This is a genomic window from Segeticoccus rhizosphaerae (genome assembly GCF_005222685.1).
GTDB lineage: Bacteria > Actinomycetota > Actinomycetes > Actinomycetales > Dermatophilaceae > Segeticoccus > Segeticoccus rhizosphaerae.
Map to the genome: position 1 here is coordinate 1 of NZ_SWMA01000006.1, position 56,415 is coordinate 56,415.

At 70.6% G+C, this 56,415-nt stretch carries 52 protein-coding genes, 1 tRNA gene and 1 pseudogene (1 of these 54 only partly in view); 33 read left to right on the forward strand and 21 right to left on the reverse strand.

Annotated features, from left to right (window positions below):
* Positions 1-137: pseudogene (locus tag FCN22_RS22925) on the forward strand (IS30 family transposase); the annotation flags it as partial.
* A gap of 30 nt (positions 138-167) precedes the next feature.
* Here the strand turns inward: FCN22_RS22925 and FCN22_RS06525 are convergent.
* Positions 168-1,235: a tartrate dehydrogenase gene (locus FCN22_RS06525; protein ID WP_137120749.1), complete on the reverse strand. Its 1,068-nt coding sequence runs from the start codon at positions 1,233-1,235 to the stop codon at positions 168-170.
* 52 nt (positions 1,236-1,287) lie between these two features.
* Positions 1,288-1,758 carry a nuclear transport factor 2 family protein gene (locus FCN22_RS06530; RefSeq protein WP_137120750.1) on the reverse strand — a complete coding sequence of 157 codons (471 nt, stop codon included), beginning with the start codon at positions 1,756-1,758 and terminating at the stop codon, positions 1,288-1,290.
* Positions 1,759-1,959: 201 nt separating this feature from the next.
* Here FCN22_RS06530 and FCN22_RS06535 point away from each other — a divergent pair, with 201 nt between their 5' ends.
* On the forward strand, positions 1,960-3,045 hold the full coding sequence (locus FCN22_RS06535) for a YihY/virulence factor BrkB family protein (protein WP_162308146.1): 1,086 nt from the start codon (positions 1,960-1,962) through the stop codon (positions 3,043-3,045).
* Between the two features lie 46 nt (positions 3,046-3,091).
* A complete protein-coding gene (locus tag FCN22_RS06540; protein ID WP_137120752.1) occupies positions 3,092-4,291 on the forward strand; it encodes a zinc-dependent alcohol dehydrogenase in 1,200 nt (399 codons plus the stop codon).
* A gap of 30 nt (positions 4,292-4,321) precedes the next feature.
* Here the strand turns inward: FCN22_RS06540 and FCN22_RS06545 are convergent, their stop codons facing one another.
* Both FCN22_RS06545 and FCN22_RS06550 read right to left on the reverse strand, forming a co-directional pair.
* Positions 4,322-12,817, reverse strand: a complete 8,496-nt coding sequence (locus FCN22_RS06545) for a SpvB/TcaC N-terminal domain-containing protein (RefSeq protein WP_137120753.1) — start codon at positions 12,815-12,817, stop codon at positions 4,322-4,324.
* A gap of 420 nt (positions 12,818-13,237) precedes the next feature.
* Positions 13,238-13,489: a WhiB family transcriptional regulator gene (locus FCN22_RS06550; RefSeq protein ID WP_202911443.1), complete on the reverse strand. Its 252-nt coding sequence runs from the start codon at positions 13,487-13,489 to the stop codon at positions 13,238-13,240.
* 238 nt (positions 13,490-13,727) lie between these two features.
* Here FCN22_RS06550 and FCN22_RS06555 point away from each other — a divergent pair, with 238 nt between their 5' ends.
* The 5 genes from FCN22_RS06555 to FCN22_RS06575 all read left to right on the forward strand — a co-directional run bounded on the left by FCN22_RS06555 (position 13,728) and on the right by FCN22_RS06575 (position 18,778).
* Positions 13,728-14,138 carry a TOBE domain-containing protein gene (locus tag FCN22_RS06555; protein WP_137120755.1) on the forward strand — a complete coding sequence of 137 codons (411 nt, stop codon included), beginning with the start codon at positions 13,728-13,730 and terminating at the stop codon, positions 14,136-14,138.
* Entirely contained in the window at positions 14,131-15,012 is an 882-nt protein-coding gene (gene modA, locus FCN22_RS06560) for a molybdate ABC transporter substrate-binding protein (protein WP_238384560.1), read from the forward strand. The genes FCN22_RS06555 and modA overlap by 8 nt, the downstream gene beginning before the upstream one ends.
* Positions 15,013-15,049: 37 nt before the next feature.
* Positions 15,050-15,904, forward strand: coding sequence for an ABC transporter permease (locus FCN22_RS06565; RefSeq protein WP_137120757.1), 855 nt, complete (start codon positions 15,050-15,052; stop codon positions 15,902-15,904).
* Between the two features lie 71 nt (positions 15,905-15,975).
* Positions 15,976-17,052 (forward strand): ABC transporter ATP-binding protein, encoded by a 1,077-nt coding sequence (locus tag FCN22_RS06570; RefSeq protein ID WP_137120867.1) that lies wholly within the window; start codon positions 15,976-15,978, stop codon positions 17,050-17,052.
* Positions 17,053-17,161: 109 nt separating this feature from the next.
* The gene (locus tag FCN22_RS06575) at positions 17,162-18,778 is read left to right on the forward strand and encodes a phytoene desaturase family protein (protein WP_137120758.1); all 1,617 of its coding nucleotides are present in this window, start codon (positions 17,162-17,164) and stop codon (positions 18,776-18,778) included.
* A gap of 7 nt (positions 18,779-18,785) precedes the next feature.
* Here FCN22_RS06575 and FCN22_RS06580 read toward each other — a convergent pair whose 3' ends face one another.
* Together FCN22_RS06580 and FCN22_RS06585 are read right to left on the reverse strand one after the other, a co-directional pair.
* Complete coding sequence (locus FCN22_RS06580) at positions 18,786-20,081, reverse strand: NAD(P)/FAD-dependent oxidoreductase (RefSeq protein WP_137120759.1); 1,296 nt, start codon at positions 20,079-20,081, stop codon at positions 18,786-18,788.
* An 80-nt stretch (positions 20,082-20,161) separates the two neighbouring features.
* Positions 20,162-21,154 carry an LLM class flavin-dependent oxidoreductase gene (locus FCN22_RS06585; protein WP_238384562.1) on the reverse strand — a complete coding sequence of 331 codons (993 nt, stop codon included), beginning with the start codon at positions 21,152-21,154 and terminating at the stop codon, positions 20,162-20,164.
* A 103-nt stretch (positions 21,155-21,257) separates the two neighbouring features.
* Here FCN22_RS06585 and FCN22_RS22670 point away from each other — a divergent pair, with 103 nt between their 5' ends.
* The 6 genes from FCN22_RS22670 (at position 21,258) to FCN22_RS06615 (ending at position 24,479) form a co-directional block, all read left to right on the forward strand.
* On the forward strand, positions 21,258-21,398 hold the full coding sequence (locus FCN22_RS22670; RefSeq protein ID WP_338016634.1) for a magnesium transporter: 141 nt from the start codon (positions 21,258-21,260) through the stop codon (positions 21,396-21,398).
* Between the two features lie 9 nt (positions 21,399-21,407).
* Positions 21,408-22,082, forward strand: a complete 675-nt coding sequence (locus tag FCN22_RS06595; protein WP_137120762.1) for a phosphoribosyltransferase — start codon at positions 21,408-21,410, stop codon at positions 22,080-22,082.
* A 55-nt stretch (positions 22,083-22,137) separates the two neighbouring features.
* Positions 22,138-22,917, forward strand: a complete 780-nt coding sequence (locus FCN22_RS06600) for a DsbA family oxidoreductase (RefSeq protein WP_162308147.1) — start codon at positions 22,138-22,140, stop codon at positions 22,915-22,917.
* Between the two features lie 111 nt (positions 22,918-23,028).
* Complete coding sequence (locus FCN22_RS06605) at positions 23,029-23,874, forward strand: aminotransferase class IV (RefSeq protein ID WP_202911444.1); 846 nt, start codon at positions 23,029-23,031, stop codon at positions 23,872-23,874.
* A complete protein-coding gene (locus FCN22_RS06610) occupies positions 23,871-24,344 on the forward strand; it encodes a TIGR02611 family protein (RefSeq protein ID WP_137120764.1) in 474 nt (157 codons plus the stop codon). The genes FCN22_RS06605 and FCN22_RS06610 overlap by 4 nt, the downstream gene beginning before the upstream one ends.
* 58 nt (positions 24,345-24,402) lie before the next feature.
* Positions 24,403-24,479 (forward strand) — tRNA-Val (locus FCN22_RS06615).
* A 97-nt stretch (positions 24,480-24,576) separates the two neighbouring features.
* On the opposite strand, the gene FCN22_RS06620 is transcribed toward FCN22_RS06615, so the two are convergent.
* The 3 genes from FCN22_RS06620 to FCN22_RS21575 form a co-directional block, all read right to left on the reverse strand.
* On the reverse strand, positions 24,577-25,176 hold the full coding sequence (locus tag FCN22_RS06620; protein ID WP_238384563.1) for a DinB family protein: 600 nt from the start codon (positions 25,174-25,176) through the stop codon (positions 24,577-24,579).
* A 151-nt stretch (positions 25,177-25,327) separates the two neighbouring features.
* Positions 25,328-25,687, reverse strand: a complete 360-nt coding sequence (locus FCN22_RS06625; RefSeq protein WP_137120766.1) for a GNAT family N-acetyltransferase — start codon at positions 25,685-25,687, stop codon at positions 25,328-25,330.
* Positions 25,688-25,696: 9 nt separating this feature from the next.
* Positions 25,697-25,834, reverse strand: coding sequence for a hypothetical protein (locus FCN22_RS21575; RefSeq protein WP_162308148.1), 138 nt, complete (start codon positions 25,832-25,834; stop codon positions 25,697-25,699).
* Between the two features lie 63 nt (positions 25,835-25,897).
* Here FCN22_RS21575 and FCN22_RS06630 point away from each other — a divergent pair, with 63 nt between their 5' ends.
* Together FCN22_RS06630 and FCN22_RS06635 are read left to right on the forward strand one after the other, a co-directional pair.
* Positions 25,898-27,556 (forward strand): alpha-amylase family protein, encoded by a 1,659-nt coding sequence (locus tag FCN22_RS06630; protein ID WP_137120767.1) that lies wholly within the window; start codon positions 25,898-25,900, stop codon positions 27,554-27,556.
* 144 nt (positions 27,557-27,700) lie between these two features.
* Positions 27,701-29,980, forward strand: coding sequence for a catalase (locus FCN22_RS06635; protein WP_137120768.1), 2,280 nt, complete (start codon positions 27,701-27,703; stop codon positions 29,978-29,980).
* Positions 29,981-30,022: 42 nt separating this feature from the next.
* On the opposite strand, the gene FCN22_RS06640 is transcribed toward FCN22_RS06635, so the two are convergent.
* A complete protein-coding gene (locus tag FCN22_RS06640; RefSeq protein ID WP_137120769.1) occupies positions 30,023-30,232 on the reverse strand; it encodes a hypothetical protein in 210 nt (69 codons plus the stop codon).
* Positions 30,233-30,435: 203 nt separating this feature from the next.
* On the opposite strand from FCN22_RS06640, the gene FCN22_RS06645 reads away from it, so the two are divergent.
* The 4 genes from FCN22_RS06645 (at position 30,436) to FCN22_RS06660 (ending at position 34,807) form a co-directional block, all read left to right on the forward strand.
* Entirely contained in the window at positions 30,436-30,804 is a 369-nt protein-coding gene (locus FCN22_RS06645; protein WP_137120770.1) for an MOSC domain-containing protein, read from the forward strand.
* Positions 30,805-30,894: 90 nt separating this feature from the next.
* On the forward strand, positions 30,895-32,880 hold the full coding sequence (gene thrS / locus FCN22_RS06650; RefSeq protein ID WP_137120771.1) for a threonine--tRNA ligase: 1,986 nt from the start codon (positions 30,895-30,897) through the stop codon (positions 32,878-32,880).
* A 76-nt stretch (positions 32,881-32,956) separates the two neighbouring features.
* Positions 32,957-34,195: an AI-2E family transporter gene (locus FCN22_RS06655; RefSeq protein WP_137120772.1), complete on the forward strand. Its 1,239-nt coding sequence runs from the start codon at positions 32,957-32,959 to the stop codon at positions 34,193-34,195.
* A gap of 156 nt (positions 34,196-34,351) precedes the next feature.
* Complete coding sequence (locus FCN22_RS06660; protein ID WP_137120773.1) at positions 34,352-34,807, forward strand: GNAT family N-acetyltransferase; 456 nt, start codon at positions 34,352-34,354, stop codon at positions 34,805-34,807.
* A 64-nt stretch (positions 34,808-34,871) separates the two neighbouring features.
* On the opposite strand, the gene FCN22_RS06665 is transcribed toward FCN22_RS06660, so the two are convergent.
* The gene (locus FCN22_RS06665; protein ID WP_137120774.1) at positions 34,872-35,309 is read right to left on the reverse strand and encodes a nitroreductase family deazaflavin-dependent oxidoreductase; all 438 of its coding nucleotides are present in this window, start codon (positions 35,307-35,309) and stop codon (positions 34,872-34,874) included.
* A 38-nt stretch (positions 35,310-35,347) separates the two neighbouring features.
* Here FCN22_RS06665 and FCN22_RS06670 point away from each other — a divergent pair, with 38 nt between their 5' ends.
* A complete protein-coding gene (locus FCN22_RS06670; RefSeq protein ID WP_137120775.1) occupies positions 35,348-35,890 on the forward strand; it encodes an HIT family protein in 543 nt (180 codons plus the stop codon).
* Here FCN22_RS06670 and FCN22_RS06675 read toward each other — a convergent pair.
* Positions 35,808-36,716: an HTTM domain-containing protein gene (locus tag FCN22_RS06675; protein ID WP_137120776.1), complete on the reverse strand. Its 909-nt coding sequence runs from the start codon at positions 36,714-36,716 to the stop codon at positions 35,808-35,810. The two genes, FCN22_RS06670 and FCN22_RS06675, sit on opposite strands and share 83 nt — an antisense overlap.
* Positions 36,713-37,186 carry an MBL fold metallo-hydrolase gene (locus FCN22_RS06680; protein WP_137120777.1) on the reverse strand — a complete coding sequence of 158 codons (474 nt, stop codon included), beginning with the start codon at positions 37,184-37,186 and terminating at the stop codon, positions 36,713-36,715. Before FCN22_RS06680 ends, FCN22_RS06675 begins: the two co-directional genes overlap by 4 nt.
* 37 nt (positions 37,187-37,223) lie before the next feature.
* On the opposite strand from FCN22_RS06680, the gene FCN22_RS06685 reads away from it, so the two are divergent.
* Positions 37,224-37,622, forward strand: coding sequence for a thiol-disulfide oxidoreductase DCC family protein (locus FCN22_RS06685; RefSeq protein WP_137120778.1), 399 nt, complete (start codon positions 37,224-37,226; stop codon positions 37,620-37,622).
* On the opposite strand, the gene FCN22_RS06690 is transcribed toward FCN22_RS06685, so the two are convergent.
* Both FCN22_RS06690 and FCN22_RS06695 read right to left on the reverse strand, forming a co-directional pair.
* Positions 37,614-38,030, reverse strand: coding sequence for an SRPBCC family protein (locus tag FCN22_RS06690; RefSeq protein ID WP_162308149.1), 417 nt, complete (start codon positions 38,028-38,030; stop codon positions 37,614-37,616). The two genes, FCN22_RS06685 and FCN22_RS06690, sit on opposite strands and share 9 nt — an antisense overlap.
* Positions 38,031-38,044: 14 nt before the next feature.
* Positions 38,045-40,156 (reverse strand): elongation factor G-like protein EF-G2, encoded by a 2,112-nt coding sequence (locus tag FCN22_RS06695; protein WP_137120779.1) that lies wholly within the window; start codon positions 40,154-40,156, stop codon positions 38,045-38,047.
* Positions 40,157-40,225: 69 nt separating this feature from the next.
* Here FCN22_RS06695 and pgsA point away from each other — a divergent pair, with 69 nt between their 5' ends.
* The 5 genes from pgsA to pdxS all read left to right on the forward strand — a co-directional run bounded on the left by pgsA (position 40,226) and on the right by pdxS (position 44,627).
* Complete coding sequence (gene pgsA, locus FCN22_RS06700) at positions 40,226-40,837, forward strand: phosphatidylinositol phosphate synthase (protein WP_137120780.1); 612 nt, start codon at positions 40,226-40,228, stop codon at positions 40,835-40,837.
* 85 nt (positions 40,838-40,922) lie between these two features.
* Positions 40,923-41,864, forward strand: a complete 942-nt coding sequence (locus tag FCN22_RS06705) for a phosphatidylinositol mannoside acyltransferase (protein ID WP_137120781.1) — start codon at positions 40,923-40,925, stop codon at positions 41,862-41,864.
* A complete protein-coding gene (locus FCN22_RS06710) occupies positions 41,861-43,057 on the forward strand; it encodes a glycosyltransferase family 4 protein (protein ID WP_137120782.1) in 1,197 nt (398 codons plus the stop codon). The genes FCN22_RS06705 and FCN22_RS06710 overlap by 4 nt, the downstream gene beginning before the upstream one ends.
* Positions 43,057-43,608: a hypothetical protein gene (locus FCN22_RS06715; protein ID WP_137120783.1), complete on the forward strand. Its 552-nt coding sequence runs from the start codon at positions 43,057-43,059 to the stop codon at positions 43,606-43,608. The genes FCN22_RS06710 and FCN22_RS06715 overlap by 1 nt, the downstream gene beginning before the upstream one ends.
* A gap of 92 nt (positions 43,609-43,700) precedes the next feature.
* Complete coding sequence (gene pdxS / locus FCN22_RS06720; RefSeq protein WP_202911445.1) at positions 43,701-44,627, forward strand: pyridoxal 5'-phosphate synthase lyase subunit PdxS; 927 nt, start codon at positions 43,701-43,703, stop codon at positions 44,625-44,627.
* 51 nt (positions 44,628-44,678) lie between these two features.
* On the opposite strand, the gene FCN22_RS06725 is transcribed toward pdxS, so the two are convergent.
* Both FCN22_RS06725 and FCN22_RS06730 read right to left on the reverse strand, forming a co-directional pair.
* Positions 44,679-45,662 carry a DUF3500 domain-containing protein gene (locus FCN22_RS06725; protein ID WP_137120784.1) on the reverse strand — a complete coding sequence of 328 codons (984 nt, stop codon included), beginning with the start codon at positions 45,660-45,662 and terminating at the stop codon, positions 44,679-44,681.
* A gap of 10 nt (positions 45,663-45,672) precedes the next feature.
* Positions 45,673-46,245 carry a GNAT family N-acetyltransferase gene (locus tag FCN22_RS06730; protein ID WP_238384564.1) on the reverse strand — a complete coding sequence of 191 codons (573 nt, stop codon included), beginning with the start codon at positions 46,243-46,245 and terminating at the stop codon, positions 45,673-45,675.
* A 70-nt stretch (positions 46,246-46,315) separates the two neighbouring features.
* On the opposite strand from FCN22_RS06730, the gene murA reads away from it, so the two are divergent.
* The gene (gene murA, locus FCN22_RS06735; protein ID WP_137120785.1) at positions 46,316-47,659 is read left to right on the forward strand and encodes a UDP-N-acetylglucosamine 1-carboxyvinyltransferase; all 1,344 of its coding nucleotides are present in this window, start codon (positions 46,316-46,318) and stop codon (positions 47,657-47,659) included.
* Here murA and FCN22_RS06740 read toward each other — a convergent pair.
* Positions 47,641-49,029 carry an MFS transporter gene (locus FCN22_RS06740; protein ID WP_202911446.1) on the reverse strand — a complete coding sequence of 463 codons (1,389 nt, stop codon included), beginning with the start codon at positions 49,027-49,029 and terminating at the stop codon, positions 47,641-47,643. The genes murA and FCN22_RS06740 overlap by 19 nt on opposite strands.
* 64 nt (positions 49,030-49,093) lie before the next feature.
* Between FCN22_RS06740 and FCN22_RS06745 the strand changes: the two genes are divergently transcribed.
* Both FCN22_RS06745 and FCN22_RS06750 read left to right on the forward strand, forming a co-directional pair.
* The gene (locus FCN22_RS06745; RefSeq protein ID WP_137120786.1) at positions 49,094-49,879 is read left to right on the forward strand and encodes an ArsR/SmtB family transcription factor; all 786 of its coding nucleotides are present in this window, start codon (positions 49,094-49,096) and stop codon (positions 49,877-49,879) included.
* Between the two features lie 172 nt (positions 49,880-50,051).
* Positions 50,052-50,723: a permease prefix domain 1-containing protein gene (locus FCN22_RS06750; RefSeq protein WP_137120787.1), complete on the forward strand. Its 672-nt coding sequence runs from the start codon at positions 50,052-50,054 to the stop codon at positions 50,721-50,723.
* On the opposite strand, the gene FCN22_RS06755 is transcribed toward FCN22_RS06750, so the two are convergent.
* Positions 50,697-51,029, reverse strand: a complete 333-nt coding sequence (locus FCN22_RS06755; RefSeq protein ID WP_137120788.1) for a PadR family transcriptional regulator — start codon at positions 51,027-51,029, stop codon at positions 50,697-50,699. The two genes, FCN22_RS06750 and FCN22_RS06755, sit on opposite strands and share 27 nt — an antisense overlap.
* A gap of 84 nt (positions 51,030-51,113) precedes the next feature.
* On the opposite strand from FCN22_RS06755, the gene FCN22_RS06760 reads away from it, so the two are divergent.
* Positions 51,114-53,246 (forward strand): MMPL family transporter, encoded by a 2,133-nt coding sequence (locus FCN22_RS06760; RefSeq protein WP_202911447.1) that lies wholly within the window; start codon positions 51,114-51,116, stop codon positions 53,244-53,246.
* Positions 53,247-53,283: 37 nt separating this feature from the next.
* Here FCN22_RS06760 and FCN22_RS06765 read toward each other — a convergent pair whose 3' ends face one another.
* Both FCN22_RS06765 and FCN22_RS06770 read right to left on the reverse strand, forming a co-directional pair.
* On the reverse strand, positions 53,284-54,219 hold the full coding sequence (locus FCN22_RS06765) for an ABC transporter permease (protein ID WP_202911448.1): 936 nt from the start codon (positions 54,217-54,219) through the stop codon (positions 53,284-53,286).
* Positions 54,216-55,169: an ABC transporter ATP-binding protein gene (locus FCN22_RS06770; protein ID WP_137120790.1), complete on the reverse strand. Its 954-nt coding sequence runs from the start codon at positions 55,167-55,169 to the stop codon at positions 54,216-54,218. The genes FCN22_RS06765 and FCN22_RS06770 overlap by 4 nt, the downstream gene beginning before the upstream one ends.
* Before the next feature lie 192 nt (positions 55,170-55,361).
* On the opposite strand from FCN22_RS06770, the gene pdxT reads away from it, so the two are divergent.
* On the forward strand, positions 55,362-55,985 hold the full coding sequence (gene pdxT, locus FCN22_RS06775; protein ID WP_137120791.1) for a pyridoxal 5'-phosphate synthase glutaminase subunit PdxT: 624 nt from the start codon (positions 55,362-55,364) through the stop codon (positions 55,983-55,985).
* A 110-nt stretch (positions 55,986-56,095) separates the two neighbouring features.
* Positions 56,096-56,415 carry the start of a YebC/PmpR family DNA-binding transcriptional regulator gene (locus tag FCN22_RS06780; RefSeq protein WP_137120792.1) on the forward strand. It continues 439 nt past the right edge of the window, so the window shows 320 of its 759 coding nt (coding positions 1-320); it begins with the start codon at positions 56,096-56,098; the stop codon falls past the right edge of the window.

Here is a 56,415-nt window from a genome sequence, read left to right on the forward strand (position 1 = left end):
CGGGCTACCTGGACATGGTCGCCGCCGAGCTCAACGACCGGCCCCGCAAACGCCTCGGCTGGCGCACCCCCGCCGAAGCCCTCGACCAACTACTGTCGGAACAGTCAGATCCACACGGTGTTGCACCCACCGCTTGAATCCGCCGGCCGAAACCTCACGATGATTCCTCACGAGGGGTCGTTGCGGAGGCTCGTGAGGACGGCCTCGGTGAAGGACTCGGTGCTCGCTGTGCCACCGAGGTCCGCGGTCTTGGTTCCCCCGGCCAGGACCTCGGTGAAGGCTCGCTCGAGCCGGGCTGCGGCGTCCTGCTGGCCGAGGTGCTGCAACATCATCGCCCCTGCCCAGATGGCCGCGACCGGGTTGGCCAGTCCCTGACCTGCGATGTCCGGAGCGCTGCCGTGCACGGGCTCGAACAGGGAGGGATGGCGGCCCTCGGGGTTGAGGTTGGCGCTGGGGGCGATGCCGATCGATCCGGTCACGGCCGCCGCCAGGTCGGACAGGATGTCACCGAAGAGGTTGGAGGCCACGATGACGTCGACGCCCTCTGGCTTCAACACCAGGCGGGCGGCGAGTGCGTCGACCAGGACCTTCTCGAGGGAGACACCGTCGTACTGGGCGACCGTTTCCTGCACCACCTCGTCCCAGAACGGCATGGTGTGGATGATGCCGTTGGACTTGGTCGCAGAGACCAGCCGGCCCGAGCGCGACGAGGCCAGCTCACTGGCGAACCGGGTGACCCGCTCGATTCCTGCCCGGGTGAAGACCGCGTCCTGGACCGCGAACTCGTCGGGCTTGCCGCGGTGGAAGCGCCCGCCGACCTCGGAGTACTCGCCCTCCACGTTCTCCCGGACGATCACCATGTCGACGTCCTTGTCGCCCACCGGCGACGGCACACCGGGGAGGGTGCGGTTCGGTCGCAGGTTGGCGTACTGCTCGAACTCGCGACGGATCGGGATCAGCAGGCCCCACAGCGTCACGTCGTCGGGGATGGAGGCATCGCCCACGGCGCCGAGAAGGATGCCCTGGCCGGAGGAGAGCTGCTCGATGCCGTCCTCCGGCATCATCCGGCCCGTGGCGTGGTAGTGCTCCGAGCCCCATGCGCGATGCCGCCACTGGATGCTGAAGTCGCCCTGGGAGGCGACCTCATCGAGGCAGGAGATGGCCGCCGGGACCACTTCCTGGCCGATCCCGTCTCCGGGGATCACGTCGATCGTGTAGGTCTCGCTGTTGGGCACGGGCTCATCCTCTCGCGGTGGCCCTGCAGTCTATGGGAGCGCGGGTCGCGGTTCAGAACCCCAGCTCGGTCAGGCCGGGGTGCCCCTCGGGCCGCGGCTGGCCGCTCTCCCAGCGCAGCACGCGCTCGGACTCCTCGATCGGCACGTCGTTGATGCTGGAGTGCCTGGTGTGCATCAAGCCGTTCTCGTCGAAGTCCCAGTCCTCGTTGCCGAAGGAACGCCACCACTGCCCCGACGGGTCATGGGACTCGTAGCAGTAGCGGACCGCGATGCGGCTGCCCTCGGTCGCCCATAGCTCCTTGACGAGGTGGTAGTCCAGCTCCTTGGACCACTTGCTGCGCAGGAACTCGACGATCTGCTCGCGTCCCTGCACGAAGCTGTCCCGGTTGCGCCATCGGCTGTCCTCGGTGTAGGCGAGGGCCACCTGTTCGGGATCCTGTCGGTTCCAGGCGTCCTCGGCTCCCCGGATCTTCTGGATGGCCGACTCCCGGGTGAAGGGAGGGACTGGGGGCTTGACCGTCATAGCGGCTCCGATCTTCTCGTGGTCCACGTGGCCCGCTGCCACGGTGACCTGTTCAGGTCAACCGGCACCGCGGGGGTTGTCATTCCCGCGCGGCCCGCAGCGGCCCCTCGGGCGCGGACAGGGCGCGAGTGTTGGGGGTGCGTGGTCCGGCGTCGCCGGGGTAGAAGGCACACGCCACCACCGACCAATGGAGGGCCAACCGTGAGCGACGACGACGTGGGGACGACTCAGCCCTCGAGCCGGCACCGCCCCGAAGCAGGCGAGGGGAAGGTCTCGTCCCCGACGAAGCTGACCGGGGCGGCGTGGAAGTACGTTGCCCGGAGGACCTTCCGCGAGTTCTCGGCGGACCACTGCACCGATCTGGCGGCCGCACTGACCTACCGGGCACTGCTGGCCCTGTTCCCCGGGCTGATCGCCGTGCTGGGGCTGATCTCGTTGTTCGGCAAGAGCAAGCAGAGCATCGACACCCTGCTCGGCCTCCTGTCGGACGTCGGCGGGGCCAAGTCGGTCGACACCCTGCGGCCGACGGTGGAGTCCCTCGCCCACAGCTCCGGTGGCGGACTGGCCTTCGTGCTCGGACTCGCCGGCGCGGTGTGGTCGGCGTCGGGCTACGTCGGGGCTTTCGGACGGTCGCTGAACCGCGTCTACGACATCGAGGAGGGCCGGCCGATCTGGAAGCTTCGGCCGTGGATGTTGCTCGTGACCTGTGTGCTCGTCGTGCTGGTGGCGGCCGTGCTGCTGGTGCTGGTCGTCTCCGGCCCCCTGGCCGAGGGGATCGGCAACATCATCGGGTTGGGGTCCACCGCGGTCACGGTCTGGCAGATCGCGAAATGGCCCGCCCTGCTGATCGTGCTCGTCCTGATCGTGGCGATCCTCTACTACGCCACGCCCAACGTGAAACAGCCCAGGTTCCGCTGGATCAGCGTCGGTGCCGCAGTCGCCATCATCACGTGGCTGGTGCTGTCGCTCGCCTTTGCCTTCTACATCGCGAACTTCTCCAACTACAACAAGACCTACGGCACGCTCGCCGGTGTCATCGTCTTCCTGTTGTGGCTGTGGATCACCAACGTGGCTCTGCTCTTCGGCGCCGAGCTCGACGCCGAGATGGAGCGCGGAAGGGAGCTCCAGTCCGGCCTACCGGCCGAGGAGCGGCTGCAGCTCGGGCTGCGTGACGACCGTGGCATCGTCAAGCGCCGCGAGCAGGGGGACGAGGCCGAACGGCGGGGCGCCGAGCTCCGGCGCACCGAGGGACGCAGCTCCGACGACCCGCACGACCACCGGGAGTGAGATCCCGCCGGACGGGTAGGAAGCCGCCGAGAGGGAGGGAGCCGCTATGCGTGCACTGACGTGGCAGGGCCCGCGGAAGGTCGAGGTGACCGACGTCCCGGACCCCGGGATACAGCAGCCGACCGACGCCGTGGTCCGGGTGACGTCCACGGCGATCTGTGGGTCCGACCTGCACCTGTATGACGTGTTGGCGCCCTACCTGTCCCCGGGCGACGTGCTGGGGCACGAGTTCATGGGCGTCGTCGAGGCGGTCGGCGACGACGTCGGGGACCTGGAGGTCGGAGACCGGGTGGTCGTGCCGTTCAACATCTCCTGCGGTCGGTGCTGGATGTGCCGCAACGGCCTGCAGTCGCAGTGCGAGACCACACAGGTCACCTCCCAGGGCAAGGGCGCGGCGCTGTTCGGCTACACCTCGCTCTACGGTTCGGTGCCGGGTGGGCAGGCCGAGTACGTGCGGGTGCCCGAGGCGCAGTACGGGCCGATCAAGCTTCCGGGGGAGGGGCCGGACGAGAGATACCTCTACCTCTCCGACGTGCTCCCGACCGCGTGGCAGGCGGTGCGCTACGCCGATGTGGCGCAGGGCAGCACGGTCGTCGTGCTCGGGCTCGGTCCCATCGGGCTGATGGCCGCCCGGATTGCCCGCCACCTGGGCGCGGGGCGGGTGATCGGCGTCGACCTGGTGCCCGAGCGGCTGCGGGCGGCGCAGGAGCATGGGGCTGAGACCTTGGACATCCGCGCCGTGGACGACGTCCCGGCCGCGGTGCTCGAGGCGACCTCGGGCAGGGGAGCCGACAGCGTCATCGATGCCGTCGGTATGGAGGCGCACGGCAACCCCGTGGTGGAGCAGGTCATCAAGGGGGTCGGGTTGCTGCCCGACGCCGCGGCCCGCGCGGCGATGGAGAGGGTGGGGGTGGACCGGCTCCAGGCTCTGCACAGCGCCATGCACTGCGCCCGTCGAGGCGGGACCGTGTCGGTCATCGGTGTCTACGGCGGGATGGCTGACCCGATGCCGATGTTGGTCATGTTCGACAAGCAGCTGACGATCCGGATGGGGCAGGCCAACGTGCGGCGCTGGACCGACGAGATCCTCGACGTGCTGCGGCGGGACGACGACGTGTTGGGCGTCGAGACGCTGGCCACCCACCGCTGGCCCTTGTCGCGAGCCGCGGAGGCCTACCCCATGTTCCGGGCCAAGCAGGACGGTTGCGTCAAGGTGGTGCTGCACCCGGACGGTGCGGGCGGCTGAGCCGGGGAGCTGCTGCGGCGTCCGGTCGGCTCACGGCGACTCCGGAAGCGGTTCAGGTGCCGCACCTCCGCCGTGCGCGGCGGACCCCAGGGCCGCAGGGGCGCTCGCCGCCCTGGGTCGTGACCTGACGGTTCCCGGTTGCTCCACTGCTGGGGCACCGGACGGCACCACCGACCCCGGGTCTGCCGGCGGGCTGCTACCTGCAGCAGTGGCTGCGCCGGCCGCAGGCTCAGGGCCGCCGACCGTGAACTCCTTGGACGCGGCGCTGATGAGGAGCGGCGAGATCGTGACTTTGCGCAGGCCCCATCCCGACTCGCTCTGGGCGAACTCGAGCTTCACGAGAGGCGCGGAGTCGAGCGCCTTGCTCAGGGCGGTCCAGCGCTTTCCCCCGTCCGACGTCGCAAACCGCCACAGTGGGGAGAGACGGCTCGTGTCGCCGACTCGTTGGTCCGAGCCTCCGCTGGCCAGCGCCGCGTTGATCTTGCGCGCCGTGTCGAACTTGTCGAAGTCGGACCGCAGCCGGTCCCGGACGGAGGTGGGTGCCCTCCCGTCGGGGTCGGTCAGCCGGACAGGGTTGGACTCGGCGTAGGTGTAGGCCGGCAGCAGGGACGGGTCGTCCACCACCGCACGGGGGTCCTGCGTCAACGCGGGGTCCGGGCTGTAGAGGAACTCCTCCCGCGGGTCGTACCAGCGCTGCCCGAGGTTGATCAGGCCACGGACCTCGTCCAGGTAGCCACCGGCATACAGGTAGGGAGTGCGGTGGATGTCGCTGTGCTCCAGCACCCAGGTCTCCCCGCCCGGGAAGTACTCCAGGTGCTCGAACACGAGCCCCTCGGGGTCGGTGATGACGTTGGTGCTGCCCTGGAGGTCCTTGTGCAGGAAGTATCGCTTCTGTTCGAGCTCGCCGTCGGGCATGGCCTTCTGGGTGGCGATGCGGTCGGTGCCGGCGAAGACGTCCTTCCAGGCGATCTCGCCGTTGAGCACCGTGTACCACTGGTTGACGAAGGCCTTCTCGCCGCCGGGCCCGCGCTCGATGGCCAACCGGCCGGTGTCGTCGTAGGTGTAGCGCGTGGTGCTGCCGTTGTCCGCCACCGAGCTGGCGTGGCCCGTCGCGTCCCAGGTGACGATGCGGCGTTGCCCGGTCTCGTCGTCGGTCCACCCGGTGAGGTTGCCGCCGGCGTCGTGGGTGTAGCTGCGCGTGCCGTTGTGGGTCACCTGGTGCGGCCCCTCGGCGCCGTAGGTCGGGTCGAGCGTGTAGGTGGTGGGCTGCTGCACGAGCCACTTCCGACCGTTGTCGGAGATCTCGTCGGTCTGGGTCTTCGAGGTGATGTTGCCCAGGTCGTCCAGTGTCAGGGTGGAGGAGTAGCGGCGCTGCTTCTTGCCCTGGAACGCGTAGTGCCCGTTGGCCGAGACGAGCCGGTAGTACGGGTCGTACTGGTAGGACTGGGTGCTCGGCCCGCCGTAGAGGCTGGGCTCCGGCGCGGGAAGGGCGTTGTCGGCCTGGGTCACGTTGCCGACCTTGTCGTAGCTGTAGTTGAGGTCCTGCACCTCCCGGTCGGGGGTCACCGTCTGGATCCGGTCCACCAGCCGGTTCTTCGTCCCGTAGGTGTATTCCGTCCACACCCCGTTGCCGGTCTGCTGGAACCGCCGGTCCTGGAACTGGTCGTACTCCAACCGGTCGAGGTAGGTGTAGGTGTGGCCGGCCTTCTCGCCGACCAGGGAGTCCAGCAGGCCGCCTGAGTCGTAGCCGTGCGTGAGCACCTCCCCGTCCGGGTAGTCCAGGGTGAGCAGTCGGCCGAAGGCGTCGTAGCTGAGATCCGTCGTGTACGTGTGGCTCTCGGCGGTCTCGTCGTTGAGGTTGTGCAGCTTCATCGTCGACCGTTCGCTGGCCACCGCGCCCAACGGGTCGTAGGTGAGTTCCTGGTGGCGGGCTCCGTCGTCCACCACGGTGACTCGTCCTGCGGCGTTGCCTGCGGCTCCGGCGTCGCCGTAGCTGTAGTGCACGTCGGGAGTGCCGTCCGGGTGGTCGATCGCCGTCAGCCGGTCCTGGTCATAGGTGTAGCTGATGGCCTGGCCGGCTGCCCGCAGGTTGGCATCCACCTTGCGCACGAGGTTGCCCGCGCCGTCGTAGGTGTCCTGCACCAGCCCCGCATCCGGAGTGTCGGTGGACGTGACGTGGCCCAGCAGGTCATAGCCGTGCGTCGTGGTGTTGCCGCCGGGGTCGGTGACACTGAGCAGCTGGCTCAGCCCGTCATACGCATAGCGGGTGCGCAGGCGAGGCGCGTCCTGCGGCAGCGCGTCCACGATGAGGGTGTTGTCGCGGACGTCGCTGTAGCGGCGCTGCTGGTTGCCGGCGTTGTCGGTGGTCGTCGTCGTGAACACCGTGGACCCGAGATCGGCGGACCCACCGAACCCGTAGTCGTGCGTGGTCGTCGCGCCGCTGGGCCGAACCTCCTTGGTGACCCGGTCAGCCACGTCATACGTCGTCTGCACCGGAGGCACGGGCGAGAGGTTCGTGTTGTAGGCGCTGATCGTGCCGAGAGGCTCCGTGGTGGGATACCACTGCTTGACCAGCCTTCCGAGTGAGTCGAACTCGATCGCGCCGCCGACGGCCATGACGTCGTTACCGCCGGGGTTGTCGCGGCCGGTGAACACGGTGGCGTCCTGCTTGGTCTCGGTCTGCCGGCCCAGGCCGTCGACGAAGGCGACGGTCTGGATCGGGTCGTCCGGGTGCAGCACGTCGAAGTGTGACGCGACGGCATAGCTGTAGTCGTCGAGTCCGGGGGTGTCCCCGGGGTGGTAGGAGAAGTCGACCGTGTGATGGTCGCTGCCCTGCTGGTAGGGGCCGGTGATGCTGACCATCCGGGACTGCGGATCATAGCCGTATGACGTCACCTGGCTGTTCGCGTCGGTGCGGGAGGTGACCAAGCCGGTCGACCCGTCGTACTCCGCGGTCGCGGTGAGCCCGTGGCTGTCCACGGTCTTCGCGATGTCGGTGTGGCGGTCGCCGTCATAGGTGTAGTCGACGGTGTATCCGTCGGGCTGGCCGTCGGGTCCGGGGTGGACGACCTGGTTGTAGTTGCCCCAGGAGTCGAACGTCATGGTGCTGGTGACCGTGGAACCGGAGGAGACCGACTCGACGATCTTGGTCGGTGCCCCGTTCGCGCACAGGTCGGCCGACCCGTCGCGCTGGCGCAGCACCGGGCCGGTCGCGCTCTGCTCGTGCACCACGAAGGTGGCGGGAATCGACAGCCAGCTACCGGGCAGGCAGTCGGAGTAGGTGGTCAGGGCGACGAGGTTGTCGGCATCGGTCTCCGACTCGCCGCCGTCGATCTGCTGCACGAGGTTGCCGCGCCCGTCGTAGGCGAACACGGTGGTGGTCTTCTCCCCGAGGCTCGAGTCCGGGCGGTACCAGGACTGGGTGGTGCTTGCCAGTTGCGGGGCGACGGCCATTCGCAGCAGGCGGGTGCCCGCGGGGTCGGCTGTCGCCGGGGCCAGGTCGGCCGGCTCTCCGGTGGCGAGGTCGATCAGCGACCAGGAGTTCCGGGTCTGCTTGGCCCGGGTCCCGTCTGCCCGCAGGAGGGTGGTGCTCGTCTCCAGACCCGACTCGAAGACGTTGCCGTTGAGGTATTCGTGCTGCACCGAGCGCAGGACCGGGTCGTCGTACGGATCGGCGTCGCCGGCGAACTCGCGCTGCGTCTCCGTGACGGTGCTGAAGCCGAGCAGCTCACGCTCCAACGCGTTGAACGAGTTGCCCTGGTAGGCGAAGGTGGTGAGCAGGGTGTCGGGGCCGTCTCCTGGCCGGCCGTCCTTCGTCGTGACGCTGCCGAGTAGCCACTGGGAGTAAGGCTGGGCGACGCTGTTGCCACCGCGCCGGTAGTCGAGCTCGAAGGAACCGCCGAGCGGGTTGGCCACCGACTTGAGCAGGTTCGTGCGGCCGTGGTTGTTGAGCCGCACCGACATCCCGGAGTCCTCGGTGCTCTTGACGGAGTCGGGGTAACCGTCACCGTTGACGTCGGTCAGCGCGACCTGTGTGGTGCTGACGCTGTGGTCGTAGTGCGCACCGGGGTTGACGATGATGTAGCACGCGGCGATGCAGAGCGGACCGATGCCGAAGGTGAAGTCGGCGCCACCGCCGATGCCCCTGGTGCGTCCGACCGCCGACTGCTGGCCGAGGGGGATGTCGCCGAAGTCGGGGAGGCCCCCGGACAGCTCGAAGGTGCCCTCGGCCATCGTGCCGTACTGGACCTCCTTGGCGAGGCTGGAACCGTTGCCGAAGGCCACCATGACCTTGCCGCCGGTCTGGTGCAGGCGGTCCGCGATGCCGTCACCGTTGACGTCTGCCCAGGAGTAGCTCGACAGGTCCACCGACTCGGTGTCCGAGACACCGCCCGAGAAGGCCTTGTCGTTGATCTCGAACCCGAGGTTCGGGGTGATGGAGCCGGAGTATGACGCGCCGGTCTCGAATCCGCCCTTGGCCCAGGCGATCGGATCGCTGTAGCCGTAGCCGAGGTTGAGCTCGACCGTGACACCGTCGACGCCGGCCTTCACCCGGTCGGGCAGGCCGTCCCCGTTCATGTCCGCGAGGTCGCGCTCGAAGGGCGCGACCGCGTCGTCAGGCAGGTCGGAGAAGCCCTCGTCGCCGCCGACGTCCTGCGTGTTGGGGTTGCTGAACTGGGCGTTGATGCTGAGCCCGGCACCGATCGAGACGCCGTACTCGTCATGGGAGGCTTCTCCACCCTTGCTGGCGGCACCAGGTCCGGCAGCAGCCTTGCCGTTGCTGACCGTCGAATTCTTGCCCGCCGCGGTCGTGTTGCCGAGGGCGTTGGCCTTGATGCCGATCGGTGCGCCACTGAACCCGCCGCCGACAGCGAACGTGGCGTCCTGACGCACCACGTCGGCAGCATCGTGGTGGTCGAGGTAGCCGCCGCGAGGGCCGGTGTACTGCACCTTGCCGGGCGCGACCACGTCGGGGAAGGAGTCGCCGTTCATGTCGAGGTAGTCGAGGAGGCCGAAGCTCGTGCCGCCGGCGAAGGACGCCGACAGCGGGCCGAGTCCTGCGGTGAGGGAGAAGGTCGGTCCGGTCACGGCGAGGCGTCGAGTGGCCCGCGCGTCGCCGCCGGGGGTGGGCTGCAGCGAGTCGGGACTGTCGACGCCGGTGCGGGAGGAGCTCGCGAAGTCGGCGCCGCCGAGCAGGTTGTCCTTGGCTCCCTGCCAGACCGGCACCTGTTGCTTGACCGTCCCATCGGCGTTGCGGACCTCGAGCCAGGTCGGGATGAAGGCGAAGGACTTTCCCTTGGCGGGGTCCTTGTAGGAACCGTCGGAGTTCCAGCCGGTGGGCTTGGAGTCGGGGAAGTCGTCCTGGTCGAACTCGAAGTCGGACTCCACGATCGGCTGGCTCGCGCGGTCGCCGTCGCCGTCGTAGCCGGCGTAGGCCCAGCCGCGGTAGGCCAGCGGGAACACGCCCTGCCGGCCGGCCCAGTACCTGGTGCTGGGCACCGTCGCCGACGTGGTGGCGTCCCCGTCCTTCCAGGACAGTTTGACCGAGGAGCCGAGCACCTTCTCGGAGATCTGCGGGTCGGGCACCGTGATCGCGAACCAGTAGTCCTCGCCCTGGTCCAGGTCGACCGCAAGGTCGGCGGTGCCGATCGAGGTGGCGTCGGCGGCGATCCCGAGCCGCTTCTTGGCGACCAGGACGCCCCGCTGCTTGACGGTCAGGACCGCGTAACCGGCGGGGTGGTCCCCGGCCAGGCTCAGACCCGCGGTGGCCGTGGCGGCACCCTGCACCGTGGAGGTCCATGGCCGGACCGGGACGGCGGCCGCGCTCTGCGGGTAGACGTCGATGTCGGGCGGGATCTGCACCTGGTAGGTCGGCTCGGTCACCGTGCGCAGGAACGTGCCGTTCTCGTCGCGGATGTCGACCGTCTGGGTGACGTCGAGCGTCTTTCCGCCCGCGGTCGCCGACGTGTAGTAGAGCTGCGGGGTCCAGGACAGGTCGGAGACGTCGATGGGCGAGTCGACGGCAAGTCGCACCTGGATCCGGTCGCCGCTGCCGGGTTGGTCCTGGTCGGGGGCGGCCACGTCGAAGTCCGTCGCCACGTCCACCGGCGTGGTGGAGGCGTGACCGGCGGGGATCGTCTGGTGCCAGATGACGGCGCCGTTCCTGATCACCTGCACGGTGACGTCGTCGGTGGTGACCGACGGCTTCACCAACGCTCCGGCCAGGTGCACTGTGCCCTTCAGCGGCATCAGGACGGTGGTGTGCGGTCGTCCGGCGAGCGTGAAGTCCGCCTTCGCGTCATACCGGGTCTGACTGCGGCCGTTGACGTCTGCCGGAGCGGTGGACGTGTCGTTCTGGACGGACGTGTAGTCGATGACGGGCTGCCAGTCGACGCGGTCGCCGGCTCCGTCGTCGACCGACTGCACGCGGAAGTAGATGTGATCGCCGCGCTGCACGGTGACGCCGCCGACGCCGGTGGGGGAGACCGTGGCCCCCGGGGTGGTCATGCCCGCGTGCCAGAGCTCGTCGCCGTTGCGCTGGATGGCGACCCGTACGCCGTCGCCGTGCGCGGGAGTCCAGGACTTCCCGGTGTCGTCACGAGGATCGTAGGTCGCCGCTCCGGCGACGGAGACGGTTCCGGAGTAGGGGGCGACCCAGCGCCGCACGGTGTCCTGCAGCGGGGACTGGTCACGCGCCTGCGCGGCGAGCCCCTTCAGCCGCTCGATCGTGCCGATGTCCACGGTGCCGTCGTCGATGGGCACGGACGTGGCGCCGGAGTCGGAGCCGAACGTCGGCACGCCGGTGACGCCGAGGTGGTTGAAGAAGACGTCGCCGGCGTGCACGAAATCGGGCAGTCCGTCGTTGTTCACGTCGGTGAAGTAGTCCTCGCCGATCGCGAAGTCTGCGCCGATGCCGAACTGGACCGCGACACCCGGATAGGCCTCAGGCCCGCCACCGAAGCCCACGTGGGCCTCGGTGGAGAGCTGGTCGACCGGCTGGTCGATCACCTGGTGAGCGGCGCCGAACGTCGGTGTGCCCGACGCGCCGGGACCGCTCGTGTTGAGGCGGTACTGCACCGTCTTGCCCGGGCCGGAACGGAACACCTTGTCGGGCAGCATGTCTCCGTTGATGTCCATCAGCTCTGCGACGCCTTCGGTGGCGCCACCGCTGATGGTCAACGAGCCGCCGAACGATCCCACCTTCAACGGGTCGGCCGGGTTGAAGCCCAGGTAGGCGTGCACGTCACCCGCGTTGGAGACCGAGCCGCCGAGCGCACCGACGTCCAGGATGTCGCCGAGTCCGTCGTCGCCGGTCTTCCAGTCCTGGGCGGCCGCGAATCCCTGGTAGACCCCGGCGGGGTCCTGCGCATCGTCGTAGTAGTCGAGTCTGTGGGTGGCGTAGACGTTGCCGTCCGACCCGGCACGGCCCACGGACGTCAGCAGCGACTTGCCGAACGGACCGGTGTCGTAACTGAAGGTGTACCGACCCGAGAGCACGTCGTGGGTCGGCCGCGCGGAACCATCCGTGGCCGGTGCCCCGTAGTAGACGGAAACGCTTGCCAATCGGTCCGAGGTCACCTCCAGGAATCCGCCACGACCGCTGATGATGTGATCGCCCGCGCCCTTGTCACGGGTGAACACGACCTTGTATGCCGGGTCGTCCGGCACGCCCTTGGCCAGCGACCCGGTGTACTCGACACTCTTCAGGTACATCTGGCGCCCGAGGGTCTCCTGGTCGTGGCCGACTCCGGTGCCATCGACCTCCTCGTAGCTGTAGCGCACGATGTTGCTGCTGACGTCTGTCTCGGCCGTGAGGCCCCAGCGGTAGGCGTTGTCGTGGTCGTCGGTGAGGATCGCGGCCGGCACTCGGTGCTCGGTCCCGTCCGGGAGCGGCTCCCCGCCGTAGTAGCGATGGTTTCCGGCCTTGTCCTCCACCTCCCACCAGTAGTTCTTCGGGTTCGTGCCGTGGCGGGTGATCCGTTCCCGTTCCGTGTCGACTCGCCGGGAGAAGTCGTCGCGCTCCGGCTCGCGCTGCGCGAACGTGGACCGGACGGCGGTGGGACTCAGGACCTCGCCATCGAGCGTGTAGGTCTCGCTCTCCTTGTCGGGCAGGTAACGGGGGACACCCCATCGGGTGTCGACGCCCACGCTTCCTACGTCGAGGTTCCAACCCATGCCCATCCAGCCGTCACCCGCCGACGAGTCGTAGGAGAGGGTCAGGTCGGGTTGCATCCCGGCCCGTCCGGCTGGGATGTCGAGCGGGAAGCTGATCGCGGCGCTGCCATGGCTGTTCGCCTGTGGGGGTTGCATCAGGTTGATCTGCGACCCTGGGTCGGCGTACTGCAGGCCGTCCAGGTCTCCGGCCCCGAGGTCCTGCGGCGTCGTCTGTCCCTCACGGGCCAGGGTGCTCGACGCAGCGCCGGACAACGCCTCGGAGTTTGCGGGCATCGGTGAGGCAATCACCAGTGCCAGCGCGGTGGTTGCCGCGACCGCGGCGACGAGTAGGCGACCGGGACGTGCAGACATGGTTCTCCTCGAGCGTGGCCACGTCAGTCGGCGTCGGAACCGCAGCGAGGAGTCCCTCGTCTACAGGCTGGCCACGCAAAACACGGGGGGACAAGGACGGTGGGCCGAGGAGCGGCTGCAAGACTCGCTCGTGGCGACTGCGATGACGCTTGGTCTGGGCGATCGGTCACTCCCCGCACATGGGATGGAGGAGGAAGGGTCGAGCGCCCCGGATGCCCGCCCTGGGGCGAGCCGCCGATTCACGTTATCGGCGCCCTCTGCGGTCGGCCATAGTCAGTTGGGACTAGTTCCAGGCAGACTGATTAGATCGCGGACCGAAAAACGACCACTTCTTGAACAACCCTTGACTCTCCGAGAGTGCACGGATGCCGTGTGATCGCGGACCGACCTCAATGTGCAGCAGGGAGAGGTGTCTTGGGGTCAGGCGGCGTGCTCCGACTTGCGTGGTCTGCCGCGGCGACGCTTGCGGGCGATGACGTGCCCGTCCTGCAGCAGCTCACCACCCCAGACGCCCCACGGCTCGGCTCGGTCCAGGGCGCCGGCGAGACACGCAACTCGGAACGGGCAGCCAGCGCAGAGAAACTTGGCGGCCTCGATGTCGTCGGGCAGGTCGCTGAAGAACAGCGCCGACCCGGACCCGACGCAGGCCAGACTTCGGTCGTCGGTGGTCACGGGAGTCCTCTCGGTGGTCCTCGAGGACCAGCCAACGACCTCAAGTGCGGTTGAGGTCAAGCGACACCTGAGCGGGCCGCGCGATCGCGGCCGTCGTCCCCTGAGGTCGCCGAGCCATCGTCACGCCGTCGGGTTTGGTGGTGCCCATCCGTGAATGCGGTGCACCCATTTCGCAGTGCTTCCGCAGCTGCCGCTAGATTTGTCGATCACAGGCGCAAATGTTGCTAGGCTCCAGGTCATGGCCAGGTATCGCATCCGGCAGGCGGCCGAGCTGCTCGGCGTGAGCGACGACACGGTCCGCCGCTGGGCAGACGCGGGGCGGTTGGCCACGTCCCCGGACGGCTCCGGCCGCCAGACGATCGAGGGCGCGGACCTGGCGGAGTTCGCGGAGGGCCTCGCGGCCGGTGCCGAACGTCCCGTGCCGCGGCCCGTGGTGTCCGAGTCGGCTCGCAACCGCTTCACCGGCTTGGTCACCAAGGTCACCCGGGACACCGTGATGGCGCAGGTCGAGATGCAGGCCGGGCCGCACCGGATCGTCTCCCTGATGAGCCGTGAGGCCGCCGACGAGCTCGCCCTCGAGCCCGGGGTGCTCGCCGTTGCCTCCGTGAAGTCGACCCATGTCGTCGTCGAGGTCCCCGCAAGTGACTGACGCCTCCGTCCCGAGGCGACGGCCCGTGCACCCACGACCCGCACTCGGGAGGCGCGGGGGTGCGGTGGCGGCGGGACTGGCCATCGCTCTGGTGCTGTCGGCCTGCGGGACGAGCCGGCCCACGGCTCTTGACCGGCCGTCCGGCCAGAGCCAGAGCACAGCGGGGCCGGCGGCGACCGATCAACCCTCCGGCGGCGAGGTCGCGGGGACGGTCAACGTCTTTGCAGCCGCTTCGCTCACCGAGACGTTCACCACCTTGGGCCGTCAGTTCGAGGAGGCCCACCCGGGCACCAAGGTCGTGCTCAACTTCGGCCCGAGCTCCGGGCTGGCCACCCAGATCAACCAAGGCGCTCCGGCCGACGTCTTCGCGTCGGCCTCCACGACCAACATGACGCAGGTCCTGAAGCAGGGAAACGCCGACAGGGCCACCACCTTTGCCAAGAACGTCATGGAGATCGCGATCCCGGCCACGAACCCCGCGCACGTCACCGGGGTGGACGACCTGGGGCGGCCCGGGCTGAAGGTGGCCGTGTGCCAACCGGAGGTGCCCTGCGGGGTCATCGCCCGCCGGGTCTTCGCCAAGGCGGGTGTCAACGTGACGCCCGTGAGCCTGGAGACCGACGTGAAGTCGGTGCTGACCAAGGTGGCGCTGGGCGAGGTGGACGCCGGGCTGGTCTACGTCACCGACGTCAAGACGGCGGGCAGCAAGGTCGCGGGGATCCGGATCCCGTCACGGGTGAACGCCTCGACCGACTACCCGATCGCCGTGCTCAAGCACTCAGGCAACGCGGCGGCGGCGCGGGCGTTCACCGACTACGTGCTGTCCCCCCACGGCGGGTCGGTCATGAGGTCCGGCGGGTTCACGAAGCCATGACGTCGAACCGGTGCCGCGAGAGGGTGAGGTAGCGACCGTGACGGTCCAGCGAAGGGTCGCGGAGGCCACCCGCTCGGCGCGCGCGATCCGCACTGTCAACGACCGCGGCGGGGTGCCGTGGCCGCTGGGCGTGCCGGCACTGCTCGGCGCACTCTTCCTGCTGATTCCGTTGTTGGCGCTGGTGATTCGTGCCCCGTGGCGCGGCCTCGGCGGGATCCTGACCGACAGCCGGGTGCTGGATGCACTGCGCTTGTCGCTGGTGTGCGCGACCTGCGCGACGGTGATCTCGGTGCTGGTCGGCGTGCCCCTCGCCTGGGTCCTGGCGCGGTCGCGCGCCCGGGGTGTCAGCCTGCTGCGTGCCCTCGTCACCCTTCCGCTGGTGCTGCCGCCGGTGGTGGGTGGCGTGGCCCTGCTGCTCGCGTTCGGCCGCGAGGGAGTGCTCGGTCGATATCTCGACCAGTGGCTCGGCATCACCCTCCCGTTCACCACCGCCGGAGTCGTGATGGCCGAGGCGTTCGTGGCGATGCCCTTCCTGGTCGTCACGGTGGAAGGAGCGTTCCGCGCCGCCGACCGGGGCTACGAGGAGGCGGCAGCGACCCTCGGGGCCTCCCGCCTGACGATCTTCCGCCGCGTCACGCTGCCGATGATCGTCCCCTCGCTGGCCGCCGGCGCGGTCCTCGCCTGGGCGAGGGCACTCGGCGAGTTCGGCGCCACCATCACCTTCGCCGGCAACTTCCCGGGACGAACCCAGACGATGCCGCTCGCGGTCTACCTCGCGTTGCAGACCGACCCCGAAGCGGCGATCGCGTTGTCCCTGGTGCTGCTCGTGGTGTCCGTCGCAGTGCTCGCCGGCCTGCGAGACCGGTGGCTGCGCGTGGGGCGTGAGGGGTGAACCCGGTCCCCGGTGCCCGCAGCGCATCGCCACCCCGCCCCCCAGCCGGGGACCCGCGCACTGAGCCCTCCCTGCGCGTCGACGGTTGCGTCGACCGCGGCGACTTCCGGCTCGAGGTCTCGCTCCGCGTCGGCCCCGGGGAGGTGCTGGGCGTGCTGGGTCCCAACGGCGCCGGGAAGAGCACGCTGCTGCGGGCGCTCGCCGGGCTGACCGCGCTCACCAGCGGTTCGATCCACCTGGGCGACGTGGCTCTGGACGACGTGTCGGGAGAGACGTTCGTGCCGCCGCAGCGCCGGCCGGTCGGGCTGGTCTTCCAAAACTACCGGCTCTTTCCCCACCTCGACGTGCTGGACAACGTCGCCTTCGCACCGAGGTCGCAGGGCGCGAGCCGGCGCCGGTCGCGCGAGCTCGCGGGGTCCTGGCTGGAGCGCTTCTCCATCCGCGAGCTCGCGTCCCGGCGCCCGGCTCAGGTCTCCGGCGGGCAGGCGCAGCGGGTGGCCCTCGCCAGGGCGCTCGCCGGGCAGCCCCACCTGCTCCTGCTGGACGAGCCACTCGCGGCGATGGATGCCCGCACCCGGTTGGACGTCCGCACCACCCTGCGACGTCACCTCGCCGACTTCACCGGTCCCGTCGTCCTGGTCACCCATGACCCGCTCGAGGCCATGGTCATGGCCGACCGGCTGCTGGTCATCGAGCACGGCAGGGTGGTCCAGGAGGGGGCTCCTGCGCAGGTGGCCCGGCGCCCCGCCACCGACTACGTCGCGCGCCTGGTGGGCCTCAACCTGTATGCCGGCAGGTCGGACCCGGGCACCGGCACCGTTGCGCTCGACGATGGTGGGTCGCTCGTGGCGACGACCGATGCCGCCCTCGTGGGCGACCGCGTGCTGGTGGTGCTCCGCCCCTCCGCCATCACGCTGCACACGGAACAGCCGGAGCACTCCAGCTCCCGCAACGTGTGGCCCGGGACGGTCGACAGCCTCGAGCTGCTCGCCGACCGGGTCCGGGTGCAGGTCGTGGGTCGGCCGTCGGCCCTGGTCGACGTGACCCCTGCCGCGGTCGCAGAGCTGCGCCTGCAGCCGGGACAGGACGTGTGGCTCACCGCCAAGGCCACCGAGGCCGAGGCCTATCCCGACGTGACCCGAGGCTGACCGCCAACCGCTGCCGTCCGGCTGGCGCGGCGGGAGCGGGCTGCATGCTCGAGGGGCGCCGGGTGTCCCATGGCGGCGCCCCACGGCCAACATGCGACAGGATGGGCGGATGAGCCGCTCTCGCAGTACCCCCGAGGTCGTCGACGCCGTGGTTGTGGGCGCGGGGCACCACGGACTCGTCGCGGCCGCCACGCTCGCCGACGCGGGCTGGGACGTGGCCGTGCTCGAGGCGCGCGAGCACGTGGGGGGAGCGGTCTGGTCGGTGGACCGGGACGGCTGGGTGCTCGACGAGTTCAGCGCCTGCCACCCGCTGGCCGCCGCGTCGCCGGTCCTCACCGAGCTCGGCCTGGCGGACCACGGACTGCGCTGGTGCCGCTCGGACACGGTGCTGACCCACGTCGGCTCACCGCACGACCAGCGTGGAGCCGTGATCCACCGCACGCCTGAGGAGACCGCCGCCGCACTGGCCGAGGAACATCCCGCGGACGGGCAGGCCTGGTTGGACCTCGTTGCCCAGTGGGGTCAGCTGCGCGGTCCCCTGCTCGACACCCTGCTCACCAGGTGGCCGCCTGTCGCTCCCGGCGCACGCCTCGCGGCGGCCGTGGGCGCGCGGGACCTCGCGAGGTTCGCACGGTTCCTGCTGCTCCCGGTCACCCGGATGGGCGAGGAGCTCTTCGAGGGGGAGCGCGGACGGGCCCTACTCGCCGGCAACGCCATGCACGTGGACATCCCGGCAGACGCAGCGGGCAGTGGGGTCTTCGGCTGGCTGCTGGCCATGCTCGCGCAGGACGTCGGCTTTCCCTCACCCGAGGGCGGGTCGCGCGTCCTGGCGCAGGCGCTCGCGTCGCGTGCCGAGGTGGCCGGAGCCTCCATCAGCACCAATGACGCGGTCACCGCGATCACGGTGCGCGGCGGCCGCGCGGACGTCGTCCACACGGCCGGGGGCCGCTCTCTACGTGCCAGACGGGCCGTCATCGCGGACACCAGCGCCTCGGCCCTGTATGACGGGCTGCTCACCGACCTCACGCTGCCGCGCCGGTTCCGAGACGAGCTGGACCGGTTCGTCTGGGACCTGCCGACGGTCAAGCTCAACTACCGGTTGAGGCAGACCGTGCCGTGGACGGCACGGTCTGCCCGGGACTCGGCCGTGGTGCACGTCGGCGCCGACGTCGACGGCCTGGCGCGGTGGTCGACCGACCTGTCCACCGGGCAGCAGCCGCCACAGCCGTTCGCCCTGGTCGGTCAGATGTCGACCATCGACCCCTCGCGTTCCCCGGACGGCACCGAGGCGATGTGGCTCTACACGCACCTGCCCCGCGATGTGGTCGACGACGGGAGCGCCGACGAGCTCGTGCAGCGCTCGGAGGTGATGTTGGACGCGTTCGCGCCGGGGTGGCGGGACCTGGTCATCGACCGCTGGACCCAGCGACCGTCCGACCTCGAGTCCGCCGACGCCAACCTGGTCGGGGGCGCCGTCGGCGGTGGCACGTCCCAGCTGCACCAGCAGCTCCTCTTCCGGCCGGTGACCGGTCTGGGTGGGCCCCGGACGCCCGTGGAGAACCTCTATCTGGGCAGTGCCGCCATCCACCCCGGCGGGGGAGTGCACGGGGCGTGCGGCTACCTCGCGGCTCGGGCGGCTCTCGGCGACCACGGCTGGTGGGGACGGCCGCGTCGACGGCTCGGCCTGGCGGCACTGCACCGCCTCTATGGAGCACCCGGCGAGTGAAGCCCCGTCAGCCCATCACGCTGAAGCTGGAGTCGGGGTTGACCGGGCGCCGGCGGCTGTAGTCACCGAGGTCGGCGTACTGCCCGGTGAGGGGCAGATCCACCCGCACGGGCTCGGCGTCGTGGTCGTGACCGTCCTCGCAGCTGCGGATGATCTCGGCCAGAAACCGACCGACGATCGGTGCGTTCTTGAACTGGTTGCCACTGGTGCCGATCGCCACGTAGAAACCAGGCAGCGCGGTGCGGTCGTAGATCGGGATCCAGTCGTCGGCGACGTCGTAGACACCAGTGACACCGTGGGGCGTGTTGGGCACCCGCAGCTCGGGCATCCGCCGCGCGGCGCGGTAGACCTGCGCCTCGTAGAGCTCCTTGGTCACGGTCGGCACGTAGGTGTCGGGGTCCTCCAGCCACTGCAACGGGTCACACGCCGGCTCGGCGCCGCCCACGAGCAGCTGGCCGCTGGGGGTTCCCCGGGAGTAGGTGCCGAGATCGAGGTCCATGACCACGGGTTGCGCGACGCCGTGGCCGTCCGGGGCGGGCACCTCGTGGACCTCCTGACGCATCGGGCGAGTCCGCACCGAGAAGTCCTCGAGGACGCCGGCGAGACCGTTGACGTGGCCGGAGTGCGGCCCGGTCACGTTCACCACGACCGGCGCGTCGATCCGCTCGCCGGAGGCGAGGTCGATCCCCGCGACCCGCCCGCCGTCACGGCGGACGGCGGTGACCTCAGCACCGAAGCGGAAGGTCGCACCGCGGCGCCGAGCCGCCGCCATCAGGTTGTGCGCGGCCAGCGTGGGATCGTCCACGAAGCCGCTGTCCGGAGTCCAGTATCCGGTCAGTTCACCGGTCGGGTCGTCCCAGAATGCCTCGTCCGCAAGGGATTTCGGCGGGTAGTGTCGGCCGGGGTCCACCTGGGGCAGCCGCCTCCTTATGGTCTCGGCGTCCCACTCCTCATAGGTGACACCGACCTGGTCGAACAGGTCCAGCACCTTGCGGCGGTCCTGCTCGGGGGAGTCGAGGTAGAGCGACCCGGTCTGGTGGAAGCGCGCCATACCGGCTTCGTCGGCACCACCGAGGTGCTCCTCCCAGCGGGCCCAGAGGTGCTTCGCCTCCCAGGCCGCCGCGACGCCCGTGCGCGTGGAGTAGTTGAAGCGGACCACGGCGGACGACGCGCTGGTGGAGCCCTGCCCGGGGCCGTGCCCACGGTCGACCACGGTCACGGCCCATCTGTCGCGGGCGAGCTCGTGGGCGACCGAGCACCCGATCACTCCCGCACCGATGACGACGACGTCTGCGGTCGGCATGCTTCCTCCAAAACCCGGGCTGTGCGCTGCGCGCCCCAGCGTAGCCCCGGCCGTCGACTGCTTCTGCGACCGTGCCCGGCTCAGGCCGTGGCGAGCCCCGCTGCCCTGGCCACGAGCTCGAACGAGCGCAGCCAGGCCTCGCGGCCAGGAGCAGAGGAGACCAGGATGAGCTCGTCGGCCTGCGCGTCCTTGGCGAATCGGTCGAGGTAGTCGCCCACCTCGTCCGCGGTGCCCACGCCGGTGTAGTGCATCATCTGCTCCGCCTGCTGGCCGGCCGGCGATGCAAGGAGCAGCTCCTCCTCGTCGGGAGTGAACGTCCGGCCCCGACCGACCAGCTGCCGGACCCGGGTGCGCTTCGCGGCCTGGTAGAGATCGTCCGCCTCGTCGGACGTCTCGGCGGCGATGACGTTGACGCCGGCGATCACATACGGCTCCTGCTGCTGTGCCGAGGGCTGGAAGTCGCGTCGGTAGAGGGTGACCGCGTCGTGCAGGGCGCCGGGCGCGAAGTGTGAAGCGAAGGAGTAGGGCAGTCCGAGCGCGGCCGCGAGCTGCGCGCCGAACAGCGAGGAGCCGAGGATGAACAGCGGCACGTCGGTGCCCTTGCCGGGCGTGGCGTCGATCCCGGCGATGCGCGACTGCCCGGTCAGGTAGCCCTGCAGCTCGAGGACGTCCTGCGGGAAGCTGTCGGCCGAGCCCGGATCACGGCGCAGCGCGCGGGCCGTCTTCTGGTCACTGCCCGGGGCGCGGCCCAGGCCCAGGTCGATCCGCCCGGGGTGCAGTGACTCCAACGTGCCGAACTGCTCGGCGATCAGCAACGGCGCGTGGTTGGGCAGCATCACCCCGCCGGCCCCCAGCCGGATCCGCTCGGTGTGCGCGGCGACGTGAGCGATGAGCACGCTGGTGGCCGAGGACGCGATGGTCGGCATGTTGTGGTGCTCGGCGTACCAGATCCGCCGGTAACCCCACTCCTCGGCGCGCTGAGCCATCTGGACGCTGGCGCGGAAGCTGTCGGCGGCCGTCTCGCCCTTGCCGATGTGGGCGAGGTCCAGGATCGACAGGGGAACGGTGGTCACGGCATACCAGCCTCTCGTCGCGGTGCGTTGGGTGTGAGCGGTGCCGCTCGGGCACCGTTGCTCGGTCGGTCCAACCACCCCGGGCACCGGGTTCATTCCTGCGATGCTCGCGCGTCGCCTCGGGGTTGATCCCGCCGTCGTCAGCGCTCCCTCCATCACCACCTTGGTGGACGCCTCCGGACTGATCGACCTCGTCCTCATCGCCCGGGGTCGTGCTCGGGGTGTGACGTCGCCTCGCCCGTAGCCTTGGGTGATGCACCTCGTGGGTGGCCAGGCCTTCGCGGACCGCCGCGACGCCGGGCGAGCGCTCGGCGAACGGCTGGCCACGTATGCCGTGCCCGGCGACGTGGTCGTCCTCGGGTTGCCCCGTGGTGGCGTCCCCGTGGCAGCGCAGGTCGCGACGCGGCTCGACTGCCCGCTCGACGTCCTCATCGTCCGCAAGATCGGGGCTCCCGGGCAGCGCGAGCTCGCTCTCGGCGCGGTGGCGACGGCCGCCGGTGTGCAGGTCACCGTCCGCAACCACGACCTGCTGGCCGACTTGCGGGCGACGGGTCTGCCGGACGGCGTCTTCGAACGGGTCGAGCGTCGCGAGCTCGAGGAGCTGGCCCGGCGGGAGGACGCCTATCGCGAGGGACGTGCGCCGGTGTCCCTGACCGGCCGCGCTGTGATCCTCGTGGACGACGGCCTCGCCACCGGCGCCTCGATGCGGGCGGCCGTCACGGTGGTGAAACGGTTGGGCCCGTCGGCCGTCGTGGTGGCCGTGCCGGTGGGGTCCGATCAAGCCTGTGACGACCTGCGGCCGATGGTGGACGCTCTGGTGTGCCTGCGGCGGCCGCACCCGTTCCGTGCGGTGGGATACGCCTATCGCGACTTCTCGGAGACCTCGGACGATGAGGTGAGCGCGATCCTCCATTCGCCACCTCAATAAACACGGGATAGTCCGTGGTAAAACATCTATGATCGGACCCACGAGGAGGCCGATCATGGACAACACGAACAGCCAGGCCCCGCAACTGGTCGTCTACGGGGACTTCGCCGATCCGTGGAGCTACCTGGCAAGCCAGCGCATCGATGCGTTGCAGGAGGCGGGCTTAGACATCGCCTGGCGGGCGATCGAGCGGCACCCGAGGACGCCCGTGAAGGGACGACGGCTGGACGCCCAGACCCGGGCCGAGGCGGCGCGCGTCCTGGAAGAGGTGCGGGCGCAGTGCGGCCCGGACGAGTTCGTACCGGTGGACCCGCCCGACCTCGTCCCGAAGACCGAGGCGGCGGTGTCCGCCCACGCGGAGGCCGTGGGCGCCGGGGTGGCCGACCAGGTGCGCCGCCGGCTGTTCGCGGCGTACTGGGAGGACGGTGTCAACATCGGTGACCCGGAGGTCCTGCGGACCCTGCTGGCCGGCGACTTCATCCGGGGTCATGCGACCTCCGACCCGGTGCGGCGCTTCGGGTATGCCGTGGCGATGACCCGGGCACCGATCACGACGGCCGCGTGGCGCCGGATCAAGCAGTCCAGGGAGCGGTGGTCCAGCCTGCACCAGGCCGAGCTGCCGACCGTGGTCGAGGGCGGCGTCGCCTCCTCGGGACAGCGGGCCTGCGAGTACCTCGGCGTCCGCGTCGCCCGGCACCGGCGCAGCCCCGCTGCCCCTTCGTGGCTGGTCGCCCGCGACATCCGGGTTCCCGTCGGCGCGGTGCATCCTCCGGCCACCTGGCTCACCCAGGTCGGCGACCCGTGGCAGCGGGAGAGCCGGCTGTCCAGCGCCTGACTCCCGGCGCCTGACTCCCGGCGCCTGACTCACAGCGCCTGACTCCCAGGGCCTGGCTCTCGGTGCCGGGTGGCGCTCGTGTCGCCGGTCCCGATCTGGCAGAGTCGGATCATGAGCACTGGTGAGATTCGGGTCTGGGTCAATGGCGAGCGGGTCGACGACAAGCCGTCGATCCCGGCTCTGGACCACGGGGTGTCCGTGGGTGACGGGGTCTTCGAGACGGCCAAGGTGGTGGACGGCGCACCCTTCGCGCTCGACCGACACCACGCGAGGATGGATCGGTCACTGGCTGGGCTCGGTCTGCCCGCCGCCGACCGCGACCGCCTCGCCGAGGGCATCTCGGCGGTGCTCGAGGGCAACCCGATCGCCTTCGGGCGGCTTCGCTACAGCGTGACCGGTGGCGCCGGCCCGCTCGGCTCGGACCGCCAGGACAGTCCGATGACCTACATCGTCACGGCCGCGCCGCAGTCGCCGACGCCGGCGACCGGCAAACTGGTCGTCGTGCCCTGGACCCGCAACGAACGGGCCGCGACGGCGGGGCTGAAGACCACGTCATACGCCGACAACGTCGTGGCCCTGGCCTACGCCAAGGAGCGGGAGGGCATCGAGGCGATCTTCGCCAACACCCGGGGCAAGCTGTGCGAGTGCACCGGGTCCAACGTCTTCGTCGTGCAGAACGGCCAGATCCTCACCCCACCGCTGGACGCGGGGCCGCTGGCCGGCATCACCCGCGAGCTGGTCATCGAGTGGTGCCGGGAGGACGGCCTGACCGTGCTCGAGCAGACGCTGCCCCTTGCCGCGCTGCACGAGTCCGACGAGGTCTTCATCACCTCCTCCACCAAGGACGTGCTGGGCGTGCACGCCGTCGACGACCACGAGCTGCCAGCGCCCGGCCCGGTCACCCAGCGCGCCGCCGCGGTCTTCGCCCGACGAAGTTCGGAGACGCCCAACCCATGAGTCACGACCCGGCGCCGCCGCCGGACGACACGCGGGACCGCTACGGCGACCCCGACGTCACCGTCGATGCGCACGAGGACGACTGGGCGTGGCGGCGCCGGATCCGGGCCAATCCCCACACCCACCGCATCTACCGCATCCTGGTTGGTGTCCTCGGGCTGGTCGTGGTCAGCGGCGGGGCCGTCATGGTCCCCTTTCCCGGGCCCGGGTGGCTGGTCGTCTTCATCGGGGTCGGCATCTGGGCGTCGGAGTTCGAGTGGGCCGCCCGCCTGCTGGACTTCGGCAAGCGCACGCTGAAGGCGTGGAACGCGTGGCTGCAGATCCAGCCGCGGTGGATGCAGGCGGTTGTCCTGCTCCTCACCCTCGCCGCGGTCGCGATGATCTTCTGGGGGCTCTTCCTCATCTCTGGCGTGCCCGGCATCCTCCCCGACTTCGCCGAGCACTGGCTGCATGCCGTGCCGGGCCTGTGACGCGCGACCCGATTAGGGCGCGGAGCGGGGCAGCGGTTATTCTCCTGTCTCGCAGCACGGACGTGTAGCTCAGTTGGTTAGAGCGTTCGCTTCACACGCGAGAGGCCAGGGGTTCGAGTCCCTTCACGTCCACCACACCAAAGCCGTCGGGGTCGGTGCACGAGTGTCGAGGGGCCCGCACGGTCAGTGGTTGAGGGGCTGGTTGAGACCAACTAGTCACTTCTAGCCATGGCTATGGCTGTTGAGGGGGCATAGGTTCGGGAGGGGTGGAGGAGCCGGTGCGTCTGCGGGCTGGATCAGGTGGACACGTGGCACGTGTGCGAGAAAGCGTCAGCTGTCGCCTGTGGTGCTCGTAGTGCTGAGTGGGGTAGTGGTAGATCTCGAGGAGCGTCATGTGGTCCCTGAAGTAGGGATCCCAGCCGACCGGGAAGTGCATACCCCCGCTCAGCGCCTCGGCCGACTGTCGGCGAAGGGAAGCCTGCAGGTTGCTGACTACCCGGTCCATGACCCGCTCCATCCGCGCGTGTCCGAGGACGCGCGGGCCACCGATGGAGCCGACGTAGTTGATCACGTGGAATGGACGGGTCCCAGCGTTCAGCAGCGCGGCAAATCGTCTGGAAGCCCCGTCAGGTAGTTGGGCGAACATCCGGACCAGGTAGCGGAGGTTCGCCACGAGCAAGTAGCCGAACAGCATGTGGAAGAGCAGTTGCTCGTTGTTCCACCTGGTGCCGTCACTGGGTTGGCGCAGCTCGGCCACGGTCGCGGTGTCCAGCAGGGTGCGGAAGTCGGCACGAATGCGGTCCAGCTCCGTGTAGACGTCATTCGGGTCCAAGGTCGCCTCCCGGTCATCGGGTCGCTGAGGTTCCACAGTAGGCCGGGGGAGGCGCTCGCGACCGCTCCGGTTGCCAGCAGCCCGACCGGTCTCTGCAGAAGGGGACGGCTGGGGCGGGGTTCGCTTCCCAGTACGCCCGAACAGGGCGGTCCTACCTGAGATCGCGAGCCAGGTACTGGACGCCGTCGACGGGCTCCGCGACATACGGTTCGATCGGGGCGTAGCCGTTCGCGTCATACAACGAGCGTGCGGCGGTCATCGTGGGCAACGTGTTGAGCACCAGTCTGCTCCAGCCGATGCTCTGGGACCGACCGGTCGCTTCGGTCAACAGGCGAAGCCCGAGTCCGGCGCCGCGGGACTGGGGCTGGACGAACAGGCGTCGCAGCTCACCAGTGTCCGGCGACAGGACCCGCACGCCGACACACCCGACCGGTGCGCCGTCACGCCGGGCGAGCAGCAAGAACCCGGGGGCGGTGTAGAACGAGCGGAGCTGGACCAGCTCCGTAGACATGTCGTCGAATCAAGCGCAGACGTCGGCGGCCGAGGCGTACCCCTCGACCGCCCGCCGGTACTCGCGGAACAGGCGCCGCACGGCCACCATGTCCTCGGCCCCGGTCACGAGCTGCACCGCGTCCATGCTGTCGACAGTACCCGTCATCGCGTGAGGGGGTGGCCGGTACTCGAGGTGCAGGATCGCGCCTCGGCTGGCAGGATCAATGCGGTGAGTGAACGGTGGTACAAGCAGGCGGTCATCTACTGCCTGGACGTGGAGACCTTCCAGGACTCCGACGGTGACGGCATCGGCGACCTGCGGGGCCTGCTCAGCCGGCTGGACTACCTTGCTCGGCTGGGGGTCACCTGTCTGTGGCTGAACCCGGTCCATCCGACCCCGAATCGCGATGATGGCTACGACGTCGCGGACTACTACGGGATCGACCCGCGCATCGGGTCGCTGGGTGACTTCGCCGAGCTGGTGCACGAGGCCGGCAACCGGGGCATTCGGATCATGATGGACCTGGTGGTCAACCACACCTCCGATGAGCACTCGTGGTTTCGCTCCGCCCGCGCAGACGCCTCCTCGTCCTACCGGGACTGGTACATCTGGTCTGACCGCGAGCCGGCGGGCAGGCGGCAGGGCATGGTCTTTCCCGGCGAACAGCAGGAGACCTGGACCTTTGACCAGGACGCCGGAGCGTGGTACTTCCACCGGTTCCACGCCTTCGAGCCGGACCTGAACTGGGCCAACCCGGCCGTGCAAGCGGAGATCAAACGCGTCATCGGGTTCTGGCTGCAGTTGGGCGTGGCCGGGTTCCGGATCGACGCCGCCCCATCGGTGATCACCCTGGAAGGGCCAGAGGACCAGACCAGCCGACAGGACTTCACGTTGCTGACCGAACTGCGCGGACACGTCTCCTGGCTGGCCGGGGACGCGGTGCTGCTCGCCGAAGCCAACGTCGGCCTGGACCAGCTGCCGGAGTACTTCAGTGGCCCGGGGGGCTCCGGCGACCGGCTGCACATGCTGTTCGACTTCCGCCTCAACAGCCATCTGATGCTGGCCCTCGCCCGGGGCGAGGCCGAGCCGGTCATCGAGACCCTGCGCTCGACCCCGCCGATCCCGGCTTGGGGGCAGTGGGCCACTTTCCTACGCAACCACGACGAGGTCGACCTGAGCGGTCTGACCGCCGAGCAGCGCCAGCAGGTGTTCGCCGTGTTCGGGCCGCAGGAGACGATGCGCATCTACGGCCGCGGAATCCGGCGCCGCCTCGCGCCGATGCTCGGCGGCCACCCGGGGCGCATCCGGATGGCCTACTCGCTGCAGTTCACCCTGCCCGGCACCCCGGTGCTGCGCTACGGCGAAGAACTCGGTATGGGCGAGGACCTGGCCCTGTCCGGCCGGACGGCCGTGCGCACCCCGATGCAATGGACCGACGAGGCCAGCGGCGGCTTCTCCACCGCAGGCCGCGACCAGCTCGTCCGTCCAGTGATCCGTGGCGGCGAGTACGGCTGCGAGACCGTCAACGTCCTCGACCAGCGCCGTGACCGGAGCTCGCTGCTCAGCTGGTTCGAGACGATGATCCGCACAATGCGAGAGTCGCCGGAGGTCGGCACCGGCACGTGCACCCTCATTGACGTCCCCTTGCCGCCCCACGTACTGGCACACCGGTGCGACGGCCCGACCGGGTCGATGTTGTTCCTGCACAACCTCGCCGACAGCCCCGCGACCTGCGACCTCGCAGCACCGTCAGGAGCCGGCGACACCGTCGTTGAGGTCTTTGCCGACCAGGACTACCCCCCACCAGACGTCGGCCTGCACGAGCTCGAGCTTGCCGGATATGGATACCGCTGGCTGCGCCTCGACCGGCAGACCGGCTCCGCATGACCGCACCACCAAACCTCGGCGTCGCCACACCAACCACCCTCGCCGGCCCGTTGTCGCGCATGAGCGAAGGGTGAGGCGCGACGTGCGGTGAGGGACGGCCGAGGGCTGCCGTTACGGATCGCCGCCACGGGGTAGTCAGAACCCATGTCTGCTGCCAGGAAGAAGCCATCCGCCGCGAAGAAGACGTCGACACCGCAGGGCCGCCAGAGTGGCAAGGGTGCTGCGACCGTGCCCGGGGCACCGGGGAGCGAGCAGGCAGCGGTGGAGGAGCCGACGACGCCACACGAGCCGTTGCCGCCCAAGGCGGACCAGGCAGCCCCTGAGATCGTCTCCGCCACCGGCCAGCACGTGGACGCGCCCGAGGACGCCCGGGCGCAGTCGGGGGCATACCTCACGACGGCGCAAGGCGTGCGGCTGCGCGACACCGACCACTCGCTCAAGGCGGGCTCGCGCGGGCCGACACTGCTGCAGGATCACCATCTGCGCGAGAAGATCACCCACTTCGACCACGAGCGGATCCCGGAGCGAGTGGTCCACGCCCGGGGTACCGGCGCCCACGGCACCTTCCGGTCCTACGGCTCGGCGGCGAAGGTCACCCGGGCGGGCTTCCTGGCCACGGACGTCGAGACCCCTGTCTTCGTCCGCTTCTCCACGGTCGTGGGCAGCAGGGGATCGGCGGACGCGGTGCGCGACACCCGCGGTTTCGCCACGAAGTTCTACACCGCCGACGGCACCTTCGACCTGGTCGGCAACAACATGCCCGTCTTCTTCATCCAGGACGGGATCAAGTTCCCTGACATCGTCCACGCCGCCAAGCCCAACCCGGACCGGGAGATCCCGCAGGCCCAGAGCGCCCACGACACCTTCTGGGACTTCGTCTCCCTGCACACCGAGGCGCAGCACCACGTGATGTGGCAGATGTCCGACCGGGGCATCCCGCGGTCCTTCCGGATGATGGAGGGTTTCGGCATCCACACCTTCCGTCTGATCGACGACGAGGGCGCCACCACGCTGGTCAAGTTCCACTGGAAGCCTCGGCTCGGCGTGCACTCGCTGGTCTGGGAGGAGGCCCAGCTGGTCAACGGTGCCGACCCCGACTTCCACAGAAGGGACCTGTATGACGCGATCGAGGCGGGTGCGCTTCCCCAGTGGGAGCTGGGGATCCAGACCTTCCCCGACACCGAGGACCAGATGTTCGAGGGCATCGACCTGCTCGACCCGACCAAGATCGTGCCGGAGGAGCTCGCGCCCGTGCAGCCGGTGGGCCTGATGACCCTGACCGCGGGACCGCAGAACTTCTTCGCCGAGACCGAGCAGGTCGCGTTCCACCCCGGCCATCTCGTGCCCGGCATCGACGTCACCGACGACCCGCTGCTGCAGGCTCGGCTCTTCTCCTACCTGGACACCCAGATCACCAGGCTCGGTGGCCCGAACTTCGCGCAGATCCCGATCAACAGGCCGCACGCCCCGGTCAACGACATGCTGCGCGACGGGTTCCACCAGCACGCCGTGCAGCAGGGCGTGGCGCCGTATCGGCCGAACTCGCTGGACGGCGGCTGTCCGTTCGTGGCGGGGGAGGAGGTCAGTGCCTTCGTGGACGTGCCGCGGGAACTTCCCTCGTCGCGGAAGGTCCGTGAGTCGCCGCAGTCGTTCGCCGACCACCACAGCCAGGCACGGCTGTTCTGGCTGAGCATGACGCCCGTGGAGCGCGACCACATCCTCGCGGCCTACACGTTCGAGCTCGGCAAGTGCTACGAGCAGGCGGTCAAGGAGCGGCAGCTGAAGTCGTTGGCCCTGATCGACCGCGACCTGTGCGACGGCGTCGCCGCCGGGCTGGGTCTGCCCGCGCCTTCCCCGGACGAGGCCCTGCCCGAGATGGACCCCAGCCCGGCCCTGTCACAGGTGGGCTCCACCTGGCCGGTGGACGGCCGGGTGATCGGCATCGTGGCCGACGGGTCCAGCGACCTTGCCGCGGTGCGCTCGGTCTGCGGAGCGGTCCACGAGGCAGGGATGACGCCGCTGGTCATCGCACCGCACGGTGGTGCCTTGGGAGACGGCGACCAGCAGGTGGTCGTCCAGCGGTCCTTTGCCACGGCACGGTCGGTGGAGTTCGATGCGGTGCTCCTGTCCACCGCGACTGCCAAGGCGCCGGACGCGGTGGTCAGCCTGGACGCCAAGGCAGGGGCACCCGCCCCGGACGACGCGACCGACCCTCGGGTGGGCCTCTTGGTGTCCGAGTGCTACCGCCACGGCAAGGCCATCGGCGCCTGGGGCGACGGCCGCGATGCGCTGGCTCCGGTGGGCGTGGACCCGTCAAGCGCAGGCGTGGTCTGCGGAACCGACCCGACCGACGTCCTGCGAGAGGTCAGTCAGCTGCTTTCCAGCCACCGGGTGTGGGACCGCTTCACCGCGCAGACCGACTGACCACCGGGGATCGCGAGCGCCACGCCCCCGTGCAGCGGTGGATCAGCCCTCCGCCGTGGCCTCGCTGGGCCCTGGGACCACCTCCAGCAGGCCCTCGGCGGCCTGCGCGGGGTCGGTGAACTCGTCGCGCAGGAGAGTCCCGTCCGGCAGGCTCGCGCGGAAGCCGATCACGTGGTCCCCGACCACGCGACCGACCAGCCGCCCGTCGTTCCAGACCTCGTAGTGCCCCGCCCGGGGCATCGTCAGCGTCATGCTCACACCATGAGCCAGCCCCGCCACATCTGTCCGGCGGATGGCGAAGAACTGGCCGAACGGATGACCCCGGACCGAGCCATTCGGTCGGTTCAGGGTGAGCGGGTGCGACCGGCCGCCCAGTCCCGGCACCGCGCGACGGATCAGGTCGCCTCGAACGACTCGGCCGGGGCAGCCGCGGAGACACCGGGTTACGGTGGGGCATGGTCGAGGCACAGTTGGTCGACATCCGCATCTATCCCGTCAAGGACGAGCCAGGGCAACGACTCGAGTCGATCGCGATCGGGCCGGACGGGCTCGACGGCGACCGGCGCAAGAAGGCCGCCGTGCACCTGGTCAGTCTTCAGGACAGCGAGGGCGAGCACGAGATGCGGGCCAACCTGTTTGTGAGCGCGAGTCCCGAGGAGCTGTCGGACGCTGTCGGGCACGACCTCCGGGTCGGGGGAGCGGTGCTCAGTGTGGACCGCGTGCCGTCCGGCTGTCCGGGCGTCTACGCGTCGGTGGTCAAGCCGGGCATGGTGCACACGGGTGACCGGGTGACGTCGGCACCGGCTGCGCAGCAGGACGGCTGACCGCCCACGGGCGGGGAACCGGGGCCGGCGCACGCCCCGATAGCATCGCCACGGCATACCAGCCATCGCACCGCACACCGAGGAGCCCACGTGTCTGCCGACATCACCGTGTCCATCGCCGGAGACGAGCGATCGGTCCCGGCCGGCACGACGGCGGCCGACCTCTTCGGTGACGACAGAGTGGTCGTCGTGGCCCGCGTGGATGGCCAGTTGCGCGACCTGGCTGGCCCGCTGCCTGATGGCGCCGTCGTCGAGCCCGTCACCATCGACTCCGAGGACGGGCTGAACGTGCTGCGGCACTCCACGGCGCACGTCCTCGCCCAGGCTGTGCAGCAGGTCAACCCCGAGGCCAAGCTCGGGATCGGGCCGCCGATCCGTGACGGCTTCTACTACGACTTCGACGTCGATCGGCCGTTCGATCCTGACCAGCTCAAGGCGCTGGAGAAGGTCATGCAGCGGATCATCAACGAGGGGCAGACCTTCCAGCGCCGCGAGGTCGACGACGACGAGGCCAGGCAGGAGCTCGCCGACGAGCCCTACAAGCTGGAGCTCATCGGGCTCAAGGGTGGGTCGGCGGAGGACTCGGCCGAGGGAGCGTCGGTGGAGGTCGGCGGGTCACAGCTCACCATCTACGACAACGTCCGGCGCGACGGCGACCGCGCGTGGGGCGACCTGTGCCGGGGGCCCCACCTGCCGTCGACCAAGCTGATCGGCAACGCCTTCAAGCTGATCCGCTCCGGCGGCGCCTACTGGCGCGGTTCCGAGAAGAACCCTCAGCTGCAGCGCATCTACGGCACGGCGTGGCCGTCCAAGGCCGAGCTGAAGGCGTATGTCGAGCGGCTCGCCGAGGCGGAGCGGCGGGACCACCGCAAACTGGGAGCCGAGCTCGACCTCTACTCCTTCCCCGACGAGCTCGGTTCGGGCCTGCCGGTCTTCCACCCCAAGGGCGGAGTGATCAAGCGCGAGATGGAGGACTACGTCCGGCGCCGGCACATCGAGGAGGGCTTCGACTACGTCGGCACCCCGCACATCAGCAAGGACGGCCTGTTCCACACCTCGGGTCACCTGCCCTACTACGCCGACACGATGTTCCCAGGCATGGAGCTGGAGGGCGCGCAGTACCGCCTCAAGGCGATGAACTGCCCGATGCACAATCTCATCTTCAGCTCGCGCGGGCGTTCCTACCGGGAGCTCCCGTTGCGGTTCTTCGAGTTCGGGTCGGTATACCGCTACGAGAAGTCGGGGGTCGTGCACGGCCTGACGCGCGTCCGGGGGATGACCCAGGACGACTCGCACTCCTACGTCACCGCCGAGCAGGCGCCCGACGAGATCAAGCACCTGCTCGGGTTCGTGCTGTCGCTCCTGCGCGACTTCGGGCTCGACGACTTCTACCTGGAGCTGTCGACTCGGGAGACCGAGGGCGAGAAGGCGGCCAAGTTCATCGGCAGCAACGAACAGTGGGAGGAGGCCACCCGGATCCTCGAGCAGGCCGCGCTCGACACCGGGCTCGAGCTGGTCGCCGACCCGGGTGGCGCGGCGTTCTACGGGCCGAAGATCTCCGTGCAGGCCAAGGACGCGATCGGCCGCACCTGGCAGCTGTCGACGATTCAGTACGACTTCAACCAGCCGGCCCGTTTCGGGCTGGAGTACCAGGCCGCGGACGGCACGCGGAAACAGCCGGTGATGATCCACTCGGCGAAGTTCGGGTCGATCGAGCGCTTCATCGGTGTGCTGGTGGAGCACTACGCGGGTGCGTTTCCTCCGTGGCTCTCGCCGGTCCAGGTGCTCGGCGTCCCGGTCGCCGACGAGTTCGCCGACTACCTCCAGGACGTCCTGGGCCAGCTGCGGGCCAAGGGGATCCGGGTGGAACTGGATGCCTCGGACGACCGGTTCCCGAAGAAGATCCGCAACGCGAGCAAGTCGAAGGTGCCCTTCGTGCTGATCGCCGGCGACGAGGACCGGTCGGCCGGGGCGGTCTCCTTCCGCTATCGCGACGGGTCGCAGAAGAACGGCGTCCCGGTGGCCGAGGCGATCACCGAGATCGTCGAGGCCGTCGAGTCGCGCCAGCAGGTCTGAGCCGGAGGGCCGCCGGGCGGTTACGCTGCCCCGACACGAGGAGCCGCCTGGCTCCACGAGCGGAGGGTGAGGGGACATGGCCGGCATCACCACACGGATCATCCGCAGACGGCGCCTGGCACAGCAGACAACTGTGCCGGGCGTGGCGGTCGCCCCTGCGAGAGGTGCTGCCGAGGAGGACCTCGTCGAGCAAATGGCGGCGGTCAGAGACCGTCCGAGCGCCGCCGGAGTGGACACCGGTGTCACGCCGGCGGTCCAGATCGCGAGCGCGTGGGCCTGGCGAGTGCTGGTGATCGCGGGTGCGGCCGCGGTCCTCGGCTGGGTGCTCCGCTACCTGTCCGAGGTCGTGGTCCCGGTGCTCGTGGCGACTCTGCTCGCCGCGCTGCTGGTGCCCGTCACCCGGGGACTGCAGCGGCTGCGGCTGCCCCGTGGGGCGGCGGCCGGAATCACCGTCCTGGCCACCCTCGCGCTGGTCAGCGGTCTCCTCACCGTGGTCGGCACCCAGATCAGCTCCAGCTTCGGCGACCTCTCGTCGCAGGTGGGCGAGGGGATCAAGAAGCTGCGTGACCTGGCGCGGGTCAACTTTGGTGTCTCCGATGCCCAGGTCAGCGATGCGGTCCAGAACGTCAAAGACGCCTTCACCACCGGCGGTGACGTCGCCGGCAAGGCGGCCGCCGTCGGCACCACCGCGTCGCACTTCGTCGCTGGGCTGTTCATCGCCCTGTTCGCCACCTTCTTCTTCCTCTACGAGGGCGATCGGATCTGGGCCTGGCTGGTGCGCCTCCTTCCCCGCCGGGCGCGGGACAAGGCCGACTCCTCCGGCCGCCGGGCCTGGGTCTCCCTGACCGCCTTCGTCCGGGCCACGATCATCGTCGCGGCGGTGGACGCGATCGGGATCACCATCGGGGCATGGCTGCTCGGGCTGCCGTTGGTGGCGGCCATCGGGATCCTGGTCTTCGTCGGAGCCTTCGTGCCCGTGGTCGGCGCGCTCGTCAGCGGTTCGGTGGCGGTGCTCGTCGGATTGGTCGACAAGGGTCCGCTGGTGGCGGTGGCGATGCTCGCGGTGGTGATCGGCGTGCAGCAGCTCGAGAGCCATGTGCTGCAACCCTTCCTGCTCGGCCGGGCCGTGAGCGTGCACCCGCTCGCGGTGATCCTCGCGATCGCGGCCGGTGTGGTGGTCGCCGGGATCGTCGGCGCCCTGCTCGCCGTGCCCTGCGCCGCCGTCGCCAACGCCGTGGTCAACCACCTGGCCGGCAACGATCCACCCCCGCACGGGCACTCAGGGGGCCGGGCCGCGGCGGACGCTCCCACCTGAGGCCCGATCAGCTCGCCGTTGTGAGACCGGGATCGGCCCGCGAAGCTGCTCAGTTGCTGGACATCGGCGTCATCGGTGACGCCCGTTGCCAGCAACTTCTCTTGGGTATGCCGTCGGGTGGGCCGGGTCGGACGCCGGGCGTGGTTCACTTCCGGCATGGACGACGTGACGATCCGCCCGGCCGGCGCCGACGACTCGTTGGCCGTGGCCGCCCTCGCCCTGCAGATGGGCATCGGGCTCGGGCACGCTCCCGAGCCCGGCTTCCTGGACCGGTATGCCGTGGCCTGGGTCGCTGCGCTGGAGCGTCGCCCCACCTGGCTGGCCGAGGCGAGTGACGGCCGTCCGCTGGGTGCCGTGGTCACCGCCAGGGTCGACAAGCTACCGCGCCTCGGGAGGGGCGAGACCTGCTGGCTGCACGTCTCGTCGCTGTTCGTCACCGTCGACGTCCGCGGGCGAGGTCTCGGTGAGGCCCTGCTGGGGGCTGTCGTCGGGTGGGCCCGCGAGCAGGGGGTCGACTGGCTCCAGCTCAACGCGGTTCCCGAGGCTCGGAGTCTCTACGAACGCGCCGGGTTCACCCCTGCGGACCCGCGGCTCATGGGGCTGCGATGGTGACGGGCGTGACGTCGAGGGACGGGGCCCGACGCCCAGGCAGGCTGTCCGCGCGGTGGAGGGTTGGTCAGGCGCCCCGCTCGAGGACGAAGACGGGGATCTGCCGATCAGTCTTGGTCTGGTAGTCGGCGTAGTCGGGGAAGGCCTCGACCGCCCGGGCCCACCAGATCGCCCGCTCCTCGCCGGTGACCTCTCGTGCGCGCAGGTCCTGCTTGACCGGTCCGTCCTGCAGCTCGACCGCGGGGTGCGCCTTGAGGTTGTGGTACCAGACCGGGTGCTTCGGGGCGCCGCCCCGTGAGGCGACCACGGCATACGTGCCGTCGTGCTCGACCCGCATGAGCGGTGTCTTGCGCAGCTTGCCGGTCCTGGCGCCCACGGTCGTGAGGACCACGACCGGCAGACCGCGCAGCGTGGTGGCCTCGGTGCCGCCGGACGCCTCGTAGGTCTCGGCCTGTTTGCGGGCCCAATCGCTCGGGCTCGGTGCGTACTCTCCTTGAAGGGGCATACCCCTACTCAACCACGCGGGTGCATAGGATCGGCGGCATGGTGCACGAGGACCCGACCGAGCTCGCCGGGGTCGCGGACGGCTTCGAGCGGCTGTGGACCCCTCACCGGATGGTCTACATCAACGGCGAGCGCCCGACCGACGAGGCCGGCGCCGGCTGTCCGTTCTGCACCGCACCGGACCGTGACGATGCCGAGGGGCTGATCGTGCACCGGGGCGAACGGTGCTACGTCGTGATGAACCTGTTTCCCTACAATCCCGGCCACGTGCTCGTCTGCCCCTACCGGCACGTCTCGCTGTACCTCGACCTCACCGACGAGGAGACCGCCGAGTTCACCGCCCTGACCAAGGCCAGCCTCCGCGCGCTGGAGACGTCCTCTGCGCCGCACGGCTACAACATCGGGATGAACCAGGGCGCCGTCGCGGGCGCCGGCGTCGCGGCCCACCTGCACCAGCACATCGTGCCGCGCTGGGGTGGCGACTCCAACTTCCTGCCGGTCATCGGGCAGACGAAGGCGTTGCCGATGCTCCTCGAGGACGTGCGTCAGCGCCTCGTCGACGCCTGGCCCACGCAGGCCTGAGGGTCCGGTCGGCGTCTCCGAGCCGCTCGAGCGGGACGAACGCGAGCAGGCAGACCACCAACGGCAGGAAGTGGATCGTCAGCAGCAGGTAGGTGCTCAGGTGGAACAGGCCCCAGAAGAGCAGGTAGGCATAGAGCGGCCGGCCGCGCAGCCAGAGCATGAGCGGTGAGCAGAACTCAGCGGTCCAGGAGACCCACTGCATCACGTGGATCAGGGTGGGTTGGCCCGCGAGGATCTCGGCCAGTCCCTTGCCACGCCGGGTGAGCGCCCAGGTCAGGGTCGAGCCGCTGGCCCAGCCCCACCCGCTCTGGCGCACCTTGGCCCAGGCCGCCAGGCAGTAGCACGCGACGACCGCGAACTGGACCATCCGCACCGCCCAGCCCGCTGCGGCGTCCGGCTCGCGGTCGCGGGTGCGCACCCGGCCGACCGTCGGCAGGACGAACAGAGCGACCACGAGCGCGAAGTGGTCGTGGTCGACCTTGCCGTAGGACATGCCGTTGCTCAGCCAGTCGAGCATCGCGAGGGTGCAGACCCATCCGGCGGCACGGGGCAGCCGGCCCGTCGCCGCGACGAGCGCACTGAGCAGCAGGACGCCGAAGAGCACCCTCACGTAGACGGGAGAGGGTTCCGGCAGGTGCAACAGCTGTCGCACCAGCAGCGGTCGGTAGAGCGCAGTCGGGACGTCGCCGTGCGGGATCGGGTCGCGCACGAACACCAGCACGTCGACGATCACGAACGGATAGATCACCCGGCGCAGCCAGGCCACCCGCGCCGCGGGCACGAGCGGAGCCCAGAAGTTTCCCACTGCACGGCCGATGTGCCTCATCGGGCGATCTCCTGGGGGTTCGCCGGGTCACGCACCACCCACCTCGCCGGCGTCTCCACCTGGTGGGAGACCGCCTTCCCGTGCTCGAGCCGGGTGACCTCGTTGCGCAGGTAGACCACCCGGTAACGCGGTTGGTCGGAGTGCCGTCGGGCATGCGCTACCGCGATGGCCTGCAACAGGCTGGGGTCCCGCTCGAACAGCCCGAGCTGTTCCTCGATCTCCGCCCTGGGCAACCCGATCCCCTGAGCATCCAACGGGACTCGCACCATTGTGCCCTGGACGGTGAGGGCATCGACATACACCGAGCGCACCGTGCCGCCACTGTTGCTCACCTCGAAGGCGAACTGCGACATCGGCCCGAACGGCCACTGCTGGTCGTCGCCGCGGGCCGTGCCGTTGATCACCAGGCCGAGCACCGCCACGGTGACGAGGGCCCGCCAGACTCGGCTCCACCCGGTGAGTCGCCGCATGCGCGGATTGTCTCAGAGGGACTGCCAGACTGGCGGCATGAAGCCGCGATCCGCCCTCGGCCCGGTCCTGGTCTTCGACGGTGACTGCGGCTTCTGCTCCACGTCCGCCCGCTCGCTCGAGCGCTGGTCGGCGCGCCGTGGTGCCTACCGGGTCGAGGCGTGGCAGCGGCTCGACCTGCCGGTGCTGGGACTGACCGAGCAGCAGTGCGTCGAGGCGGTCCAGTGGGTCGACGGAAGCGGCCGAGTCGAGAGCGGGCACCTGGCCATCGCGGCCGCGCTGCGTGCCGGGCACCCGGTATGGCGACCGGTCGCCATACTGCTCCGGGCGCCCCTGGTGAGTCCGCTCGCCGCCCGCGTCTACGGCTGGGTGGCCGACCACCGTTACGCGTTGCCGGGCGGCACCCCCGCCTGCGGGTTGCCGCCGCGGTCAGGCTGACTCGGCGAGGGCGGCGAGTCGGCGCATGCTCTCGGGCAGCTCCCGGGCGAGGCGGTTGCCGAGGATCCGGCCGAAGAGCGACGCGAGCGCGCCGGTGATGATGACCCGGTGGGTGAACCGGAGCGGCTCGGTGCCCGGCGTGACCTGGTGGTCCAGCGTCAGGGTGCCGAGCGGCAGCGGGCTCATCAGGGTGAAGCCCTCCAGCTCGTCGACGCGGGTCAGCACGAAGGTCGTCCGTGGCCCGGTCACCCGCCGCACCGTGCCCCTGGTGCCGACGTCGAACGGGCCGATGGAGGTCACCTCACGCAGGCCGTGGTCCCACTCGCCCCAGGCCAGCGGTGTGCTCCACCGGCCCCACAGCTGCCGGACCGAGGCCGCAGTGGTCTCGGTGTGCTCGAACGTCCACACGGGTGTGTGCCGGGTCAGGCCGGCAGGTGCTCTGCCGCGAGGTGGCCCGGCATCAGGTCGTGGCGCAGGGGCTCGCGGGTGAAGGTGCCGGTGCCCTGGGAGATCGAACGCAGGTCGATCGGGTAGCGCGCCAGGCCGGACTGGGGCACCTCCGCGTCGATCGTCGTGTGGCCGGAGGAGTTCGCGACCGAGCCGATCACCCGACCGCGGCGGCTCTGCAGGTCGTTCATGACCGCGCCGACGTACTCGTCGGCGACCACGACGTGCACCAGGTCCAGCGGCTCGAGCAGCGCGACCGCACCCTGGTCGGCGGCGTCGCGCACCGCGAGGGCGCCCGCCGTCTGGAAGGCCTGGTCGCTCGAGTCCACCGAGTGCGCCTTGCCGCCGGTGAGGACGACCCGCACATCGACCACGGGGTAGCCGCCGAGGCAGCCCTTGGCCAACTGGGCCCGCACCCCCTTCTCCACGCCGGGGATGAACTGCCGCGGGACGGCGCCGCCGACGACCTCCTCGGCGAACTCGATGCCGGCGCCCCGGGGGAGTGGTTCGACCCGGATGTCGCAGATCGCGTACTGCCCGTGTCCCCCACTCTGCTTGACGTTGCGTCCGTGCCCCTCTGCGGCGCGGGTGAAGGTCTCGCGGAGGGCCGGGACCACCGTCTCGGTCTCGACCTCCACCCCGAAGCGTTCGCGCAGGTGGGTGATCACCAGGTCCACGTGCGCAGGGCCCATGGTCCACAGCACCAGCTGGTGGGTCTCGGCGTTGTGCTCCAGGCGCAGCGTCGGATCCTCGGCGACGACCCGCTGCAGGGCAGCCGGCAGCTTGTCCTCGTCGGCCGGGCGAGCGACCCGGATCGCGACGGGCAACAGGGCATCGGGCAGGATCCACGGTTCGATCAGCGCCGGATCGTCCCGGTCGCTCAGCGTGTCGGACGTCTCGGCGCGAGACAGCCTCGCGACCAGGCAGATGTCACCTGCGATGGCCTGGCTCTTGGGCCGGGCGGATTCGGCGAGCGGTGACGACAGCAGCCCGGCCCGCTCCTCCTCGTCGTGGTCGGGATGGCTCTCCAACTCGTGCCCCGAGAATCGGTCCAGGTGCCCCGACACGTGCACCGGCGTGTCGGGGCGCAGCGTCCCCCGGAAGACGCGCACCAGACTGGTGCGGCCGACATACGGGTCGCTCGTGGTGCGCACCACCTCGGCGACCAGCGGCGCCGACGGGTCGCAGCGCAGGGGCGGCATCGGGTCGCCGTCGGGAGTCGTGGCGCGGGGCAGCTCGTGGCGCGTCGGGGGAGGAAAGCCCGACACGAGCAGGTGCAACAGCTCGCCGGTGCCCACCCCGGTCTCCGTCGACAACGGCAGCACCGGGTGGAACGATCCTCGCGCCACCGCGGTCAGCAGGTCGGCGGTCACGACGTCGAGCGAGACCTCCTCGCCGCCGAGGTAGCGCTCGAGCAGCGTGTCGTCCTCCGACTCCTGGATGATCGCCTCCATCAGGTCGGCTCTCGGCCCCTCGATCAGCTCGCGGTGGCGCGGTTCGGCGTCGCGCACCTGGCGCGTGCCGCTGCTGTAGTCGTAGATCTGCTGCGAGAGCAGACCCAGGTTGCCGATGATCGCCTCGTCCTCGCCGTGCAGCGGCAGGTAGAGCTGCTGCACCCCCTCGCCGAACACCCGCTGGCAGATGGCCACGGTGTCGTCGAAGTCGGCCCGCCCCGCGTCGAGCTTGGTCACGACCACGGCCCGCGGCATCCCGACCGCCGCGCACTCCTCCCACAGCAACGTGGTCGCCGCGTCGACCCCGTCGGCCGCCGAGATGACGAACAGCGCCGCGTCCGCCGCGCGCAGACCGGCTCGCAGCTCACCCACGAAGTCGGCGTAGCCCGGGGTGTCGATGAGGTTGATGACGATGCCCTCGTGCTCCACGGCCGCGACCGACAGCTCGGTCGAGCGCTCCGGGTCGGCCTCGCGCAGGTGGTGCTCCGGCAGCAGTGCGCTCACCAGGTGGCCGAAGACGGTGGTCTTGCCGGACCCAGAAGGTCCGACCAGCGCCACGTTGCGCAGCTCGTCGGGTGACTCGGGGACCGGTGCAGCGGGCAGTGGCGCGTGTTGACCGGACTTGGGGCTCATGGTCGAAACGATGGTGCTTCCCGCGCGTCGGCACAAGCCCGACGGCCGGATCAGTACGCTGTCAGCACCATGCTGAACCGATTCGCCCGCGCCTTCTTCACCAAGCTCTTCACACCGGTGGCCAAGCTCTTCCTCTCCCTGGGGATCAGCCCGGACATCGTCACGATCGTCGGGACCGCGGGGGTGTGCACGGCCGCGCTGGTGTTCTACCCGCGGGGCCAGTTCCTCGTGGGCACGCTCGTGATCACCGCCTTCGTGTTCTCCGACACGGTCGACGGGGTGATGGCGCGGATGGCCGGCCGCTCGGGCACCTGGGGGGCCTACCTCGACTCCACGCTCGACCGGTTCGGTGACTGCGCCATCTTCGGTGGGCTGGTGCTCTACTACGCGGGCCAACCGGAGAAGGAGTACATGGCCGGCCTGGCTCTGGCCTGCCTCATCCTCGGCAGCGTGGTCAGCTACGCCAAGGCGCGGGCCGAGGGACTCGGTATGACGGCCAACGTGGGCATCGCCGAACGGGCCGACCGGCTGGTGGCGGTCCTCGTGACCACCGGGCTCGTCGGGCTCGGCCTGCCCGAGATCGTGCTGACCGTGGTGCTTGCCCTGCTGGCCCTGGCCAGCTTCGTCACGGTGTTCCAGCGGATGCTGACGGTCCGCCGCCAGGCCCTGGACGCCGCGTGAAGCCACCCCACGAAGCCGCCCCCCGAAACCAACCCACAAGGTCCTCCGCTCGCATGCTCGCTCCGATACCTCGCGGGGGCCCAGCATGAGCCGACTCGTCGACCGTGCGGTGCTCCTCGGCTACCGCGCGGGCTGGACGCTGGTGCGGAGGCTGCCACCGCGCGCCGCCTACGGCCTGTTCGACCTGATCGCCGACGTGGCTTGGCGTCGCGGCGGCGAGGGGGTGGGGCGGATGCGGTCCAACTACGCCCGGGTCCGGCCGGAGCTCGACGGCGAGGCTCTGGACGCGCTCGTGCGGCGGGGCATGCGGTCCTACCTGCGCTACTGGTGTGAGTCCTTCCGGCTGCGCGAGCTCTCCACGGCCGACCTGGTCGCGGCCGTGCGGCCGGTCGGACACGAGCCGGTGGTCGAGGAACTCGCCCAGGGTCGTTCGGTCGTGATGTTCCTGGGGCACCTCGGCAACTGGGACCTCGCCGGGGCGTGGGGGACCACGGAGCTCGCCCCGGTGACGACGGTCGCCGAGCGGTTGAGGCCCGAGGAGCTCTTCGCGGAGTTCGTGGCGTTCCGGGAGTCGCTCGGCATGCGCATCATCCCGCTCACCGGCGGCGAGGACGTCTTCCGCGAGCTGCGGAACGTGCTGCGGGACGGGTCCGCGTTCGTGCCGCTGCTCGCCGACCGCGACCTCACCCGTGGCGGCGTCGAGGTCGACCTCTGCGGCAGCCGGGCCCGCATGGCCGTGGGTCCTGCCGCGCTCGCGGTGACCACCGGCGCGGTGCTCTTCCCCGTGACGGTCCACTACGAGCGTCACGCCGACCGGCGGCACACGGCCACGGCCGGCTGGCGGATCGTCGTCACGTGGCACGACCGCGTGCTCGTGCCGGGAGAGGGCACCACCCGCGAGAAGGTCCGTGCGATGACCCAGCAGTGCGCGGACGCGCTCAGCACGACGATCCGCGAGCACACGCAGGACTGGCACATGATGCAGGCCGTGTTCGTCGACGATCTCGACCCGGCGCGGATCCGATGAGGATCGGCATCGTCAGCCCCTACTCCTTCGACGTGCCGGGCGGGGTGCAGCTGCACGTCCGCGACCTGGCCGAGCAACTGCTGCGACTCGGTCACGAGGTCAGCGTCCTCGCCCCGTCCGACGAGGACACACCGCTGGCGCCGTATGTCGTGAGCGCCGGTCGCGCGGTCCCGGTGCGCTTCAACGGGTCGGTGGCACGCCTCGCCTTCGGGCCGGTGACCGCGGGCCGGGTGGGGCGGTGGATCGAGCGGGGCCGCTTCGACGTGGTGCACCTGCACGAGCCCGCGAGCCCGAGCGTCTCCCTCCTCGCCTTGTGGGCGGCCGAGGGGCCCATCGTCGCGACCTTCCACAGCTCGATGCTTCGCTCGCGGGCCATGCAGGCCGCTCACCCGCTGCTGCGCCCCAGCATGGAGAAGATCGCCGGCCGCATCGCCGTGTCCGAGGAGGCGCGCCGCACCGTCACCACGCACCTGGGTGGAGACGCCGTGGTCATCCCCAACGGCGTGTATGTCGACACGTTCGCCTCCGCGCGCCCGCGCCCCGGGTGGCAGGGAACTCCCGACCGCCCCACCCTGGCGTTCCTGGGGCGGATGGAGGAACCGCGCAAGGGCCTGCCGGTCCTGGCCCGGGCGCTCCCGGCGGTGCTGCGCGAGCTCCCGGGGGTGCGCCTGCTCGTCGCCGGACCCGGCGACCCCGACGAGGTCCGGGACCACATGGATCCGCAGGTGGCGGACGCCTGCGAGTTCCTCGGGGCGGTCAGCGACGACGACAAGGCGCGGCTGCTCTCGTCGGTGGACCTCTACGTGGCGCCCAACACCGGAGGCGAGAGCTTCGGCATCATCCTGATCGAGGCGATGAGTGCCGGTGCGGCCGTCATCGCGAGCGACATCCCTGCGTTTTTGCGCGTCCTCGACGAGGGGCGGGCAGGTGTCACCTTCACGAACGAGGATGCGGACGACCTGGCGGGCCAGGTCATGGCGCTGCTGCGGGATGTCGGCCGCCGCCGCTCGGTCGCGGCAGTGGGCAGGTCGCGTGCCGAGATCTTCGACTGGTCGGTGGTCGCGGCGGACATCGTGGCGGTCTACGAGACGGTCGTGAGCGCCGCTGCGCGCCCTCGGGTCCGGACCGACCGGGACTCCGATTCGCGCTGGTCGCGGTTGTTGCGCGGTGGCCGGTCGATCGGAGGTGACTGATGGACACCCTCAGCGTGGTCGTCGTGGTCTTCGCGGTCTGTGCCCTCATCGCGTGGTATCTGTCCTACAGCGCGGCCCGGCTCGACCGGCTCCACGGGCGCGTCGAGGGCGCCCTGACCGCCCTCGACGCGCAGTTGGTGCGCCGGGCGGAGGCGACCCTCGAGCTGGCCAACTCCGGCGTGCTGGACCCGGCGAGCGCTCTGCTGCTGGCCGGCGCCGCGTCCGAGTCGCTGGAAGCGGCGGACGAACGGCATACCGGTCGGGAGGCCATCGAGAGCGACCTGACCCACGCGCTCGAGCTCGCGCTGTCACCGGACGCCCTCGCCCACATCGCGCAGGAGGGCGAGATCGGCGAAGCCGCGCTGGCCCGCGTTGCGGCAGCGTCGCAGCGGGTGCAGCTGGCGCGCCGGTTCCACAACGACGCGGTGACCGACGTCCAACGGGTGCGGCGCAAGAGGGTGGTGCGGTGGTTCCGCCTGGCCGGCCACGCCGAGCTGCCGCAGACCATCGAGTTCGCCGACGAGCTGCCGCTGCTCGAACGGTCCGGCTGAGCCCGTAGACTGGGACCGAGCGAGGAGCCGGTCGGCCTCCCCCTCCTACACCAGCGCACCAGTACCCACCACCTTCAGAGAGGTCGGCAGCCGTGACCGAGCAGCAGATTCCCCAGACCGATCCGGCCCAGGCCGAGCACAGGACCGGCACCGCCCGCGTCAAGCGCGGCATGGCCGAGATGCTCAAGGGCGGCGTGATCATGGACGTGGTCACGCCCGAGCAGGCCAAGATCGCCGAGGACGCGGGCGCGGTCGCCGTCATGGCCCTCGAGCGGGTCCCCGCCGACATCCGGGCCCAGGGCGGCGTATCGCGGATGTCCGACCCCGACATGATCGACGGCATCGTGAGCACCGTGTCGATCCCGGTGATGGCCAAGGCCCGCATCGGTCACTTCGTCGAGGCGCAGGTGCTGCAGAGCCTGGGCGTCGACTACATCGACGAGTCCGAGGTGCTGACGCCGGCCGACTACGCCAACCACATCGACAAGTGGGCCTTCACGGTGCCCTTCGTCTGCGGTGCGACCAACCTGGGCGAGGCCCTGCGCCGGATCACCGAGGGTGCCGCGATGATCCGCTCCAAGGGCGAGGCGGGCACGGGGGACGTGTCCAACGCGACCACCCACATGCGTCAGATCCGCCAGCAGATCCGCCGCCTGCAGAACCTGCCGGAGGACGAGCTGTTCGTGGCGGCCAAGGAGCTGCAGGCGCCCTACGAGCTCGTCAAGGAAGTGGCGCAGGCGGGCAAGCTGCCGGTCGTGCTCTTCACCGCCGGCGGCATCGCGACCCCCGCCGACGCGGCGATGATGATGCAGCTCGGCGCCGAGGGCGTCTTCGTCGGCTCCGGCATCTTCAAGTCAGGCAACCCGGCCCAGCGGGCCGAGGCGATCGTCAAGGCCACCACCTTCTACGACGACCCCGACGTCATCGCCAAGGTCTCCCGCGGCCTGGGCGAGGCCATGGTCGGCATCAACGTCGACGAGATCCCGGTGGGCCACCACCTGGCCGAGCGCGGCTGGTGACCTGACGCGCTCGGCCGATGACGGCGGCCGGCCGGGCGACGGGATCCGCGGTCAGTCGTCGTCGGCGCGCGAGTGCGCGGCGGCGTGGTGCGCGGCCAGCAGGTCGGCGGCCCAGTCACGGCCGAGGTCCCGCCATACCGTGTGCACGTGGTTGGCGCCGTCCTGGGTGTTGTCGTACTCCAGCAGGAAGGTCGGTCCGCGCACCGCGTAGTAGTGCGGGCCGCCCAGCTGCGTCGAGCCGGCCCAGGCGAAGGACACCTGGTCGTCGTCGCACTCGTGCACCCTTTGCCGGGCCGGACCTGCCACCTCGTCGGCCACGCGCTCGAGGTAGCAGCCCACCAACGCGTCCAACAGGTCGCGCTGCTGCTGGTCGAGGGCGGCGCGAGGGATACCGGTTGGCACCAGGGCCGGGTCGGCGACCGGGTCGCGCCGGGTGGCTATGTCGCCGGGGGCTGTCGCCGAGACGATGGCCAGGTCACGCTCCGGCGGCCCGAGCGCTGCCAGCAGGGCGCGTGCCCGCTGCTCCTCGGGTCGGAGCACCTGCCACCCCTGCCGCGGGCCGGTTGGCACCACCGCCGGGTTGGCGCCGAAGAACTGGGGCGTCGCGGACACGCGATCACCCACCACGGTCAGGTGGACCGCGAGGTGGTGGCCGCCGAGGTGACAGGCCCAGACACTGTCCCGGGGATCACCGAGCAACCGGAACCAGTAGTGCAGGGAATGCCGGCGCTGCCAACCGGGACGCTCGACGTCGCGCTCGAGCTCGCGCAGCACCCCGTCGAGGGCCATCACGTCGAGGGCCGTGCGAGCACCGGCAGCGCTCAGACCGGCTTCCATCAGGGCCATCACCTGCTGACGACAGGCGGGTGACAGGTCACCGAGCATGGCACCGGGCCGAGGCCCCGGCAGATAGGTCCACTCCCGGCGGTTCGGGACATCGAACGGCGCCATCGCGGCGGCCGCGCCCTCCACGCCGAGGGATTCGACCACGAGGGCCGCCGCCGCCCGCAACCGGTCCGAGAGCGTCGCGTCCATGCCGGACAAGCTATCCGCACCGACGGGCTTCGAGCCCGCGCGCCTCGTGTTGCAGGGGCAGGATCATCACGTGGAGCGGGTCCACGTGATCGGGGAGCCACACGGTGCGGCAACGGCCGACCTCCTGCCACCCGCGGCTGCGGTAGAGGCCCACCGGCGCGGGGTGGTGGGGGACCACGTCCAGGACGGGTGCGCCACCGTCGGCGAGCGCGTGTCGGGTGGCGGTCTCGAGCAGCGCCGAGCCGATGCCCCTGCCGGCCAGCCGGCGGTCGGCGAAGAGCACGCCGACCGCGCGGAGCCGCTCCACGCCGACGCCGTGCGCGGAGGACCAGAGGCGGCTCAGCTCACCGCCCGACCCGTCCTCGGTCCCGACGGCGTGCAGCGCCACGTGCCCGACGACCCGTCCGTCGAGCTCGGCCACCCAGGCGGCCAGCTCACCGGGCCGGTGGATGAACCGCTCGACGGGAAAGGGCAATGGCCACTCGAACGGGTACTCGGTCTCGGCCTGCTGACGGGCCAGGATCTGGGCCAGCACCGGGATGTCCGTGTCACGCCTCGGCCGGATGTGCAGCGCATCGGTCACAGCAGAACTCTAGGCGTGACCCGACGAGGGCAGCCATCGCCATACCGTCGGCCGCCGCTAGGGTTCGCCCATGTTGGGAACGCAGCCAGACCACCCGTACCCGGCCGCGGCACCTGGGCGGCTGCTCAAGATCCGCGGCGGCGCGGCACTGCACGGCAGCGTCCGGATCAGCGGCGCCAAGAACGCCGCGCTCAAGGCCCTCGCCGCCTCGATCCTCACTCCCGAGGAGGTCGTCCTCAACAACGTCCCGATGATCGCGGACGTGCTCTCGATGGCCGACCTGCTGCGGGCCCTGGGCGCGCAGGTGGAGGTGGACGCGGAGCACGAGCGGGTCACGGTGCGTGCCGAGCAGATCAGCCGGACCGACGCCCCACCTGACCTGTTCAAGGCCACCCGCGCGTCCGTCGTCGTGGCCGGACCCATGCTCGCCCGGCACGGCGAGATCTCGTTCGCGCTGCCTGGCGGTGACCAGATCGGTCGACGGCCGATCGACATGCACCTGAGGGGGTTCGAGCGCATGGGCACGCAGGTGCACCGCGACGAGCACGGGGTCCACGCCAAGGTGCTGGCGTTGCAGGGCGCCCGCATCTACATGGACTACCCGAGCCACACCGGCACCGAGACACTGATGATGGCGGCCACCCGCGCGACCGGGCGCACCCTGATCATGAACGCGTCGGCGGAGCCGGAGATCGTCTGGCTCGGCAACCTGCTCAACCGCATGGGCGCGCGGATCTCCGGGCTCGGCACCCCCTTCCTCACCATCTGGGGAGTCGAACGCCTCCGCGGCGTCTCGGAGATCGTGATCCCTGACCGGCTCGAGGCGGCCACCTTCGCGATCGCCGCGGTGATGACCGGGGGAGAGGTGACCATCGACTCGGTCATCGAGGAGCACCTCGTACCGGTCACCGAGAAGCTCGGCGAGGTCGGCGCCGAGGTGTGGTTCCAGGACCGCCGGATGCTCGTGCGGGCGCGCGGCCCGCTGCGCCCGACGGACCTGCAGACGCTGCCCTACCCAGGCTTCCCGACCGACAGCCAGTCGGCGTTCGTGCCGCTGCTGACCCAGGCTGGCGGCCTCTCCACGGTGCACGAGCGGGTCTACGAGGACCGGCTGCGCTACACCAAGGAGCTGGTCAAGATGGGGGCCGACATCCGGGTGCAGGCCTTCGGCGACCACGACGAGATCCTGGCGACGGCCGCGGAGGTGCACGGCCCGACGAGGCTGCACGGCGCGCGGGTGAAGTCGCTCGACATCCGCTCAGCCGTGAGCGTGGTCCTCGCGGGACTGGTCGCCGAGGGGGAGACCGAGGTGACAGACGTGTTCCACATCGACCGCGGGTATGCCGAGCTGGTGCCCAAGCTGGCCGCGCTCGGGGCCGACCTCGAGGACACCGGTCAGCCAGCCGGCTCGTAGCTCCTCGGCCCGGGACCGGCCCGGCCGGGCACCGTTGCCGCAGTGACCGCCGCGGCGGCCAGCCAGACGAGGCCGGCGATGACACCGAGGGAGTGCAGGTGCGCGACGAAGGAGGCGCCGGCCGCCGCGGAGCCGAGCACCGCGCCGAAGCAGGCGACGCCGAGCGCCCCGGCCGCCTGCCGTGCCGTGTTGTTCATCCCGCTGGCGAGGCCCGCACGCTCGCCCGGCACGGACTGCATCGCTGCCGTGACCACGGCGGAGGTGAGCAGGCCCATCCCGAGGCCGAGGCCGAGCAGCGGTGGCAACAGCACGGCATACGCGCTCTCCGGTTGGAGTCGCACGAGACCGAACGCGCCGGCCGCGCCGATCACCAGACCCAGCAGCATGGGCGGTCGTGGCCCCAGGCGTGCCGTCAACCGGCCGGCCAAGGGAGACAACGCCGCGAGCGGGACGAAGAGCGGGAGGAGGTCGAGTCCGCTCGTCAGCGCCGAACGCCCCTGCACTGACTGCAGATAGAGCGTCACGGCAAAGACGGTGCCGATGCCCACGAAGTTCATCGCGCCGGCCACGAGGTTGGCCCCGACGAACGTTGGGGACCGCAACAGCGCCAAGGGCACCAGTGGCTGCGAAGCGCGGCGTTCGATGCGCACGAACAGGGCCGCTGCCGCGATGACCCCGACGAGGGCCACCAGCACGGCACGGTCGAGACCTCTCTGGCCTCCGGTGATGACCGCGAAGACGAGGCACGCCAGCCCGGCGACGGCCGCGAAGGCGGCCGGGAGGTCGAGGACGCGCTCCTGGCCCCGGCTCTCGGCCACCACGCGGCGCACCATCACGGCGGCGAGCAGCGTGACCGGGACGTTGACCAGGAAGACCGCCCGCCACCCGAGCCAGGACACCAGCGCCCCGCCGAGCAGGGGGCCGGACGGCAGGGCCAGCGAGGACACGCCCGCCCAGGTCCCGAGGGCGCGTGACTGCTCGGCCCGTCCGGGGAAGGTGTGGGTGATCACGGCCATGGTCGACGGGAGCAGCACGGCAGCCCCGACGCCCTGCGCGGCCCGCATCGTCACCAGCACCTCCACGGTGGGCGCCAGTCCGCAGCCCACCGAGGCCGTCCCGAAGGTCACCAAGCCGGCCAGGACCATCCGACGGTGGCCCCGGACGTCACCGAGTCCGCCGGCGGCGAGCAGGAGACTGGCGAGGGTGATGCCGTAGGCGTCCACCACCCACTGCATCCCGGCCAGGTCGGTGCCGAGCCCGGTCTGGATCGAGGGAAGGGCGACGTTGACGACCGACACGTCCAGCAGCACGAGGAACATGCCGGCGCACATCACGGCCAGCACCATCCGGCGACGAATCTCGGTGCCCATGGCGCCACAGTGACACCCGATCGCTTCCGTCCGGCCCGAAACGTCATCGGCGCATACTCGAACCATGACGGGAAGAGACGGTCGGAGAGGGCCATGGGCGGGGGACGCGGACGTGGCGGCGGTCGCTGCCTTGTATGCCGAGCCCGCGCGGGCCAAGGTGCTCCTGGCCCTCTCCGACGGGCGGTCCCTGCCCGCCTCGCGGCTGGCGACGGAGGCGGGCGTGTCACCGCAGGCCACGAGTGGCCACCTGCGCCGGTTGCTGGAGGCCGGCCTGGTCAGGGTCGAACCGTCAGGCCGCCACCGCTACTACCGCGTCTCCGGACCCGACGTGACGGCCGTGCTGGAGGCGTTGGCCCGGATCGCACCCGCCCGCCCGGTGCGGTCCCCGCGCGAGGGCAACCGGGCGAGTGCACTGCGGACGGCGCGAACCTGTTACGACCACCTCGCGGGGCGGCTCGGCGTGGCGGTGACCCAGTCGCTGCTCGATCATCGGGCGCTGGTCGCGGTGGACGGCCGACCGGACACCGCGCGGCGCCCCGGTGACCCGCTGTCGGCGCAGCGGGCGGAGCACCCCTACGAGCTCGGTCCGCACGCCCAGCAGGTGCTCGGATCGTTAGGGGTCGACCTGCAGTCCCTTCTGGACGCCCGCGGGACCCGACGTCCGCTGCTGCGAACCTGCATAGACTGGACCGAGCAGCGCCACCACCTGGCGGGCCGGCTCGGAGCAGCCGTGGCGACGGCGATGGTCGACCGGGGTTGGCTGGTGCGGCGTCCGCGCGACCGCGCCGTCCGGCTGACCGACTCCGGGGTGCAGGGCCTGCGGACCCACCTCGGCCTCACCCTCCCCTGATCTCGTGCGGAATGATCCGTGCGGAATCTTCGTGAGGTTTGGTGCCCTCTCCGGGCCCGACCTCACGATGATTCCTACGGGGGGTCAGGGTCCTCCCTGAAATTTCCCGGAATCGTCCGCCGGGGGCGGCAAACGGGTTGCCTGCGGCGTGCCTCCGGACGACCATGGCACCGTGACGGCAGATGGGGATCGGGTGGAGGCGTATGTCGTCGCGCTGGGCCGCGAGCTACGCGGACCACGGCGCGCGAAGGACGACCTTCTGCGCGAAGCGCGCGACCACCTGACCGACGCCACCGAGGCGATGGTGGCTGGGGGTCGGTCCGAGCACGACGCGCAGCGACGGGCGGTGGCGGAGTTCGGGTCGGTCGACGACGTGGCCCCGGCCTACCAGGCGGTGCTCTCCTCCGGCTCCAGCCGGCGGATCGGCCTGGGCCTGTTCGTGGTGACTGCCGCCCAGCCGGTGGCCTGGGACCTTGCGGTCGGCTCCGGCCAGCCGGACGGCAGGGTGGGGGCGCTGCTCGGCGTCGGTGTCCAGGTGGTGGGCATCGCGTGCCTCGTGGCCGCGCCGCTGCTCGTGCTGCTCGGTGGGATCGGCGTGCGCCGGTTCGGGATTCGCAAGGGGTTGGTGCGGGCCGGCGTGCTGGCCACCTTGGTGCTCAGCCTGCTGATCGCCGGGCAAGCGGTGGCCATGGTCTCGGTGTCCAGCACGCCGCTGCCGATCGGGCTCTCCATCGCCGGTGGCATCGCACTCGTGCCCTACGGCCTGATCTCGGTGGCGAGCCTGCGCTGTCTGCGTGCGCTCGCGCGCACGCAGGACCTAGGCCGGACCCGGCTGCGGTCGTAGCAGCGCCTCGACCACGCCGGACAGGTCGCGCCAGGAGGCTCGTTCGTCGGCCAGGGCCCGGCGCCCCGCCTCGGTCAATCGGTAGGTCCGCCGCTTGCGGCCGCCCACGGTGCTCCACTCGCTGGCCAGGAAGCCGCTCTTCTCGAGCCGGCGCAAGGCGGGGTAGATCGTGCCGGTCGGCAGGTCCAGCGCGCCGCCGCTCCGACGGGTGAGTGACTCGAGGATGGCGTAGCCGTGCAGAGGCTCGTGCTCGACCGTGGCCAGCACCATGCCGTCGATGTGCCCACGCACCGCGTCGCTCCTCACAGGCCCAGCCTACGCATTCGGTAATAGATAGACAATCGACATGTAGATATTCTATATATAGAGCGCCTACCTATGGAGGTTGTCATGTCGAGCCGGTTCGAGCGCCTGGGGTCGTGGTCGACCCGTCACCACTGGAGAGCTCTGGTGTGCTGGGTGGTGGCGTTGGCCGCGATCACGGGTGCCTCGCTCGCGCTGGGGAACGCCTACCGCGACAACTACGACCTGCCGGGCAGCGAGTCCCAGCAGGTCGCGGACGCGGTGGGGCGGGACGCGAGCGCAGCGGCCATCCAGATCGTGGTCCATGACGAGGCAGGGCTGACCTCACCGCAGGTCCGGGCGAGGGTCGACGCACTGCGAACCCGGGTTGCGGCGCTGCCGCACGTGCAGCAGGTCGCCGACCCTTACACGAGCCCGGGCGCCGTCTCGCCCGACGGCGAGACCTCGTTCTTCACAGTCACGCTCGACACCGCTCCCATGGATGCCGACCCGGCCGACGTGCGCGAGCTGGTCAGCACCGCGCGGGCCCACCAGGGGCACGGCCTGGAGGTCGAGCTCGCGGGTGACGCCGTGCAGGATGCCACGGCACCGGGCGGCTCGTCCGAGGGAATCGGCATGCTGGCGGCCCTGCTCATCCTCATCCCGCTCTTCGGGTCCATCCTGGCTGCCGGGTTGCCCCTCATCACCGCAGTGTTCGCCGTCGGCAGCTCGGTGGGCCTGGTGGCCCTCGTGTCACACCTGGCCACGGTGCCGACCTATGCCGCGCCGATGATGATGCTCGTCGGCCTCGGTGTCGGCATCGACTACGCGCTGCTGGTCTTCTCTCGCTACCGCAGCGAGCTCTTACGCGGCGCCGACCGCGATGCCGCCACCGCCCGTGCCCTGGACACGGCGGGCCGGTCGGTGCTCTTCGCGGGGTGCACGGTGATCATCGCCCTGCTCGGCCTGCTGATGCTCGGTCTCGCCGCGCTGCAGGGGCTCGCGCTCACGATCGCGTTGACCTTGCTGCTGACCATGGTCGCCTCGATCACGCTGCTGCCGGCGCTGCTGACGCTTTTCGGCCGACGGCTGGAGCGCGCGGTGCAGCGGCGCGCCAGTCGATCGGGCCGAACGCCGGGGGACCGGTGGCGGCTCCTGGCCGACCGCGTGCAACGTCGCCCGCTGCCCGTGCTCATCGGTGGCCTCGCGATACTCCTCCTGCTGGCTGCTCCCGTCCTGCACCTGCGCCTCGGATTCGCCGATGCCGGGACGAACCCGCCGGACAGCACCACCCGCAAGGCCTATGACCTCCTGGCCGACGGTTTCGGGCCGGGCGCGAGCAGCCCCCTGATCGTGCTCGCTGAGAGCGACCAGCGCGGCGCCCAGTCCGCCGCCCGAGTGCTTCGGATGACGCCGGGCGTGGCCGACGTGCGCGGTCCGCTGCCCTCCGGAAGCGCCGGCTGGATCCTGATCGTCACGCCGACCACAGCTCCCGCGTCGGAGCATACGACCGACCTGGTGCACCGGTTGCGTGACGACGTGCTGCCAAGCGTCGGCGACCACGCCGGTGGTCGCTACCTGGTCGGCGGCGCCACGCCCGCGACGATCGACTTCTCCGACGCAGTCGGCCAGCGGCTGCCCTGGTTCATCGGAGCCGTGGTGCTGCTGTCGGCACTCCTGCTCATGGCGGTCTTTCGCTCCCTCGTGATCGCGGTCAAGGCCGCGCTGCTCAACCTCCTCAGCATCGCCGCGGCCCTGGGCGTCATGACCTTCGTGTTCGGCGACGGCCACTTCGGGGCCCAGCCCGGCCCCATCGAGGCGTTCCTGCCGGTGGTGGTGTTCGCCGTCGTCTTCGGGCTGTCGATGGACTACGAGGTGTTCCTGGTCTCCCGGATCCACGAGGAGTGGCAACGCACGGGAGACGCAACCGCCGCCGTCCGCGAGGGGCTGGCGATGACCGGCGGCGTGATCACCGCGGCGGCCGCGATCATGATCGTCGTCTTCGGGGCGTTCCTGGCGAGCCCCGGCCGGATGCTCCAGGAGATGGGCCTCGGGCTCGCGGTCGCGGTCCTGCTCGACGCCGTGGTGATCCGCTGCCTCGTCGTGCCGGTTGTCCTGCGGCTGCTCGGCGAGCGGGCCTGGTGGCTGCCGCGGTGGATCGGCCGGCTCCTGCCGCCGGTCCGGCTGGAACCCGAGGGCGAGCAGGAACCGTCGGGCAGGCACACGGCATACGTCTCCTGACACCGCGATGATCTCCGAGGGCGGGCGAAACCGGGTGTCAGGCGTCGCGGCGGGAGACCACGATGAGCAGTGCCGCCACGAAACCCACGACGTAGACGGACAGCACCACCGTCGCCGACGTCCCGGAGAGCGTGGTGAGGACTCCGGGGGTGCCGCCCTCCGTACCCACCGGAGTCGAGCCGAGGGCACCGGCCAGGGAGCCGGCAGCCGTCCCGGGCAGGTGGTCGGTGACCACCTCGAGCGGGCCGAGCGCCGAGGCGACGGCGCGCAGCAGGTTCTCCACGACGAGGGCCCAGACCAGGCCGAGGCCCACGGACAGGGCGGGGCCGCGGGCCAGCACCCCGACCAGCGCGCCGCCGGCGGTCCACATCGCCGCGATCAGCAGCGCCGCGCCCACCCCCTGCAGCACCGCCAGCACGGTCGGCCACGCGACCGGGCTACCGATGATCGCCATCGTGACGGCGCTCGCGCCGATGTCGAGGACGAGGGTCAGCAGGACCAGGCACGCCAGCCAGAGGCCGAGCGCGACGGCGGTGCCGGAGAGGGCGGTCCGTCGTCCGGGACCTTGGCTGAAGACGGTCTTCCAGGTGCCCCAGCCGTAGCCGCTGCCGGTGGCCAGGGCGCCCATGACGAGAACCAGCGCGCCGCCGAACATCGGCAATCCCGAGGTCAGGGCCTGCGGCACCGCGTCGAGGTTCAGCTCGGCGAGCAGCGTTGCAGCACTGCGGTCCCCGGAGTCGGCCGCCGAGCGGTACTGGAGGTAGCCGATGACGTAGCCGAAGGTGAGGTCCAGGGCCAGCCAGACGCCGGTGATGATCCAGGTGGTCGGCCACTTGGCGAGGCGGAGCAGCTCCGCGCGGACGGTGGCACTCAGGCCGGGGACCCCCGTGAAGCGCCGCGTGAGGGACGAGCGGGGACTGCGAGGTGGCTTCGGGGGAGGGCCTGATGGGGCGGTCTGGGTGGGGCGACTCATGACGCGACCTCCTCGTCGCTCAGGGTGGGCAGGGTCGGCGGCACGTCAGAGGCGTGCACCGCGTCGCCGGTCAGCTCGAAGAAGACCTCCTCGAGCGTGCGGCCGACCGGCGCGATCTCGAACACGTCCGCCCCGCCCCGGACCAGGTCGCGGGTGAGCGCGGGGATGGAGGCGGCGTCCTGCTCGATGCGGATGGTGCCGTCGTCGAGGCGGCGCACGCGGCCGGGGGCCACCCGGGACAGGACGGCGTGCACCGCGTCCTCCGGCTCGGCGCGTAGCCGCACGCCGCTCGCACCCCGCAGCTCACTGACCGTGCTCTGGGCGAGCAGCCGGCCGTGGTTGATCACGCCGACCCGGTCGCAGACCTGCTGCACCTCGTCGAGCAGGTGGCTGGACAGCATGACCGTCTGCCCATGGGTGGCGAGCCGTCGCACCAGCGCGCGCATGTCGGCCATGCCGGTCGGGTCGAGCCCGTTGGTGGGCTCGTCGAGGATCAGCAGGTCGGGGTCGCCGAGCAAGGCGGCGGCGACGCCGAGCCGCTGTTTCATCCCCAGCGAGTAGGACCTGAACCGGTCGCGGCTGCGGCCGCTCAGGTCGACCTGCTCGAGTGCGAGGTCCACGCTCGCGTCCGACAACCGGGTGTACCGGGCCAGCACCCTCAGGTTGTCCCGGCCGGACAGGTAGGGATAGAAGCCCGGACCCTCGATCAGCGCGCCGACCCGGCGCAGCACCGGGGGATCGCCAGGTGTCCCGCCGAGCACGTTTGCCGTGCCGGACGTCGGGCGCACCTGCCCGATCAGCATGCGCATGGTGGTGGTCTTGCCGGCGCCGTTCGGCCCGAGGAACCCGTAGACCTCACCGCGCCGGACGGTGAGGCTGACGGCGTCGACGGCGGTGTGCGACCCGTAGCGTCGGGTGAGGTGGTCGGTGACCACGATGTCCTGTGTCATGCCGGACAGCCTCGCGGCCACCGCACCACTCCCGCGTCGGCCACCGGACGGCTCTGCGACTACGCCGAGCGGGGTATTCGGGCGGCGACCGGCCATCACCTCGATGTATGCCGGCCGCTCACGTGAGGCTCGCCCGCGCCCGCCCACCGGACCGGGGCGCGCGGCGGCGACCGGTCGGCATACGCTGCGACCGTGAGCGAATCTCCTGTCCGCATCGGCGTCCTCGCGCTGCAAGGTGACGTCCGCGAGCATCTGCGGGTACTGGGCGAGCTCGGCGCCGTGGCCGTCGGCGTCAGGCGGCCGGCCGAGGTCGAGTCGATCGACGCCCTGATCATCCCCGGTGGCGAGTCCACGACGATGGACAAGCTGGTGCGGGCCTTCGACCTCCAGGAGCCACTGCGCAAGCGGCTGGCCGGGGGTATGCCGGCCTACGGCTCGTGCGCGGGCATGATCATGCTCGCGGACCGGCTCGCCGACGCCCGGCCGGACCAGGAGACCCTGGGTGGCCTCGACATCACGGTGCGGCGCAACGCCTTCGGCCGTCAGGTCGACTCGTTCGAACACGACCTGCACATGCCCGCCCTGCGAGACGGGGTCCGAGATCCCTTGCGCGCGGTGTTCATCCGAGCTCCCTGGGTCGAGGATCTCGGGCCGCAGGTGGAGGTGCTGGCTCGGGTCGAGGAGGGTGAGGCGGCCGGGCGCGTGGTCGCGGTGCGGCAGGGCAACATCGTCGCGACGTCGTTCCACCCCGAGGTGACCCGGGACGCTCGCGTGCACGAGTACTTCGTGGGTCTGGTCCGTCGCGTCGTGCCCTGACCCTGCTGCGGTGGGGCACAGCAGCCGCGCGCGGCGCGGGTAGGATCGGGCAGGCTCGATGACAGGACGGCAGACGAGGGAGAGCGCATGAGCCGCGGGAAGGCACACGCATGAGCGGCCACTCCAAGTGGGCGACGACCAAGCACAAGAAGGCGGCGATCGACGCCAAGCGGGGCAAGCTGTTCGCCAAGCTGATCAAGAACATCGAGGTCGCGGCCCGCACCGGCGGCGGTGACCCGGCCGGCAACCCGACCCTCTACGACGCCATCCAGAAGGCCAAGAAGACCAGTGTCCCGAACGACAACATCGACCGCGCGGTCAAGCGCGGCAGCGGCGCCGAGGCCGGTGCCGCCGACTGGCAGAACATCACGTATGAGGGCTACGCGCCCGGCGGAGTGGCGGTGCTCATCGAGTGCCTCACCGACAACCG

Coding starts and splice junctions, on each gene's coding strand:
- FCN22_RS06530 (WP_137120750.1), bottom strand. CDS start 1,758: ATGACGGTCAAGCCCCCAGTCCCTCCCTTCACCCGGGAGTCGGCCATC.
- FCN22_RS06540 (WP_137120752.1), top strand. CDS start 3,092: ATGCGTGCACTGACGTGGCAGGGCCCGCGGAAGGTCGAGGTGACCGAC.
- FCN22_RS06545 (WP_137120753.1), bottom strand. CDS start 12,817: ATGTCTGCACGTCCCGGTCGCCTACTCGTCGCCGCGGTCGCGGCAACC.
- FCN22_RS06555 (WP_137120755.1), top strand. CDS start 13,728: ATGGCCAGGTATCGCATCCGGCAGGCGGCCGAGCTGCTCGGCGTGAGC.
- FCN22_RS06575 (WP_137120758.1), top strand. CDS start 17,162: ATGAGCCGCTCTCGCAGTACCCCCGAGGTCGTCGACGCCGTGGTTGTG.
- FCN22_RS06580 (WP_137120759.1), bottom strand. CDS start 20,081: ATGCCGACCGCAGACGTCGTCGTCATCGGTGCGGGAGTGATCGGGTGC.
- FCN22_RS22670 (WP_338016634.1), top strand. CDS start 21,258: ATGCTCGCGCGTCGCCTCGGGGTTGATCCCGCCGTCGTCAGCGCTCCC.
- FCN22_RS06595 (WP_137120762.1), top strand. CDS start 21,408: ATGCACCTCGTGGGTGGCCAGGCCTTCGCGGACCGCCGCGACGCCGGG.
- FCN22_RS06600 (WP_162308147.1), top strand. CDS start 22,138: ATGGACAACACGAACAGCCAGGCCCCGCAACTGGTCGTCTACGGGGAC.
- FCN22_RS06605 (WP_202911444.1), top strand. CDS start 23,029: ATGAGCACTGGTGAGATTCGGGTCTGGGTCAATGGCGAGCGGGTCGAC.
- FCN22_RS06610 (WP_137120764.1), top strand. CDS start 23,871: ATGAGTCACGACCCGGCGCCGCCGCCGGACGACACGCGGGACCGCTAC.
- FCN22_RS06625 (WP_137120766.1), bottom strand. CDS start 25,687: ATGTCTACGGAGCTGGTCCAGCTCCGCTCGTTCTACACCGCCCCCGGG.
- FCN22_RS21575 (WP_162308148.1), bottom strand. CDS start 25,834: ATGACGGGTACTGTCGACAGCATGGACGCGGTGCAGCTCGTGACCGGG.
- FCN22_RS06635 (WP_137120768.1), top strand. CDS start 27,701: ATGTCTGCTGCCAGGAAGAAGCCATCCGCCGCGAAGAAGACGTCGACA.
- FCN22_RS06640 (WP_137120769.1), bottom strand. CDS start 30,232: ATGACGCTGACGATGCCCCGGGCGGGGCACTACGAGGTCTGGAACGAC.
- FCN22_RS06645 (WP_137120770.1), top strand. CDS start 30,436: ATGGTCGAGGCACAGTTGGTCGACATCCGCATCTATCCCGTCAAGGAC.
- FCN22_RS06655 (WP_137120772.1), top strand. CDS start 32,957: ATGGCCGGCATCACCACACGGATCATCCGCAGACGGCGCCTGGCACAG.
- FCN22_RS06660 (WP_137120773.1), top strand. CDS start 34,352: ATGGACGACGTGACGATCCGCCCGGCCGGCGCCGACGACTCGTTGGCC.
- FCN22_RS06665 (WP_137120774.1), bottom strand. CDS start 35,309: ATGCCCCTTCAAGGAGAGTACGCACCGAGCCCGAGCGATTGGGCCCGC.
- FCN22_RS06670 (WP_137120775.1), top strand. CDS start 35,348: ATGGTGCACGAGGACCCGACCGAGCTCGCCGGGGTCGCGGACGGCTTC.
- FCN22_RS06675 (WP_137120776.1), bottom strand. CDS start 36,716: ATGAGGCACATCGGCCGTGCAGTGGGAAACTTCTGGGCTCCGCTCGTG.
- FCN22_RS06680 (WP_137120777.1), bottom strand. CDS start 37,186: ATGCGGCGACTCACCGGGTGGAGCCGAGTCTGGCGGGCCCTCGTCACC.
- FCN22_RS06685 (WP_137120778.1), top strand. CDS start 37,224: ATGAAGCCGCGATCCGCCCTCGGCCCGGTCCTGGTCTTCGACGGTGAC.
- FCN22_RS06695 (WP_137120779.1), bottom strand. CDS start 40,156: ATGAGCCCCAAGTCCGGTCAACACGCGCCACTGCCCGCTGCACCGGTC.
- pgsA (WP_137120780.1), top strand. CDS start 40,226: ATGCTGAACCGATTCGCCCGCGCCTTCTTCACCAAGCTCTTCACACCG.
- FCN22_RS06705 (WP_137120781.1), top strand. CDS start 40,923: ATGAGCCGACTCGTCGACCGTGCGGTGCTCCTCGGCTACCGCGCGGGC.
- FCN22_RS06710 (WP_137120782.1), top strand. CDS start 41,861: ATGAGGATCGGCATCGTCAGCCCCTACTCCTTCGACGTGCCGGGCGGG.
- FCN22_RS06715 (WP_137120783.1), top strand. CDS start 43,057: ATGGACACCCTCAGCGTGGTCGTCGTGGTCTTCGCGGTCTGTGCCCTC.
- FCN22_RS06725 (WP_137120784.1), bottom strand. CDS start 45,662: ATGGACGCGACGCTCTCGGACCGGTTGCGGGCGGCGGCGGCCCTCGTG.
- murA (WP_137120785.1), top strand. CDS start 46,316: ATGTTGGGAACGCAGCCAGACCACCCGTACCCGGCCGCGGCACCTGGG.
- FCN22_RS06740 (WP_202911446.1), bottom strand. CDS start 49,029: ATGGGCACCGAGATTCGTCGCCGGATGGTGCTGGCCGTGATGTGCGCC.
- FCN22_RS06745 (WP_137120786.1), top strand. CDS start 49,094: ATGACGGGAAGAGACGGTCGGAGAGGGCCATGGGCGGGGGACGCGGAC.
- FCN22_RS06760 (WP_202911447.1), top strand. CDS start 51,114: ATGTCGAGCCGGTTCGAGCGCCTGGGGTCGTGGTCGACCCGTCACCAC.
- FCN22_RS06765 (WP_202911448.1), bottom strand. CDS start 54,219: ATGAGTCGCCCCACCCAGACCGCCCCATCAGGCCCTCCCCCGAAGCCA.
- FCN22_RS06770 (WP_137120790.1), bottom strand. CDS start 55,169: ATGACACAGGACATCGTGGTCACCGACCACCTCACCCGACGCTACGGG.